General features: G+C 54.4%; 58 protein-coding genes (1 of these 58 only partly in view). 20 read left to right on the forward strand and 38 right to left on the reverse strand.

Annotated elements, in window-relative coordinates; genetic code table 11:
• Window positions 1-36: 36 nt before the first annotated feature.
• The gene (locus tag WKR14_RS15350) at window positions 37-1,722 is read left to right on the forward strand and encodes an MFS transporter (protein ID WP_339086760.1); all 1,686 of its coding nucleotides are present in this window, start codon (window positions 37-39) and stop codon (window positions 1,720-1,722) included.
• Here WKR14_RS15350 and WKR14_RS15355 read toward each other — a convergent pair.
• Window positions 1,719-2,204, reverse strand: a complete 486-nt coding sequence (locus tag WKR14_RS15355; protein ID WP_339086762.1) for a YajQ family cyclic di-GMP-binding protein — start codon at window positions 2,202-2,204, stop codon at window positions 1,719-1,721. The two genes, WKR14_RS15350 and WKR14_RS15355, sit on opposite strands and share 4 nt — an antisense overlap.
• 172 nt (window positions 2,205-2,376) lie before the next feature.
• Here WKR14_RS15355 and WKR14_RS15360 point away from each other — a divergent pair, with 172 nt between their 5' ends.
• Window positions 2,377-2,709: a VanZ family protein gene (locus WKR14_RS15360; RefSeq protein ID WP_418354538.1), complete on the forward strand. Its 333-nt coding sequence runs from the start codon at window positions 2,377-2,379 to the stop codon at window positions 2,707-2,709.
• 5 nt (window positions 2,710-2,714) lie between these two features.
• Complete coding sequence (locus tag WKR14_RS15365) at window positions 2,715-3,629, forward strand: ketopantoate reductase family protein (RefSeq protein ID WP_234555594.1); 915 nt, start codon at window positions 2,715-2,717, stop codon at window positions 3,627-3,629.
• 1 nt (window position 3,630) lies between these two features.
• Here the strand turns inward: WKR14_RS15365 and WKR14_RS15370 are convergent, their stop codons facing one another.
• The 8 genes from WKR14_RS15370 to hemA all read right to left on the reverse strand — a co-directional run bounded on the left by WKR14_RS15370 (window position 3,631) and on the right by hemA (window position 11,479).
• Entirely contained in the window at window positions 3,631-4,503 is an 873-nt protein-coding gene (locus tag WKR14_RS15370) for a DMT family transporter (protein WP_339086765.1), read from the reverse strand.
• Window positions 4,504-4,684: 181 nt separating this feature from the next.
• The gene (kdsA, locus tag WKR14_RS15375; protein ID WP_025011695.1) at window positions 4,685-5,533 is read right to left on the reverse strand and encodes a 3-deoxy-8-phosphooctulonate synthase; all 849 of its coding nucleotides are present in this window, start codon (window positions 5,531-5,533) and stop codon (window positions 4,685-4,687) included.
• Between the two features lie 44 nt (window positions 5,534-5,577).
• Window positions 5,578-6,849: a DUF819 domain-containing protein gene (locus WKR14_RS15380; protein WP_370628887.1), complete on the reverse strand. Its 1,272-nt coding sequence runs from the start codon at window positions 6,847-6,849 to the stop codon at window positions 5,578-5,580.
• Between the two features lie 79 nt (window positions 6,850-6,928).
• Window positions 6,929-7,720, reverse strand: a complete 792-nt coding sequence (locus WKR14_RS15385; protein WP_101056814.1) for a tetratricopeptide repeat protein — start codon at window positions 7,718-7,720, stop codon at window positions 6,929-6,931.
• Window positions 7,720-8,115 (reverse strand): SirB2 family protein, encoded by a 396-nt coding sequence (locus WKR14_RS15390; protein WP_025889918.1) that lies wholly within the window; start codon window positions 8,113-8,115, stop codon window positions 7,720-7,722. Before WKR14_RS15390 ends, WKR14_RS15385 begins: the two co-directional genes overlap by 1 nt.
• A gap of 156 nt (window positions 8,116-8,271) precedes the next feature.
• On the reverse strand, window positions 8,272-9,117 hold the full coding sequence (gene prmC / locus WKR14_RS15395; protein WP_339086768.1) for a peptide chain release factor N(5)-glutamine methyltransferase: 846 nt from the start codon (window positions 9,115-9,117) through the stop codon (window positions 8,272-8,274).
• 11 nt (window positions 9,118-9,128) lie between these two features.
• Window positions 9,129-10,214, reverse strand: a complete 1,086-nt coding sequence (gene prfA / locus WKR14_RS15400; RefSeq protein WP_339086770.1) for a peptide chain release factor 1 — start codon at window positions 10,212-10,214, stop codon at window positions 9,129-9,131.
• Window positions 10,215-10,228: 14 nt separating this feature from the next.
• Window positions 10,229-11,479, reverse strand: coding sequence for a glutamyl-tRNA reductase (gene hemA, locus WKR14_RS15405; RefSeq protein ID WP_039034337.1), 1,251 nt, complete (start codon window positions 11,477-11,479; stop codon window positions 10,229-10,231).
• 238 nt (window positions 11,480-11,717) lie between these two features.
• On the opposite strand from hemA, the gene lolB reads away from it, so the two are divergent.
• The 5 genes from lolB to WKR14_RS15430 all read left to right on the forward strand — a co-directional run bounded on the left by lolB (window position 11,718) and on the right by WKR14_RS15430 (window position 15,913).
• Entirely contained in the window at window positions 11,718-12,389 is a 672-nt protein-coding gene (gene lolB, locus WKR14_RS15410; RefSeq protein ID WP_101056819.1) for a lipoprotein insertase outer membrane protein LolB, read from the forward strand.
• Window positions 12,386-13,264: a 4-(cytidine 5'-diphospho)-2-C-methyl-D-erythritol kinase gene (ispE, locus tag WKR14_RS15415; RefSeq protein WP_101056817.1), complete on the forward strand. Its 879-nt coding sequence runs from the start codon at window positions 12,386-12,388 to the stop codon at window positions 13,262-13,264. The genes lolB and ispE overlap by 4 nt, the downstream gene beginning before the upstream one ends.
• Before the next feature lie 78 nt (window positions 13,265-13,342).
• Window positions 13,343-14,290, forward strand: a complete 948-nt coding sequence (locus tag WKR14_RS15420) for a ribose-phosphate pyrophosphokinase (protein WP_028779717.1) — start codon at window positions 13,343-13,345, stop codon at window positions 14,288-14,290.
• A 1,063-nt stretch (window positions 14,291-15,353) separates the two neighbouring features.
• The gene (locus WKR14_RS15425) at window positions 15,354-15,638 is read left to right on the forward strand and encodes a type II toxin-antitoxin system RelB/DinJ family antitoxin (RefSeq protein WP_226564684.1); all 285 of its coding nucleotides are present in this window, start codon (window positions 15,354-15,356) and stop codon (window positions 15,636-15,638) included.
• The gene (locus WKR14_RS15430; RefSeq protein WP_339086773.1) at window positions 15,635-15,913 is read left to right on the forward strand and encodes a type II toxin-antitoxin system RelE/ParE family toxin; all 279 of its coding nucleotides are present in this window, start codon (window positions 15,635-15,637) and stop codon (window positions 15,911-15,913) included. The genes WKR14_RS15425 and WKR14_RS15430 overlap by 4 nt, the downstream gene beginning before the upstream one ends.
• A 78-nt stretch (window positions 15,914-15,991) precedes the next feature.
• Here the strand turns inward: WKR14_RS15430 and WKR14_RS15435 are convergent, their stop codons facing one another.
• From WKR14_RS15435 to WKR14_RS15450, 4 genes are all read right to left on the reverse strand, one after another.
• Window positions 15,992-16,357 carry a hypothetical protein gene (locus WKR14_RS15435; protein WP_339086775.1) on the reverse strand — a complete coding sequence of 122 codons (366 nt, stop codon included), beginning with the start codon at window positions 16,355-16,357 and terminating at the stop codon, window positions 15,992-15,994.
• A gap of 336 nt (window positions 16,358-16,693) precedes the next feature.
• On the reverse strand, window positions 16,694-17,671 hold the full coding sequence (locus tag WKR14_RS15440) for a transposase (protein WP_339086777.1): 978 nt from the start codon (window positions 17,669-17,671) through the stop codon (window positions 16,694-16,696).
• 124 nt (window positions 17,672-17,795) lie between these two features.
• The gene (locus WKR14_RS15445; RefSeq protein ID WP_339086779.1) at window positions 17,796-18,773 is read right to left on the reverse strand and encodes a transposase; all 978 of its coding nucleotides are present in this window, start codon (window positions 18,771-18,773) and stop codon (window positions 17,796-17,798) included.
• 435 nt (window positions 18,774-19,208) lie between these two features.
• Window positions 19,209-20,359 (reverse strand): IS3 family transposase gene (locus WKR14_RS15450; RefSeq protein ID WP_115389451.1). Its coding sequence is split into 2 segments (ribosomal slippage): window positions 19,209-20,116 and window positions 20,116-20,359, totalling 1,152 coding nucleotides; the frame shifts between segments, so codons are not numbered across the junction.
• 101 nt (window positions 20,360-20,460) lie between these two features.
• Here WKR14_RS15450 and WKR14_RS15455 point away from each other — a divergent pair.
• From WKR14_RS15455 to WKR14_RS15475, 5 genes are all read left to right on the forward strand, one after another.
• On the forward strand, window positions 20,461-21,015 hold the full coding sequence (locus tag WKR14_RS15455) for an NADAR family protein (RefSeq protein WP_248953160.1): 555 nt from the start codon (window positions 20,461-20,463) through the stop codon (window positions 21,013-21,015).
• A gap of 112 nt (window positions 21,016-21,127) precedes the next feature.
• Window positions 21,128-22,261, forward strand: a complete 1,134-nt coding sequence (locus WKR14_RS15460; RefSeq protein ID WP_224868060.1) for a pyridoxal phosphate-dependent aminotransferase — start codon at window positions 21,128-21,130, stop codon at window positions 22,259-22,261.
• A 94-nt stretch (window positions 22,262-22,355) separates the two neighbouring features.
• The gene (locus WKR14_RS15465; protein ID WP_339086784.1) at window positions 22,356-22,814 is read left to right on the forward strand and encodes a hypothetical protein; all 459 of its coding nucleotides are present in this window, start codon (window positions 22,356-22,358) and stop codon (window positions 22,812-22,814) included.
• Entirely contained in the window at window positions 22,811-23,227 is a 417-nt protein-coding gene (locus WKR14_RS15470; protein WP_226564690.1) for a hypothetical protein, read from the forward strand. The genes WKR14_RS15465 and WKR14_RS15470 overlap by 4 nt, the downstream gene beginning before the upstream one ends.
• 289 nt (window positions 23,228-23,516) lie before the next feature.
• Window positions 23,517-24,830: a PAS domain-containing methyl-accepting chemotaxis protein gene (locus tag WKR14_RS15475; protein ID WP_339086787.1), complete on the forward strand. Its 1,314-nt coding sequence runs from the start codon at window positions 23,517-23,519 to the stop codon at window positions 24,828-24,830.
• A gap of 264 nt (window positions 24,831-25,094) precedes the next feature.
• Here the strand turns inward: WKR14_RS15475 and gabT are convergent, their stop codons facing one another.
• From gabT to WKR14_RS15530, 11 genes are all read right to left on the reverse strand, one after another.
• Window positions 25,095-26,366, reverse strand: coding sequence for a 4-aminobutyrate--2-oxoglutarate transaminase (gene gabT, locus WKR14_RS15480; protein ID WP_215773302.1), 1,272 nt, complete (start codon window positions 26,364-26,366; stop codon window positions 25,095-25,097).
• 47 nt (window positions 26,367-26,413) lie between these two features.
• Window positions 26,414-27,856 (reverse strand): NADP-dependent succinate-semialdehyde dehydrogenase, encoded by a 1,443-nt coding sequence (gene gabD, locus WKR14_RS15485; protein ID WP_339086791.1) that lies wholly within the window; start codon window positions 27,854-27,856, stop codon window positions 26,414-26,416.
• A 46-nt stretch (window positions 27,857-27,902) separates the two neighbouring features.
• Window positions 27,903-29,189 carry an NAD(P)/FAD-dependent oxidoreductase gene (locus tag WKR14_RS15490; protein WP_025009897.1) on the reverse strand — a complete coding sequence of 429 codons (1,287 nt, stop codon included), beginning with the start codon at window positions 29,187-29,189 and terminating at the stop codon, window positions 27,903-27,905.
• 165 nt (window positions 29,190-29,354) lie between these two features.
• A complete protein-coding gene (locus WKR14_RS15495) occupies window positions 29,355-30,170 on the reverse strand; it encodes an ABC transporter permease subunit (RefSeq protein WP_025009896.1) in 816 nt (271 codons plus the stop codon).
• Entirely contained in the window at window positions 30,167-31,066 is a 900-nt protein-coding gene (locus tag WKR14_RS15500; RefSeq protein ID WP_037436682.1) for an ABC transporter permease subunit, read from the reverse strand. Before WKR14_RS15500 ends, WKR14_RS15495 begins: the two co-directional genes overlap by 4 nt.
• A complete protein-coding gene (gene potA / locus WKR14_RS15505; RefSeq protein WP_025009894.1) occupies window positions 31,063-32,199 on the reverse strand; it encodes a polyamine ABC transporter ATP-binding protein in 1,137 nt (378 codons plus the stop codon). The genes WKR14_RS15500 and potA overlap by 4 nt, the downstream gene beginning before the upstream one ends.
• A gap of 118 nt (window positions 32,200-32,317) precedes the next feature.
• Complete coding sequence (locus WKR14_RS15510) at window positions 32,318-33,415, reverse strand: polyamine ABC transporter substrate-binding protein (RefSeq protein WP_071238079.1); 1,098 nt, start codon at window positions 33,413-33,415, stop codon at window positions 32,318-32,320.
• Between the two features lie 155 nt (window positions 33,416-33,570).
• Complete coding sequence (locus tag WKR14_RS15515; RefSeq protein WP_286996396.1) at window positions 33,571-34,944, reverse strand: aspartate aminotransferase family protein; 1,374 nt, start codon at window positions 34,942-34,944, stop codon at window positions 33,571-33,573.
• A gap of 10 nt (window positions 34,945-34,954) precedes the next feature.
• Window positions 34,955-36,304, reverse strand: a complete 1,350-nt coding sequence (locus WKR14_RS15520) for a glutamine synthetase family protein (protein WP_028780689.1) — start codon at window positions 36,302-36,304, stop codon at window positions 34,955-34,957.
• A gap of 1 nt (window position 36,305) precedes the next feature.
• Complete coding sequence (locus tag WKR14_RS15525) at window positions 36,306-37,070, reverse strand: gamma-glutamyl-gamma-aminobutyrate hydrolase family protein (protein ID WP_028780690.1); 765 nt, start codon at window positions 37,068-37,070, stop codon at window positions 36,306-36,308.
• A 369-nt stretch (window positions 37,071-37,439) separates the two neighbouring features.
• Window positions 37,440-37,988, reverse strand: a complete 549-nt coding sequence (locus WKR14_RS15530) for a cupin domain-containing protein (protein ID WP_028780691.1) — start codon at window positions 37,986-37,988, stop codon at window positions 37,440-37,442.
• A gap of 209 nt (window positions 37,989-38,197) precedes the next feature.
• On the opposite strand from WKR14_RS15530, the gene WKR14_RS15535 reads away from it, so the two are divergent.
• A complete protein-coding gene (locus tag WKR14_RS15535; RefSeq protein ID WP_339087757.1) occupies window positions 38,198-39,505 on the forward strand; it encodes an FAD-binding oxidoreductase in 1,308 nt (435 codons plus the stop codon).
• Between the two features lie 81 nt (window positions 39,506-39,586).
• Window positions 39,587-39,799 (forward strand): hypothetical protein, encoded by a 213-nt coding sequence (locus WKR14_RS15540; protein ID WP_339086797.1) that lies wholly within the window; start codon window positions 39,587-39,589, stop codon window positions 39,797-39,799.
• A 54-nt stretch (window positions 39,800-39,853) separates the two neighbouring features.
• Here the strand turns inward: WKR14_RS15540 and WKR14_RS15545 are convergent, their stop codons facing one another.
• Complete coding sequence (locus WKR14_RS15545; RefSeq protein ID WP_144134553.1) at window positions 39,854-41,350, reverse strand: aldehyde dehydrogenase; 1,497 nt, start codon at window positions 41,348-41,350, stop codon at window positions 39,854-39,856.
• 255 nt (window positions 41,351-41,605) lie between these two features.
• Here WKR14_RS15545 and WKR14_RS15550 point away from each other — a divergent pair, with 255 nt between their 5' ends.
• The 4 genes from WKR14_RS15550 (at window position 41,606) to WKR14_RS15565 (ending at window position 45,667) form a co-directional block, all read left to right on the forward strand.
• A complete protein-coding gene (locus WKR14_RS15550) occupies window positions 41,606-42,943 on the forward strand; it encodes an aspartate aminotransferase family protein (RefSeq protein WP_339086799.1) in 1,338 nt (445 codons plus the stop codon).
• A 16-nt stretch (window positions 42,944-42,959) separates the two neighbouring features.
• Window positions 42,960-44,444, forward strand: coding sequence for a CoA-acylating methylmalonate-semialdehyde dehydrogenase (locus WKR14_RS15555; protein ID WP_339086801.1), 1,485 nt, complete (start codon window positions 42,960-42,962; stop codon window positions 44,442-44,444).
• Window positions 44,445-44,462: 18 nt separating this feature from the next.
• Entirely contained in the window at window positions 44,463-44,825 is a 363-nt protein-coding gene (locus WKR14_RS15560) for a cupin domain-containing protein (protein ID WP_123115843.1), read from the forward strand.
• Between the two features lie 119 nt (window positions 44,826-44,944).
• Entirely contained in the window at window positions 44,945-45,667 is a 723-nt protein-coding gene (locus tag WKR14_RS15565) for a TorF family putative porin (protein WP_420884235.1), read from the forward strand.
• A 129-nt stretch (window positions 45,668-45,796) separates the two neighbouring features.
• Here the strand turns inward: WKR14_RS15565 and WKR14_RS15570 are convergent, their stop codons facing one another.
• Entirely contained in the window at window positions 45,797-45,979 is a 183-nt protein-coding gene (locus WKR14_RS15570) for a hypothetical protein (protein WP_339086803.1), read from the reverse strand.
• Between the two features lie 208 nt (window positions 45,980-46,187).
• Between WKR14_RS15570 and WKR14_RS15575 the strand changes: the two genes are divergently transcribed.
• Window positions 46,188-46,529 (forward strand): DUF3634 family protein, encoded by a 342-nt coding sequence (locus tag WKR14_RS15575; protein WP_221049646.1) that lies wholly within the window; start codon window positions 46,188-46,190, stop codon window positions 46,527-46,529.
• On the opposite strand, the gene WKR14_RS15580 is transcribed toward WKR14_RS15575, so the two are convergent.
• From WKR14_RS15580 to WKR14_RS15635, 12 genes are all read right to left on the reverse strand, one after another.
• A complete protein-coding gene (locus WKR14_RS15580; protein WP_339086807.1) occupies window positions 46,530-46,760 on the reverse strand; it encodes a hypothetical protein in 231 nt (76 codons plus the stop codon). It abuts the gene before it with no gap.
• A gap of 107 nt (window positions 46,761-46,867) precedes the next feature.
• Entirely contained in the window at window positions 46,868-47,428 is a 561-nt protein-coding gene (locus tag WKR14_RS15585; protein ID WP_109248187.1) for a DUF3833 domain-containing protein, read from the reverse strand.
• Entirely contained in the window at window positions 47,416-48,111 is a 696-nt protein-coding gene (locus tag WKR14_RS15590) for a hypothetical protein (protein ID WP_109248188.1), read from the reverse strand. The genes WKR14_RS15585 and WKR14_RS15590 overlap by 13 nt, the downstream gene beginning before the upstream one ends.
• 12 nt (window positions 48,112-48,123) lie before the next feature.
• A complete protein-coding gene (locus tag WKR14_RS15595; protein ID WP_339086810.1) occupies window positions 48,124-48,765 on the reverse strand; it encodes a DUF2878 domain-containing protein in 642 nt (213 codons plus the stop codon).
• A gap of 3 nt (window positions 48,766-48,768) precedes the next feature.
• A complete protein-coding gene (locus WKR14_RS15600) occupies window positions 48,769-50,028 on the reverse strand; it encodes a cyclopropane-fatty-acyl-phospholipid synthase family protein (RefSeq protein ID WP_335923608.1) in 1,260 nt (419 codons plus the stop codon).
• 158 nt (window positions 50,029-50,186) lie between these two features.
• Window positions 50,187-50,978, reverse strand: coding sequence for a DUF1365 domain-containing protein (locus WKR14_RS15605; RefSeq protein WP_335923609.1), 792 nt, complete (start codon window positions 50,976-50,978; stop codon window positions 50,187-50,189).
• On the reverse strand, window positions 50,975-52,246 hold the full coding sequence (locus WKR14_RS15610) for an NAD(P)/FAD-dependent oxidoreductase (protein WP_339086813.1): 1,272 nt from the start codon (window positions 52,244-52,246) through the stop codon (window positions 50,975-50,977). Before WKR14_RS15610 ends, WKR14_RS15605 begins: the two co-directional genes overlap by 4 nt.
• Window positions 52,243-52,992 (reverse strand): SDR family NAD(P)-dependent oxidoreductase, encoded by a 750-nt coding sequence (locus WKR14_RS15615; protein WP_123115837.1) that lies wholly within the window; start codon window positions 52,990-52,992, stop codon window positions 52,243-52,245. The genes WKR14_RS15610 and WKR14_RS15615 overlap by 4 nt, the downstream gene beginning before the upstream one ends.
• Window positions 52,989-53,483: a nuclear transport factor 2 family protein gene (locus tag WKR14_RS15620; protein ID WP_339086815.1), complete on the reverse strand. Its 495-nt coding sequence runs from the start codon at window positions 53,481-53,483 to the stop codon at window positions 52,989-52,991. Before WKR14_RS15620 ends, WKR14_RS15615 begins: the two co-directional genes overlap by 4 nt.
• Window positions 53,484-53,510: 27 nt before the next feature.
• Window positions 53,511-55,010 (reverse strand): deoxyribodipyrimidine photo-lyase, encoded by a 1,500-nt coding sequence (phrB, locus tag WKR14_RS15625; RefSeq protein WP_339086817.1) that lies wholly within the window; start codon window positions 55,008-55,010, stop codon window positions 53,511-53,513.
• 1 nt (window position 55,011) lies between these two features.
• Complete coding sequence (locus WKR14_RS15630; protein WP_339086819.1) at window positions 55,012-55,983, reverse strand: MerR family transcriptional regulator; 972 nt, start codon at window positions 55,981-55,983, stop codon at window positions 55,012-55,014.
• A protein-coding gene (locus WKR14_RS15635) for a DUF523 and DUF1722 domain-containing protein (RefSeq protein ID WP_339086821.1) crosses the window boundary here: on the reverse strand, window positions 55,973-56,616 show its 3' portion. 313 nt of this gene lie beyond the right edge of the window; the window shows 644 of its 957 coding nt (coding positions 314-957); its start codon lies off the right edge, out of view — the gene reads right to left on this strand; the stop codon is at window positions 55,973-55,975. Before WKR14_RS15635 ends, WKR14_RS15630 begins: the two co-directional genes overlap by 11 nt.

The raw sequence follows: 56,616 nt of genomic DNA on the forward strand, positions 1-56,616 counted from the left end.
TTACTCTAAGGCCTTTGACTCTCACCAAGCCGTGCCATGCCTCAATCTTTTTTTGCCAGCACCCGAGACGCCCTGAGTATCTATTTCCACAAACGGGTACTCATCTTATTGCTGCTCGGTTTTTCCGCCGGCCTGCCGCTGATGCTGGTATTCTCCACCCTGTCTTTCTGGCTCAGGGAAGCCGGGGTAGACAGGGCCGCCATCGGCTATTTCAGTTGGGTAGCCTTGATCTATGCCTTTAAGTGGGCCTGGTCCCCTCTGGTCGATCGCATGCCCCTGCCTTTGTTCAGCCAACTCTTTGGCCGCCGCCGCGGCTGGATGCTGTTCTCCCAGCTATTACTGATAGCTGCCATTTTGGGGATGGCCGGCAGTGACCCCATGGAAGATCTCACCCATCTGGCACTCTTTGCGCTGATGGTGGCCTTTTCCTCCGCCACCCAGGACATAGTGGTCGATGCCTTTCGTATCGAGTCGGCGCCGGAAAAAATGCAGGCGGCACTGGCCGCCGCCTATCAGGTGGGCTATCGCAGCGCGATGATCATAGCCACTGCAGGCTCACTGACTATCGCCGCCTGGGTTTCTCCCACGCCGGAAAGCTATGATCTCCAGAGCTGGCAAACCGCCTATCTGGTAATGGCAGGCCTCATGGGCATAGGCATACTGGCGACACTTTTTGCCAAAGAGCCGGCTGTAGATATCAGCTCGATAGGGGAAGAGGAAGCCAACCTCAGAGACAGACTCAGGGCCAACCTGGCACCCAGACTCTCTGTCTGGGCCGCGCCGGCCAACCTGTTTATCCTGCGCCATGGCAAGTTGCTGCTCCTGCTGCTGGGGCTTTATTTCTGTTTTAGCCTGGCTGAACCCTTCACCCAGGTACTGCAATCCTACTTTCCGAGTCAGACCCTGAATACAGATGCAGTCACGCTGGCCACTATGGGGCTCACTCTGCTGCTCTGGTTGCTGATCTTCGGCGTCAAAAGTAAAGACAGAGCAATTCAAGAGCAGGAAGCCAAGCAGCTGACCCAGGCCGGAACAGATAGGATGGCCGCCTTTATCTCCTGGCTTTACAGTGCCGTGGCCCTGCCCTTTATCGATTTCTTTCGCCGCTACGGCAAGAGCGCGATTCTGATCCTTATGCTGATCTCCTGCTACCGGATCTCGGATATTGTCATGGGGATCATGGCCAATGTTTTCTATGTGGATATGGGCTTCAGCAAGGAAGAGATCGCCACCTTGAGCAAGGTCTATGGTCTGATCATGACCCTGGTGGGCTCGGCATTCGGCGGGGTGTTGTTGGCACGCTTCGGCACCTTAAAAATCCTCTATGTCGGCGCCTTCCTGGTGGCCACCACCAATCTGTTGTTCGCCCTGCAAGCCATGGTAGGCTACAACGTGCCGCTGCTGACCCTGGCAATTTCGGTGGACAACTTCAGCGGCGGTATCGCCACAGCGGCCTTTATCGCCTACCTTTCCAGCCTCACCAGCAGTGGCTACAGTGCCACTCAGTATGCGCTGCTGTCTTCGGTGATGTTACTGTTTCCCAAGTTTATTGCCGGCTTCTCCGGCGCCTGGGTCAACGCCTTTGGCTATGTGAATTTCTTTGTCAGCGCCAGCATCATAGGCTTGCCCGTGCTGCTGCTGATTTGGCTGGTGCAAAAAAACAGCCCGCCGAAGCGGGCCGATACTGCTCAAGATGCGCTCAAGTCGCAGATTAACGACTAGTCGCGGAAGTTATTGAACTGGAACGGCTGGCCCAGCTCGGCATTGCGGGCCAGCGCCATCACAGCCTGTAAGTCGTCACGCTTCTTGCCTGTGACCCGTACCGAGTCGCCCTGGATTTGCGCCTGCACCTTAATCTTGCTGTCTTTGATCTGTTTTACCAGCTTCTTGGCCACATCGGTCTCGATGCCTTGTTTGAACTTGACCTTCAAAGAGAACATCTTGCCGCTGTGGATCGCCTTCTCATCCACTTCCATCGCCTTGGGATCCACATTACGACGGCTCAATTGGGTTCTTAAAATATCCACCATCTGATTGCACTGAAAGTCAGACTCTGCCGACAGAGTCACCACAAAGTCTTTATACTCCACCGTAAATTCCACCCCGCGGAAATCGAAGCGGGTATCCAATTCACGTTTGCTGTTATCCACTGCGTTACGCAGCTCAACGGCATCTACTTCTGACACTATATCGAATGAGGGCATTTCGTCGCCTTTTACTTATCAGCCAAACCAATAGCGCCAGTCTACCCTAAGTTGAAGCCGAGCTGAATAAATCCACGTCTGCTGATGACAGCCAGGCTTTATTTTGACTATGATGTTCGCCAAGCTTTCCAACCCTGCGTGATTTGTGATTAACCGACAGCTGCTGTTTAAAATGGCTTTGTTGATTGCCCTGGCGGTGATCAGCTACCTGGTTTTTTCCAAGCCTAACTACCCTCAGAGCATCCCTAACCTTGATAAAGTGGGTCATATAGGTAGTTTCTTTGCCCTCGCCTGGCTGACCTATCTGGCATTTCGTCCCCGCTGGTACTTGATGTTTGCCACCCTGGCCGGATACGGCATTCTGATAGAGATGGTGCAATCCCGCCTGCCTTACCGCAGTGCCGATATGGCCGACTTTGTCGCCGATATGGCCGGAGTCGTACTCTTCTACTTCTCACTCTGGGGCTATCGCAAGTATTTTGGCGCCGCCATGTTGAGGGAGTAGCCCGGATGCAGATAGGGATCCTCGGCGTTGGGGCCATAGGGCAACTGCTGGCGCAGCAACTGGCCGCAGCCGGGCTGGAACCTTGGTTATTACCCAGAGCTAACACTCCGCCATTGGCTGAGCAGGGCGAAGAGCAAGTCTATACCCTGGAGCTTGGCGACCAGAGTCTGCAAACATCCTTTCTGTGCCTGGCGCAGGACTCGAGCAAGCTCAAGCAGCTCGATCTTTTGCTGGTCACAGTCAAAGCCTATCAGGTTGAAGCGGCGCTGGAGCCTTTGCTGCCAAAACTTCACCCGGATTGCCGCATCTTGCTGCTGCACAACGGGCTTGGCCCACATCAGAGTCTGGCCGCCAAGCTGAATGGCCGGCCGCTGAGCCTGGGCACCACCAGCCAGGCGGCGCTGAAACTCAGCAGCAATCATATTCGCCAAACCGGCAGAGGCCTGACCCAGATAGGTGACTTAATCGGCGCCCCCACGCCAGAGGCGATGAAAACCGCTCTGCTCAATGCCATTCCCGGCAGTCAGTGGAGTGATGCCATTCTCGAAGCCCTGTGGCAAAAGCTGGCGGTCAACGCCGTTATCAATCCGCTGACCGCCATTCACAGAGTCAACAACGGTGCCCTGGCCGCCCCCGAGTTTGAGGGAACAATCTGCGCCATTCTCGATGAGCTGTTACAGGTGGCCAAGCAGGAAGGCATAGCACTGACGTTCGATGCGCTGCACGCCAGAGTCAAGGAAGTGATACGGCTAACCGCCGCCAACTACTCTTCCATGTATCAGGACCTCAAGCATGGCCGCAAGACGGAAATTGACTATATCAACGGTTACCTGCAGCAGCGCGCCGAGCAATATGGGCTCACACTGCCAATCAACAGCGAACTGGTGGCCCAGATAAAAGCGCTGGAGCCACGCAACTAAATCATCCCCAAAGTACCAATACCGCGGCCAGGGCAATCAGTACCAGGCCGCCCATATCCTTGACCTTGACCAGCTGCTTGAGCCAAAGGCTGGAGATCAGCATCATAAAGAAAACTTCCACCTGCCCGAGCGTTTTCACATAAGGCACGGCCGTGAGCGACATGGCACTGAACCAACCTATTGAACCCAGACAACTGCTGATACTGATGGCCAGGGTCAACTTGGGCCTTTGCCAGAGTTTTTTAAGGGTCTCTTTATCTTTGATAAGAAGCCAGGCGAGCAGCAACAAGGTCTGCAGCAAAATAACCAACAAGAGTACCCAGGCGGCGCGGTGAGGAAATGGCAAGCCCAGCACCAGGCTTGCTTCCCGAACCCAGAGCGAAGTCAGCGCAAAGGCGCTGCCGCACCCCAACCCCAGCAGCAGCGTCTTGAAGGACAAGCCTTTGAGCCCGCCTTGGGTACTGAGCAGAAAGACCGCCACTGTACCGACAAGTACCCCCAGCCAGCCGGTGACAGTCAACGCAGTGCCGAAGAACAGACTGCCGAGCACGGCCGCGACCAAGGCTTCACTCTTGGCCAGCCCGGCGCCGACAGCGAAATTCTGCAATTGGAACAGTTTTACCATCAGGGCGGTCGCGAGGATCTGCGCCAAGGCCGCCCCTATGATGTACTGCAGCGCGCCATGCCCAAGCTGCGGCAATCCTGCGTCCTGCCAGGCATAGAGTGACAATAGATACACAGCCGCCAACGGCGCGGCATAAACAAAACGCGCCAGCGTCACCCCGGCAACATTGACATCGCGACTGAGACGGCTCTGAAACGCGTTGCGCCACGCCTGCATAAAGGCGGCCATCAGGGTAAAGATGATCCACATGGGTGGCTTGTCCTTAAAATTTGCGCCCGAGAATGCTTGCCCGATGAACCGCAAGCCATGACTGAAACGAAAAACGCCCGCGATTGCGGGCGTTTGAGACTAACACGCTAGCCAGGTGATTCGCTATTCCACCAAAGGCGCAGCTTGCAACAGCTTATGCAAGGTTAACCAAGCGCTTGGCTCAGCGACTGGTATCCAGCGCCGGGAAAGACTTCACCAGATCATCAACGGCCTTCATCTGGCTCAGATACCCTTCCAGTTGCTGCAGTGGCAAAGCACAAGGGCCATCACATTTGGCATTGTCCGGGTCCGGGTGCGCCTCAATAAACAGCCCGGCCAGTCCCAGCGCCATACCGCTGCGGGCCAGTTCGGTAGCCTGGGCACGACGACCACCGGCAGAATCTTCACGGCCGCCAGGGCGCTGCAGCGCATGGGTGGCATCGAAGATCACCGGGTAGCCGGATTGCTTCATCTCATCCATGCCCAGCATGTCCACCACCAGGTTGTTATAACCAAAGCAGCTGCCACGCTCACAGAGAATGATCTCATCATTACCCGCTTCGTTGAATTTCTTGATGATATGCCGCATCTCATGGGGCGCCAGGAACTGAGGCTTTTTCACATTGATGATAGCCCCTGTCTTGGCCATGGCCACCACCAGATCTGTCTGGCGCGCCAGGAAGGCCGGCAACTGGATGATGTCGACCACTTCGGCCACAGGCGCGCACTGGTAAGGCTCATGCACATCGGTAATCAATGGCAGCTTGAAGGTGTCCTTGATCTCCTGGAAGATTTTCAAACCTTCTTCCATGCCGGGGCCACGATAGGAGTTGACGGATGAGCGGTTGGCCTTGTCGAAGGAGGCCTTGAACACATAAGGGATCCCCAGCTTCTGAGTGACTTCCGCGTAGGTTTCGGCAATGGTCATCGCCAAGTCCCGCGACTCGAGTACATTCATGCCACCGAACAGCACAAAGGGCTTGTCATTGGCTATCTCGATAGCCCCCAGATGTATGGTTTTATTACTCATCGCAACTTCTCTCTTGAATGCCGCTCATGCGGCGTTAACTTAAATCAGCCGGCCACGGCCTGCAGCAACTGGCCACAGAGCCAGGCCATATAAGTGCCTAAAGCATAGCCGAATACCGCCAGCAGTACACCTACGGGTGCCAGTGCCGGATGGAAAGCCGCAGCCACTACGGGCGCAGACGCCGCGCCGCCAACGTTGGCCTGGCTGCCCACCGCCATGTAAAACAGCGGCGCACGGATAAGCTTAGCCACCAGCAGCATCAATCCCGAATGCACCAGCATCCAGATAATGCCCACCAGGAAGTAAATCGGCGTATCCAGAACTTGGGATACATCCATATGCAAACCGATTGTGGCCACCAGTATGTAGAGGTAGGCCGAGGCTATCTTGGAGGCTCCGGCCGCTTCCAAATGACGTGCCGGACTGAATGACAACAGCAAACCTATGGTGGTCACTATCACCACCAGCCAGAAGAATCCGGAGGTCAGACTGTATTGCTCGGTCCAGGGATAGTTGGTTGCAAACCAGGGAGCCAGCAGGTCGGCGCCGACATGAGCCAGACCGGTAATACCAAAGCCCACAGCCACTATCAGCATAATGTCGCGCAGGCTGGGAATCCGGGCGTTTTCGGCATGATATTGCTCCACCTTGGCCTTGAGGCTTTCAATGGCGCTGGTATCTGCACCTGTCTTGGCATCTATCTCCTTGGCCCTGGATGCCATAAACAGCAGCACGGCCATCCAGATGTTGGCAACTATCACATCGACAGTCACCATCACGGAGAAAATATTGCCGCCCACTTCATAAATCTCTTTCATCGCCGCCTGGTTGGCACCGCCGCCAATCCAGCTGCCGGCGAGTGTGGTCATGCCGCGCCAGACTGCGTCCGGGCCATGGCCAGCGGTCAATGTCGGGTCGATTGCCGACATGATAAGCAGGGCAATCGGGCCACCTATGACAATGCCCATGGTGCCGGTCAAAAACATCACTACCGCCTTGGGACCCAATCCCAGAATGGCTTTGAGGTCGACGCTGAGGATCAACAATACCAAACAGGCAGGCAGCAGATAACGAGACGCCACATAGTAAAGTTTGGAGGTACTGCCATCGACAATCCCAAAGGTATTGAGCAAGGATGGCAGGAAGTAACACAGCAACAAGGCCGGGATGAAACGGTAAAACTTTTGCCAGAAAGGATGACTGCTGCTGTTGGTGTAAAAAACGAAGCCGAGAATGGCGGCCAGAATGCCGAGCGCGGTGGCGTCATTGGTCACCAACGCAGTCATTTCAGTGGCCGCCTGTGAGGTACTGCTCATAGGTCCTATCTCCCTTGCGATTGCAATTTATTGTTTTATTTTAATATTTATATTTTTATCACTGCCCTCACGGGCAGGTTCAATGAAAGGTCTGAGGCTCGTCTCCCAGTTCTCTGAGTTGCATCTTTACCAGCTCGACCACAGGGTCGTGCGGGCTGTTGTCGACAAAATACTGCAGATCGGCGCTGGCGACATGAATCGCCCCCAGTTGCTGGGCAATAAATGCACGCTCCCGGTGCAGGCTGAGATCGTCGGCATGCCATTCAAGCAGCAAATTACAGCACTCCATCGCGACTTCAAATTCATGGGCGACTATGGCTCCGGCCTTGAGTTCATGCAGCATGCGGGTCATCAGCCTCTGGGTGCCAACCGGCTTGAGGTAAGACGCCTTCAGCGGCGCACAGTTCCCCAGTTCGCCGCGAACCAGGGCATGCAAACGCTCTTTGCTGAGGCGCTCCCCCCGAAGCGGGTCGAGATAGATGAGTTCACCGGCCACATGGCAGGCCAGCACTGTGGTGCCCGGCAACAGCACAGGGTCGAATTTCAAGTCCAGCTGTTTGCCAAGCAACATAAGCACAGTTGCCAATGTGGTGCTGTTCCCCTGGCGGCTGAGAATACACTGGCCGAGATCGGCCGCCTGCCGGGAAAAATAGTCTTCCCTGGGGGCAAACCCCAGATCCTTGTAAAACCAGTCCAGCAGCGCCTGAAAGCGCCGCTGTTGATCCACCAGATAATGACTGAGCACTGAGCCGGACAGTTCCAGCCAGGCCCAGTTGGCCTGTTTGGCCAGGCCAAAGCCCAGATGTTGGCAAAGCTCAAATGCCGATTCGGGCAGAGAGAGTTCGTCTTGCTTAAGAGAATATTGTTGCATTACCCCAGAATTACCGCTTGTTTGAAGTGTGCCAGTTTTGCCGCATAAACCACCCAACCCAGAGCACCGAGGAAGGCGAAGATCCGGAAGATCAGATTACGGTTGGACTTGAGCGCCATCACGCCCAGCAGTATGTAAGCGACCACTGCGCCTATCTTCTCTGTCATCCAGGGATCGACGAAGGGATACTGCTTGATCATAAAACACAGAGTCAATCCGGACAGCAGCAGGAAAGTATCGATCACATGCGGACCTACCTTCAACAGTTTCTTGTCCATAATGGCTGACTGACGCAGCTTAAGCACGAAACGCACAATGAACAGCAATACGCTGACAGCGATTAGAGTCATGTGCAGGTGTTTAACTGCCGGATACAGGCTGTAAAAAGTTTCCATCGGATAGCTATCTGTAGATGAACAAAGGCGACAGTGTACCCTATCGCAGTGCTCAGCACCAAGGCCAAGCGGCTGTCGAAAGGGCGGAATTATGACAGGAAATGGGGACGATATCAGCGGTTTTCAAGCCCGGGTGTGAGTCCCGGGCACAGGCACTCAACCGGGCCACAAACCCAGAGTACATCTTTCATTGGAGCCAAAGTCACGTACCGTGGCCACCTGCTGATAACCGAGCTCGGCAAGTTTTTCCCTGAGGTTCACGGCCTGGGCATAACCATGCTCCAGCAGCAGATAACCGCCCGGCAGCAAATGCTCCCTGGCATGGGCTGCGATATGGAATAGGTCGGCAAAGCCCTGATCGGCGGCAGTCAAGGCGCTGCGGGGTTCAAAGCGCACATCACCCATATCAAGATGCTCGTCATCCTCCTCGATATAGGGAGGGTTGGAAACAATCAGCTGGAACTTACGCCCCTGAACCGTCGAAAACCAGTCGCTCTGAAGGATCTCCACCTGCGGTAACTTCAGGTTATCCCTGTTGGCACTGGCCAGCTCCACCGCTGCCTCGACCTTATCGACAGCAGTCACTCGCCAGCCTTGCCGCTCATGGGCCAGTGCCAGCGCGATAGCACCGGTACCTGTGCCGAGATCCAGCACGGCGATATCATCTGAAAGCGGCAGATTAAGCGCAGTTTCCACCAGAATTTCGGTGTCCGGGCGCGGAATAAGGGTGGATTCGTTGACAATAAAAGGCAGTGACCAGAACTCGCGCTCACCGACAATATGAGCTACAGGCACACCTTGGCTGCGACGCTGCACCATCTGAATAAACTGCTTGTGCTGCTCGGCAGACAAGTTTCTTTCGGGCCAGGTATAGAGAAAGCTGCGGCTCTTGCCCAAGCAATGCAGCAACAGGGCTTCGGCATCTGCATGGGCAGACTCGGACGATGCAACCAGCATAGAAGAGGCCCATTGCAGGGCCTCGGCAATATTGAGTTTAGTCACAGACAGTCCTTTTATTCGTCGGACAGAGCCGCCAGCATGTCGGCCTGATGCTCTTGCATCAAAGGCTCAAGCAGCTGCTCCAAGTCTCCTTCCATCACCTCATTGAGACGATACAGTGTCAGGTTGATCCTGTGGTCGCTCACCCTTCCCTGAGGGAAATTATAGGTACGGATCCGCTCTGAGCGGTCACCGCTGCCCACCAGAGAGCGACGGGTAGATTCTTCGGCGCTGCGGCGCTTTTCATCTTCGGCCGCCTGCAACCGCGCCGCCAGTACGCTCAAGGCCTGAGCCTTGTTCTTGTGCTGCGAGCGCTGATCCTGGCATTCCACCACCAAGCCTGTGGGCAAGTGGGTAATACGAATTGCCGAGTCGGTTTTGTTAACGTGCTGACCACCGGCACCGGAAGAGCGGAAGGTGTCGATACGCAGCTCGGCCGGGTTGATTTCCACCGCCTGGGCCTCGGGCACTTCGTGCATAACGGCCACGGTACAGGCCGAGGTATGCACCCGCCCCTGGGATTCGGTTTCCGGCACCCTTTGTACCCTGTGACCACCGGACTCAAACTTGAGTTTGCCGTAAACACCGTCACCGCTGACTTTGGCTATCACCTCTTTGAAACCGCCATGCTCGCCTTCGCTGGCGCTCATGACTTCGACCTGCCAGCGCTGGCTCTCGGCATAACGACTGTACATACGGAATAGATCACCGGCAAAGATAGCGGCTTCATCACCGCCGGCACCGGCACGGATTTCCAGAAAGGCGTTGCTGGCATCATTGGGATCTTTGGGCAACAGCAGAATTTGCAACTCACCTTCCAGCAGCTCCAACTGAGCGCGGGCCGCCTTGATCTCTTCCTGAGCCATCTCTTTCAGCTCAAGATCTTCCTCGGCCAGCATCTCCTGTGCGGTTTGCAGATCCACCTGCGCCTGCTGGTAGGCCTTAAAGCCTTTGACCACATCTTCAAGCTGAGCATATTCCCGTGACAGGGCTCTGAACCTGTCCTGATCCGCTATGACATCTGCGTCACTGAGCAGGGCCAATACTTCTTCATTACGCTCAAGCAAGCCTTCCAGCTTGCGGATAACGGATTCCTTCATTTAGCTCGCTAACCTTAGTGTTTATCCAAGCCGAGCGCGGTTCTCAATTGACCCAAAGCATTGAGGTCCCCCTGACGACTGGCAGCTGTCAGGGCCTGGGTCGGAGCATGGATCAGTCTGTTGGTCAGGCGGTTAGCCAGTTCCAGCAGCACCTGCTCTGTGTCTGCTCCCTGCGCCAACTTGTTCATAGCCCGTTCAACCAGCTCATCTTTAATCGCCATGCTCTGGGTACGATATTCGCGAATGCTGTCGACCGATTCCAGTGAACGAACCCACTCCATAAACTGGTGTGAATGCTCTTCGGCAATGACTTCCGCTTGCTCGGCGGCCTCTCTACGGGAGGCCATATTCTGTTCGATTATGCTTTGCAGATCATCGACCGTGTAGAGGAAGGCATCGTCCAAATCACCGACTTCTGCCTCAATATCACGGGGAACCGCTATATCAACCAATAACATAGGTTGATGGCGGCGCTGCTTCAGCGCTTTTTCTACCATGCCCTTGCCCAGAATAGGCAGCGGACTGGCGGTAGAGGATATCACGATATCGGCCTTGGGGAGAAAATCTGGTATCTGCTCCAGGGTAATCGCCTGGGCATTAAACTCTTCGCACATCGCTTCGGCGCGGGAAATAGTACGGTTGGCCACCACCATGCTGGTCACACCGTTTTCCTTCAGATGGCGGGCAACCAGTTCTATAGTTTCACCCGCACCTATAAGCAGTACCTTGGTAGTCGCCAGAGAGGAGAAGATATGTTTGGCCATGCTGACGGCGGCAAAGGCTACCGAAACCGCCGCAGTACCGATTTCCGTTTCGGTGCGCACCTTCTTCGCCACGGCAAAAGTATTTTGGAACAGGCGATCCAGTGTCAGTGCCACAGTGCCGGATTCCTTGGCCTTGGCAAACGCCTGTTTGACCTGACCTAGGATCTGCGGCTCGCCCAGCACCAGAGAGTCGAGCCCGGATGCGACCCGCATCAGGTGTTGCACCGCGGGTTGACCACAGTGTTGGTAAAGGCAAGGGGCCACCTCTTCATGGCTCAGGCCATGATAGTCTTCCAACCAACGCACCACCTGCTCGGCATTTTCTGTATTGCAGTAAAGCTCGGTACGGTTACAGGTGGAAACGATGACGGCTTCCCCGCTCTGGGTCTCCTTGGCCAAGCTACGCATGGCGTCATGGATCTTATCCGGGGCAAAGGCAACTTTCTCACGCAGGTCAACAGTGGCGGTTTTATGGTTTATACCAATTGCTACAAGGCTCATCTGAACTCGTTCTGGACTCTTGGCGTCGCTGTAGGATGCGGCCATTCTACTGAATTGGCCACCTTAAAAACAGAATACGCTTAACAAAACCGAATAAAGGTCTAACTTCTCAACCAATTTATCAATTAAGCTGAACAGGTGCTGGCAAAAGCCACAAGGGCGACACCACAGGGTTCGACGCTTATTGGTATTCTGCCAAAGCCCTCGTATCATAGGCGGCCTACACAGTGAACAACAGATGATTATTTTGAAGTACTTCACAAAAACCTGTTTTACACCGCTGTCGGCACTGCGCTTGTGGTTGCCCTTGTTGCTGCTTGGCCTACTCAGCGCCTGTAGCAGCCTGCCCGATGCCCGCTGGCAGGCAACTCAAGTTCAGCACGCAGAACAAGCCAAGGCCTGGGAGCTGAAAGGCAAGCTGGCGGTAAAGACGCCTGAGGAAAAATTCAGCACCAATCTTTATTGGCTGCATACTCCAACGACAGAAGAGCTGAGACTCACCACCATGTTGGGCACCAGTGTGATGCTGCTGAAAAGCGGCCCGGACGGCGCCTTTTTGGAGCTGGACGGCGAAGTCTACCGCAACCGAGACCCGCAGCGTTTACTCGATGGCCTCAGCAATTGGAGCATTCCCCTTAACGCCCTGCCCCGCTGGGTGCTTGGCCTCAGCGCCGCCGACACTGAACTCCTGCTCACAGGCAATGATGGCAAGCCTCAGAGCCTGGAAGACGGCAGCGTTAGCCCTCCGTGGCAGGTGAAGTATCTCAGCTGGCAGCAACAAAGCGGTGCCGATATCCCGCGCCTTCTAAAACTCAATCGCGGCGCACTCGAACTCAAGATCCAGTTAACCGAGTGGCAGGCACTCGAAGCCGAGCCGAAACTCACCACCAAGGAAAGTCAACAGCCATGAGCCTCGACCACCCAACTCTCCAGCCCAATAGCCTTTCACTTGGCTGGCCGGCCCCGGCCAAGCTGAATCTGTTTTTGCACATCAATGGCCGCCGCCAAGACGGCTACCATGAACTACAGACCCTGTTTCAGTTTCTCGACCATGGCGACCTGTTGGACTTTAAAGTCACCGCCAATGGCGAACTCAAGCTGCACTCCAATTTGGGCGCCGCTGTCCCGGATAGCGATAACTTAATTCTCAAGGCCGCAAAATCATTGCAGCAAGCCAGCGGCTGCGAACTGGGGGCCGAGATCTGGCTCGACAAGAAACTGCCCATGGGCGGCGGTCTGGGAGGCGGTTCATCGGATGCAGCCACGACTCTGGTGGCCCTCAATGCCCTGTGGCAAACCGGCCTGAGCGAAGCGGAACTTGAACAAATTGGTTTAAAACTCGGCGCAGATGTCCCTGTGTTCATTAAGGGCGTGGCGGCCTTTGCCGAAGGGGTAGGCGAAAAACTTCAGCCGGTGAAACCGGCCGAACCTTGGTATCTGGTATTGGTTCCCGAGGCCCACGTTTCCACTGAAAAAGTGTTCCATGATCCTGATTTACCGAGGGATACTCCCAAGCTCTCACTGGAAGAACTGCTGAGCGCCCCCTGGCAAAACGATTGTCAGGAACTGGTATGTCGCCATTACCCTCAAGTTGCCAAGGCCTTGGGCTGGCTGCTAGAATATGCGCCGTCCAGAATGACCGGAACCGGTGCCTGCGTGTTCGGGGAGTTCGAAAAACAGCAACAAGCTCTCGATTGTCTGGCAAAGCTGCCGTCATCATTCAAAGGCTTTGTTGCCAAAGGGATAAATAGATCGCCGCTTCAGAGTCGACTGGCTCGCCTCTGAACAGTTTCTTCCGGGATAAAGCGCTGCAACCGTTTTATCCCAGCCACTAAAATAAAGCAAACGCCTGAGGTTCTTACAGTGCCCGACATCAAGCTCTTTGCTGGGAACGCTACCCCCAGTCTCGCCAAAAAGATAGCAGACCGTCTTTTTTGTAAACTCGGAGACGCAGAGGTAGGCCGTTTCAGCGATGGTGAAATCAGTGTCCAGATAAACGAAAATGTACGTGGTGCTGATGTGTTTATCATTCAGTCCACCTGCGCACCAACCAACGACAACCTGATGGAGTTGATCGTAATGGTTGATGCCCTGCGCCGCGCGTCAGCCGGCCGTATCACAGCCGTTATCCCTTACTTTGGTTATGCCCGTCAGGACCGCCGTGTCCGCAGCGCCCGTGTACCCATTACCGCCAAAGTGGTTGCCGATTTCCTCTCCAGCGTGGGTGTCGACAGAGTACTGACCTGTGACCTGCACGCCGAGCAGATCCAGGGCTTCTTCGATGTACCGGTAGACAACGTCTTCGGTAGCCCTGTGCTGCTTGAAGATATGCTGGCCAAGAAGCTGGATAACCCGGTTGTTGTTTCCCCCGATATCGGTGGTGTTGTTCGCGCCCGCGCCGTAGCCAAACTGCTCGACGACTCAGATCTGGCGATCATCGACAAGCGTCGCCCACAGGCCAACGTGGCTCAGGTAATGCACATCATAGGTGACGTTCAAGGCCGTGACTGCATCATAGTTGATGACATGATCGACACAGGTGGCACTCTGTGTAAGGCTGCTGAAGCCCTGAAAGAACACGGCGCCAACCGCGTCTTTGCTTATGCGACCCACCCGGTATTCTCCGGCAATGCCGCCAGCAACATAGTAAATTCAGTGATTGATGAAGTCATAGTCACTGACACTGTGCCTTTGAGCCCAGAAATGCTCAAGACAGGCAAAGTGAGCCAGCTGACCATGTCAGCGGTACTGGCCGAGGCTATCCGCCGCGTCAGCAATGAAGAATCTATCTCTGCCATGTTCCAGCACTAAGCGAACCTGAGCAGTTAACAAGAAACGCACCTTAGGGTGCGTTTTTTATGCTTGATATCTGGGTTGCCATAATGTGGCCCATCAGCTGCGGGGTGCTCTCGCACAGGCGATCCTGTGACACGGCGTGAATATGTCCCTGTAGCCTCGACGAAAACATCCTTGTTTTCGACGGTCACAGTTCCGCCTGTGCCTGGAAATGAGGTGTATGTCTGCAGAACTCTCAAATATTTCAAGCTACTCCATTGTCACAGAATTGCACCGACTCCCGCTCGAAGCGGCCGCAGGGCGTTGATGACAATCGCGTAGCGAGGCATGGCCGTTCACGGGCGTCCTGCCCTTCACGGCATTGGGACTCCTGTCCGGCAGATGCCCATTCTGCGCCAGTTAATCAGGGGCGAGTGTCGCCTAGCGACGAGCTAACGAGCGCGAAACAGGGTGTTGAGCTGGGCCAGAGTCACATGGATGTGACTCTGAGCGTCTGGCGCGATAGCGAATTGGCATCATAAGCACAAGGGGTTTTCCGCTGCGTCGCGGGTCGCTGGGGGGTTGGAAAGGGGGCGAGTCGATACAGCCCCCTTTTCTCGGGTGTGGGGCGAAGCTCCACGACTTTAGGCCACTGGCACAGTGGCTAGCATTGCTTTAAGCCTTAAATCCCTCGTCAATACTTGCCAGGCTTTTAACCACATGTGTAACCCATCACCTGCGGTGCACCTTTTGCACAGGCGGTCCTGTGACTCGCTGTAAACCCATCCCTGGGCGATCGACGAAAACGTCCCTGTTTTCGACGGTCACAGTTCCGCCTGTGCCTGGAAATGAGGTGTATGTCTGTGGGCATATAAACAATTTCAAGCAACTCTATTCTTGAAGAATTGCACCAATCCCCCCTCGGAGTCGCCGAAAGCTGTTGGTAACACTCAATACCATTCTGAAAAATCGAACCCAAGGGGCGAAAGCTATCACAATTAGCGAAATAATTATTGACGGAATGCCACAGTCACTTGTTAGTTGCCCCAGCCTAACGCTAGTGCTAACATTTGTACACACAATAAATTAGGGGTTACTCATGGACACTAGAATTCAATTTCGTGTTGATGACGAAATTAAACGCTTAGCTCAACAAATGGCAGAGAGCCAAGGACGCACGCTTAGTGACGCTTGCCGTGAGCTTACTGAGCAAATGGCTGAGCAACAAAGAAAAGTGTTATCTCACGACAATTGGTTAACTGAACAAGTAAACCTAGCATTTGAGAAGCTTGACTCAGGAAAAGCTTCATTTGTTGATCATGACTCAGCAAAAGCAAAAATGGCTGAACGAAAAGCTAAGATTCGTAACCGAGGTCAACAATGATTTTATGGGAAGAAGAATCGCTAAATGATCGTGAGAAGATCTTTGAGTTTCTTTATGACTTCAACCCTGACGCGGCAGATAAAACTGACGAAATCATCGAAGCTAAAGTAGAGAATTTACTTAAGCAACCACTGATGGGGGTTCAACGTGATGGTATTCGAGGACGATTGCTAATTATCCCCGAAATCTCAATGATTGTTTCCTACTGGGTTGAAGGCTTAGTAATTCGTATAATGCGAGTTCTACACCAGAAGCAGAAATTCCCTACCGACTGATTGTAGTCGGTGAGCAAACTAACGCTCAAAGCAGCGTCCAGCCCCGCAGGGGCGATGCTACCTTTGCTTGTTAGTTGCTTATTGTACATAGCTAAGATTACCGTCAACAAAGCCGACAGCAAAAGCTTTTGCCGCCTTTAACTTATGCGCATTTTTTGAACTGGACTGAATATAGTGCTTTGCCATTGCAAGAATATTTTCTTGTGCCTCCTCCCATGAGCTACCGAAGATTGAATTAGAAACAGATATTACTCGGTTTTCAGGTACCCAATCTTCGTTGCATGCCCAATCTTCATCTTCAAGGTCGAACTCACTGGAACCAACTATTTCAATACTAAAAGGAAACTCATATATGTTGATATTGAAAGCAACAATTTTAGTAGGAAGTTCCTCGTTCAACAGCCTGTCAATCCAATCAATAAAATCCTTCTCACTTTGAAGCATTCTCGAATCTCCCTTTGGCAACTAGACATGGCCAAAATGGAGACATCCATAATGACCAAAATGGAGTTTCTTATATTGTTCCTTATATTTTAGATGATAGTTTTTGCTGAAGAAAAAAATCAAGCCACCCACTATAAAACAATAACTTAATCTTCTTTCAGTCTGCGTTCAAGCACCGTTAGGTAATTTGAGCACACTGAGGTCGAACGTTACTTTGTCGTTGCAGAAGTTTGATGAAATCGAACCGATTTCACGCAAAAATGCGAGATTTGAACCGTGTTAGCCCAACCCATGGTTCAGGGGATTTCAATGACTGTGGTTGAGATAGAGTGGGGTTCAGGCCGTTTGAAAGTACTGACAGCTGGTTGCAAAATGCCGTCGTCGCTTCTCCAAGTGTTCGCAGTAGCAGTTGAGCTCTTGCAAGGTGCCTACCGGCCCACGAAATAGTTTTCCAAATTCAGTGGTAAGCTTGAGCCAGTTCTCATGATGGATATTCAACCGCATCAGTAGCTTGGCACTCCTTTCACCTATCACGCCACGTTTATCGTCGCGAATACAACGCCCGGTATCATCCACTAATTCAAGATAATCCTTGAGCCCAAACGCAATACCATTGGGCTGGTTATCGCACTCATCGCCAATAAAGGGCAGTAGCTTGGTGGGTTGTTCGCATTTCAAAGCGGCCTGAATACGTAGCCGAATGCTGGTATGCTCTGATTGCTCAGGCGTATCGGCCATCTTGGCTCTGATGGGGTTGAGGTCAACGTAAGCCATGCAGGTTAACACCGCTGCTTCATCCAGTAAGGCTTGCGACTTAAATCTTCCTTCCCAGAATCGGCCGGTACAGTTATCTTCCTGATTGGCTTGACGCGCTATCGGTTCGTTGAGACAACGCATGAACCAACTGATGTCACATAACCTACTGCGATAAATCGCAATGGTGCGTTTCAGCCTGGGCACTTCATACGCTTCAATCAGCTCACCCTGGGTGAATTTCTGGGTTAACTCATCACCTTTGAACAGCTTATGCCATTGCTCAAGCACTTCTCTGTCTGTCCATCGGTTTGCTGTCTCTATATCGATATGCAACACCAGATGCAGATGATTACTCATGATGGCGAATGCCGCCACATCAATGGCAAAAACGGCCTCCAGTTCAAACAGTAACGATTCTACCCAACCACGGCGGTGGTCATAATTCTTGCCCGAGTAGGCATCATCACCACACAAGAAGGCACGCCGCACCACGCGGCTGCAACAGTGATAGTAAGGCGTATCTTCAAGGCTGATTTGAGTTCGGCGAGGGCGCGGCATAATAACCTCCTTGTTAAATGCTTAAACAAAGGATAGTCGGAGACTAACTACTGCGCCATTAACGCTGGGTGTCCATATTTTTTCTTAGGGGATTTCAATGACTGTGGTTGAGATAGCGTGGGGTTCAGGTCATTTGAAAGTACTGACAGCTGGTTGCAAAATGCCGTCGTCGCTTCTCCAAGTGTTCGCAGTAGCAGCTGAGCTCTTGCAAGGTGCCTACCGGCCCACGAAATAGTTTTCCAAATTCAGTGGTAAGCTTGAGCCAGTTCTCATGATGGATATTCAACCGCATCAGTAGCTTGGCACTCCTTTCACCTATCACGCCACGTTTATCGTCGCGAATACAACGCCCGGTATCATCCACTAATTCAAGATAACCCTTGAGCCCAAACGCAATACCATTGGGCTGGTTATCGCACTCATCGCCAATAAAGGGCAGTAGCTTGGTGGGTTGTTCGCATTTCAAAGCGGCCTGAATACGTAGCCGAATGCTGGTATGCTCTGATTGCTCAGGCGTATCGGCCATCTTGGCTCTGATGGGGTTGAGGTCAACGTAGGCCATGCAGGTTAACACCGCTGCTTCATCGAGTAAGGCTTGTGACTTAAATCTTCCTTCCCAGAATCGGCCTGTACAGTTATCTTCCTGATTGGCTTGACGCGCTATCGGTTCGTTGAGACAACGCATGAACCAACTGATGTCACATAACCTACTGCGATAAATCGCAATGGTGCGTTTCAGCCTGGGCACTTCATACGCTTCAATCAGCTCACCCTGGGTGAATTTGTGGGTTAACTCATCACCTTTGAACAGCTTATGCCATTGCTCAAGCACTTCTCTGTCTGTCCATCGGTTTGCTGTCTCTATATCGATATGCAACACCAGATGCAGATGATTACTCATGATGGCAAATGCCGCCACATCAATGGCAAAAACGGCCTCCAATTCAAACAGTAAAGATTCTACCCAACCACGGCGGTGGTCATAATTCTTGCCCGAGTAGGCATCATCACCACACAAGAAGGCACGCCGCACCACGCGGCTGCAACAGTGGTAGTAAGGCGTATCTTCAAGGCTGATTTGAGTTCGGCGAGGGCGCGGCATAATAACCTCCTTGTTAAATGCTTAAACAAAGGATAGTCGGAGACTAACTACTGCGCCATTAACGCTGGGTGTCCATATTTTTTATATTTTTTCAAGAGGGGATTGCTGTTGATCCCTTCTTGGTCGGGTGTGGGGCGGCGAGAGTTGCATAGCAACGTGCTTTCGAGCGAGAGCCAGGGATGGCGAACTGGCCCTTGTGCATGGATGCATTTGCTCCACGACTTTACGCCGCTGGCACAGCGGCTATCATGGCTTTAAGCCAACTCTTCACCGACCGTGAACATTCAAGAAATTTCGCTAAATTGTAAGCTGGTGTAGCATGACCTCATACACAACTTATAGAATTCATAGCAATCTCTGAGTTCAGTGCCAAGGCCTGAACTGACTAGGGTAAGAAAGTCTTTTTGATCCGCACCGCTAATACAGGACACGCTACTAAGCAACACTCTTTAGTTCGTAGTTTTCTGGACTGATATAGCCCAGAGCACTGTGCCTTCTTGTTCGATTGTAATCAACCTCGATGTATTCAAACACAGCCCGACGCATTGTTTCTCGATTCATGATTGGCTCGTATTGCACCGCTTCAACCTTCAACGAGTGGAAGAAGCTTTCGGCGCAAGCATTATCCCAACAATTCCCTTTACGGCTCATGCTTATCTTCAAACCATGCGCCAAAGCTAGGTTTCGATAAGCGTGTGAGCAGTACTGGCTGCCTCTATCGCTGTGAACGATGACTCCTGTGGGCATGCCGCGACGAAACAGTGCCATACGGAGCGCATTACAGGTTAAGTCAGCTGTCATTCGGGGGCTCATCGCCCACCCTACGACAGCGCGTGAGTAAAGGTCGATGATAACGGCCAAGTACAGCCAGCCCTCGCTGGTCATTAGGTAGGTGATGTCGCCCACCCATTTTTCATTGGGCGCCGCAGCGGTAAAGTCTCTCCCAAGCAGGTTTGGCGCCACAGGAAGGCGATGGTCGCTGTTAGTCGTCACTTTGAATTTGCGGGCTGCTTTGGGCACGAGCTGTTGCCGTCTCATGCTATCAGCAATGGTTTTTACATTGGCTCTCTCGCCGTCATCTGCCAGTTCGGCCTGAATGCGTCGGGCACCATCGCGCTGTTTGCTGGCGTCAAATGCGGCCTTGATTTTCCTATCCCTGTCATCACGTTTCAGTTGTCGTTTACCAAGCTCGGAGCTGGCGTTACGCCATGCATAATACCCACTACGCGAGACCTTGAGCACAACAGTCATACGCTTTACCGAGAAGCGATGCTGGTGCTCAAGCATGAATGCAAACCGGTTCACTTTTGATTCTTCGCGAAGTAGGTAGCCGCCTTTTTTAGAATGGCGAGGTCCTCTGCTTGCTCTGCGAGCTGGCGTTTGAGTCGCGCCACTTCGGCCGTGAGCTCAGCTTCGCGCTGACTGGTGTTCGTATTCTTCTCTGCGGCATTACGCCAGTTGTAGAGTTGGGAGTCGTATATACCCAGCTCTTTAGCGGCGGCGCTTACCCCTTTGATTTTTGCTAGCTTAAGGGCTTCAGCTTTGTACTCAGATGTATAGGTTTGTCGTTTGGTCTTTGATGTCATTGTTCACCTCGTTAAACGATTTTACTCGCTTAGCGTGGTGTCCAAAACTATCGGGGCGGATCATTTTGCAGGTAAAAAAGCAACCAAGCATAGGAATCACTTTGAAAATTAGGACAAGAGAACAGTTGGTCGATTTCGTAGACCAAGGGAATAAGGTCAAGTACATATTCTTCTGGGGACACCAGGAGAAAGGAGAACAAATTTCCAAGAGTTGTTTTAGTCAATGGTATGACGCAAAGTTTGAAGAAGAAGGCAACGTCTTCATTACTGCGGAGCATTACATGATGTATAACAAGGCAAAGCTATTTGGTGATGACATTGCATGTGAAAGAATCCTCCTTGCCACCAACCCTGGCGCAGCCAAAGCTATTGGTCGGGAAGTAGTCGGGTTCAACCAAGAAGTCTGGGATGAGAGACGCTTTGAAATAGTGCTTAATGCAAACTTAGCTAAGTTTGCTCAGCATACTGAACTAAAATCGTTTCTGCTTAATACTGGAAACCGTATCTTAGTCGAGGCTAGTCCTGTAGATAAAGTATGGGGGATAGGGCTCGCTCAAGATCATCCTGAATCTGAAATTCCCAGGAGATGGAAAGGCTTAAATCTGTTAGGGTTTGCACTCATGGAAGTTCGCGATCGGCTCAGCAAAGATCTCTGACAATCAAAAGCCAAAAGAATAACAAGCTTCAAATAGTGAATAAAAATTCATTTATTTTCTCTCCTCCTCTGGGTAGACTGAGCGCCCTCTTATCCAGATCATCATAATAAACATGCAATTAAGTCGTAGGCATTTTATTCAGGCCGGTCTAGCCGGTACCGCACTGGGGCTCAGTGGCTGCAGTAATTTCTCTCTATCTTCCCAGGAGCAGGCCCAAGCTACTGCCTCCAAGGGTCCCCTGGCGCTGAACTTCAATGAAAACCCACTGGGGATGCCAAGCAGCGCCAGAGAAGCCATTATGCAGCATATGGGCGAAGCGCACCTGTATCCCGACAGTGCCCGTCAGGCTTTGCTCAAGCGCCTGGCAAGCTACCACTGTGTCAGCCAAGAGCAGCTCATTTATGGCAATGGCTCTTCCGAAGTACTCAAGTTCGCCATAGATGCCATGGCCAGCGCTCACTGCCAGTTGGTAATGCCCAAGCCCACCTTTGACATAGTGGCCGACTATGCCAAGGCCAGAGGACTCAAGGTAACTGAAGTGCCACTGACCGCCGAGCTGCAAACCGATATCGCCGCCATGCAAGCCGCCGTGGCCGCGCACTCTGGCCCTTCCATTGTCTATCTGTGTAACCCCAACAACCCAACCGGCCTCTTGCTACCCAAGGCGCCGGTTGCGCAGTGGCTGGCCAAGGCCAGTCCCGAGCTGCAGTTTATTATTGATGAGGCCTACGGCGAGTATGCCGGTAGCGATTTCCAATCCGCGCTGCCGTTCATCCAAAATGGCCAGAAACACACAGTGCTAACCAAGACGTTCTCCAAAGCATGGGGAATGGCGGGACTAAGGGCCGGTTATGCCATTGCCGCTCCGGAAATGATAGCCGCCATGCAGGCCCAGGCGAGTTTTGACAACGCCAACCTGTTTGCCCTCTATGGGGCAGCGGCAGTGTTGGATGACAGCGCCTGGCTGGCGCAGGCCCGCAGCAACAATTTGGAGGCCGGTGCCATTATCATTGCCACGCTCAAACAGTTGGGGCTCGACTATCTGCCACTCAACGCCAGTTTTATTTTCCACCGCATCAAGGGCAATAATGAAGACTATCGCAAGCGGATGCAGCAGGCCGGCATTCTGGTGGGCCGCACCTTCCCAGGGCTTGAAGGCTGGAATCGCTTGACCTTGGGCACACCAATGCAGATGCAACAAGTTGCCAAAGAGATGCAACGCCAGCGTTTGGAAGGTTTGCTCTAATTTCTCTTTCAAGAGCTGTTTCAAGCACTCTTTCAAGTGCCTTGGCTTTTCGCTAGACTCGGACTTTCGCAGCCTTTTTCAGAAGGATTCTGATATGCAAGTCCAATCCATTCTGGGGGCGTTATTCGCCCTCGGTTTCTCCCTGTCGTTGCAAGCCGCTCCCGGCGAGCTGGTCATCAACAAAAATGCCAAGCCCAAATCCTCAAACCGCTATATCGAAGCCGTTCATCAAGAGATCCCGGTAGCGGGAGCCAGTGAGGCCCAGGTTCGTTATGCCATTCTCGAAGGAATGCTCAGCACCAAGGGCTTTGCCTGGGTATACGAGGGCGAAGATGAGGGCTATATCCTGGCCCGTTTCGACTATCGTGGCGACACTAATGTGATGCGCATTGAATACGACGCCAACTATATTCAGCTTAAATACCACGCCGCCCTGGGGGATTTTGTCTGCAAAAAGCTGATTGATGATATCTGCTACAAGAATGGCCGCGGCTATTACAACTACATCAAGAATCTGCGTTTCTCCATCGCCCAGGAGCTGAAAAAATCATGAAACGAATACTACTGCCGCTGCTGCTGAATCTGTTATGGCTGAACCCGGCTTCCGCCGAGACTGAATATCAATTGCAACGCTGGCAAAACCCAGTACCCACAGGTGGCTATGTGCAGGATATCCCCGCCATGTTGCAGCGGGCCGTTACCCGGGATAGCTGGGAACTGGAAACTGCCGCAGATGGCACCTGGCTCGCCCGGCTCAATAACTACAAGGGATACACGGTCGAAGTAGAAGTAGCACGGCAGGCACAGGAACTGCAGCTTAGCCTGCTCTCCAGTCGCTGCGATTGCAAAATGGATCAGGCCAAAATCGACAGTTGGTTAATTCGCCTCAGGCGCAATATCGCTCTCGAAGTCACCAAGGCCGCCAGAGATGAGAGTCTGCGACAGAAGCTGAAGGCCAAATATTAAGGGGATTCCCTTGATTGGCAAAGGTGCCGAAATCTTAAGTTAACAAAAACTTGCTAGTCTGTGCGCCGGAACCTTTCATGCCACACAGCACAGGCTCCAAGGTGTGACAGTTGCAGCTTAATATCATTTACCGCTTTCACTCTGCCACACTTATGCTACCTTTCAGCGACGCTATAATAAGTAAAAATATGCAGCCTATCAGGAATAACGACTGCGAAATGGATCCTCGCCTCAGAATACGAGCCGACAGCAAGCTGCCGACTAAACCTAACAAGTGGGGATCTGTTTTATGTTCTTCAATAAATCGTCCAGACATGCGCTGGAACAATGTCAATTGCAGCTGTCCAGGCAACTGGCAACAGTACAAGCCATAGAGCAGTCGCTTGCCTGTGTGGTGTTCACGCCCGACGGCACTGTGATAGAAGCCAATAGCCTGTTTGCCGAGTTGTTTGGCCTGGAACAGGAAAAGTTCAAAGGCATGCCTCACAAAAGCTTGTGTCAGGCCGATTATGCCGCCTCAACCCAATACCGCAGTTTTTGGGAGCAGCTCAGGCAGGGGAAAGCCGCTGCCGGGGTGTTTGAACGTCGCCATGCAGATGGCAGCAGCATCTATTTGCAGGCCACCTACTTCCCTGTGTTTGAGCAGGGTAAAGTCACCCGCGTCATGAAAATTGCCGCCGATGTCACCAACAGCCAAATGGAAACCGACACTCAAAAAGCAGTGGCCAACGCCCTGGATAACTCCCAGGCGATTATCGAGTTTGACCCCAAGGGCAATATCATTGAAGCCAATGCCAATTTTCTCAATGTCATGGGCTATACCCGGGCCGAACTGAAAGGACAACACCACAAGCTGTTTTGTGACGAAACCTTCTACCGGGAACACCCCCATTTTTGGGAAGAGCTCAATAAGGGCCAGTTCAAGTCCGGGCTGTTTAAACGCTTCAATAAACTGGGGCAAACCGTCTGGCTTGAGGCCAGCTATAACCCGATACACAATGCCGCCGGTAAAGTAATCAAGGTGATTAAGTTTGCCAGTGATATCACCGCCAGGATAGAAAAGTCCCAGGCGATTAAAGAAGCGACCGAAATAGCCCACAGCACGGCGCTGAATACAGGTGCCACAGTCGAGCAAGCCATAGATAGTCTCGACAGGGTAACTGTTACCTCCAACAGCATAACCTATCAGGTGCAGCAGGCCTCAGAGGCGATAACTCAACTCAATGAGCAGTCGCGCCATATTCAGGCAATTGTCTCGACCATCAGCGCCATTGCCGAGCAGACCAATCTGTTGGCGCTCAATGCCGCAATTGAAGCTGCCCGCGCCGGTGAACAGGGCCGAGGCTTTGCCGTTGTCGCCGATGAAGTCAGGCAACTGGCGGCCCGCACCAGTGAGTCCACCAAGGAGATAGGCTCTGTTGTCAGTCAAAATGGTCAGCTTACAGACAAGGCCACCCGGGAAATGGCGGCGGTGGCCGAAGCGGCCAACCAAGGTAAAATCCAACTTCAGGATGTCGCGGACCTCATGAGCGCGATTCTCGATGGTGCCCGTAATGTGGTTGATACAGTCGCGTCCCTGTCCGATGAACATCAGGGACATTGATCCGAAGGCTTCTCCCGCCCCGCTAAAAAGCCCCCCAGCCAAGGCCGGGGGCTTTCGTCAGATCTTGAGTTTATCCATCTGATCGTTTTGACTATGTCGCAACTGCGCCAGCGTCGGGCACAATGCGCGTGCAGACAAAAAAGTTAACAGCGACAAAATTGCAGCTTGGACAGGCCAAGCCTCAAGCAACTCAAATGAATAAGCCTCTTTTTACTACAGACATAAAAAAAGGGAAGCGCTGGGCTTCCCTATCATCCTTCTGGCTCAACTACGCAGTTGCCGGAAACACTCGGCAATAATCTCCAGCCCCTGCTGTAGATCCCTGTCACTGACGGTCAAAGGCACCAAGAGGCGCAGCACATTGCCATAAGTGCCACAGGAAAGCAGGATAAGACCGCGCTCCCGCGCCAAGGTGAGGACTCGGGCGCAGTACTCCGGTTTTGGCACACCATCTTCAACCAGCTCCATGGCCACCATGGCGCCGAGGCCGCGAACATCGGCAATAAAGTCGTACTCCTGCTGCAGCTTGCCAAGCGCTTCTTTAATGACAGCACCCACCTGGTTGGCCCGCGCCAGAAGCTGTTCCTTCTCGAAGGTTTCTATCACCGCCAGGGCGGCAGCGCAGGCAAGCGGATTGCCGCCATAGGTGCCTCCCAAACCGCCGGGACCTATGGCATCCATCATCTCGGCCCGACCGGTAATACCGGAGAGTGGGAAACCGCCGGCAATGGACTTGGCAAAAGTCGTGATATCGGCGGCAACACCCATCTGTTCCATGGCAAAGAAGGTGCCGGTACGGCCGGCGCCCGTCTGCACCTCATCGGCAATCAGCACTATCCCTTCCTTGTCACACAGCTTGCGCAGCCGCGCCATAAACTCGGGGGATGCGGCATAGAAGCCGCCCTCGCCCTGCACCGGCTCAAGAATAATAGCGGCAATATCCGCCGGCTCGGCATCATTCTTGAAAATCTGCTCAATGGACTTCATCGCATCGTCGTCACTCACCCCATGCAGCGCGCAGGGATACTGGGCGCGAAACACGTTGGCCTGCATCAGCCCCATGCCCTTACTGTAGGGCGCCACTTTGCCGGTGAGCGCCAGCGTTGCCATGGTGCGGCCATGATAGCCTGAGGTAAAGGCGATGACGCCGCTGCGTTTGGTGTAGGCCCTGGCGACCTTAAGGGCATTTTCCACCGCCTCCGAGCCACTGGTAAACAGTGCCGACTTCTTGGCGAAATCCCCGGGGACCAGGGCGTTGAGTTTTTCGCAGACGGCCACATAACTCTCATAGCCCAGCACCATAAAACAGGTATGGGAGAAGTCTTCCAACTGGCGAGCAACTGCCTGCTTGACTCTGGGATGCAGGTGCCCGGTATTGAGCACGGCTATGCCACCGGCAAAGTCCAGATATTCGCGGCCCTCGACGTCCCATACCCGGGCATTTTCCGCCCGTTCCACAAACACAGGGTGTATCTGTCCCACACCCGGTGCCACTGCGGCCTGGCGCCGCACCATCAGAGAGTCATTGCTTATCATCCTGCTATCCTCTGTTGTTGTCCCGGCATTGCCGGGACATGGGTTAATCAGACCGAGAGGCAGAGATACTTGATCTCCAGATATTCCTCTATGCCATATTTAGAGCCTTCCCGTCCCAGCCCCGAGGCCTTGATGCCGCCAAAAGGCGCCACTTCGTTGGAGATAAGCCCGGTATTGATCCCCACCATGCCGTATTCCAGCGCCTCGGCGACTTTCCAGACTCTGGAGATATCCCTGGCGTAGAAATAGGCCGCCAAGCCAAACTCGGTATCGTTGGCCATGGCGATCACTTCATCGACACTGTCGAAGCGGAACAGCGGCGCCAGCGGGCCAAAGGTTTCCTCTTTGGCGACCCGCATGCTGCCATTCACCTCGGTCAAAATAGTGGGCTCGAAGAAGTTACCGCCCAGCGCCCGGCCACCTGTCTTGACTCTGGCGCCTTTGGAGACGGCATCCTCAAGATGCTCCTGCACCTTTTTCACCGCATTCTTGTCGATAAGTGGCCCTGTGGTAATGCCGGACTCTGTGCCGACACCCACCTTGAGCTCGGCCACTTTGGCGGCCAGCTTTTCGCTAAAGGCATCGTAAACGGACGACTGCACATAGATGCGGTTGGCGCAGACGCAGGTCTGGCCGGCATTGCGGTACTTGGAGATCATCGCCCCTTCCACCGCCGCATCCAGATCGGCATCGTCAAACACGATAAAGGGCGCGTTGCCGCCGAGCTCCAGTGACAGTTTCTTAAGGGTGGCGGCACATTGCTGCATTAAGTGAATGCCCACGCCGGTCGAGCCGGTGAAAGACAGCTTACGCACCACGGCGCTGTCGCAAAGGGTATTGCCTATCGCTTTGGCATCGCCGGTGATCACGCTGAAGACGCCGGGAGGAATGCCCGCTTCAATCGCCAGGTAGGCCAGCGCCAGAGCGGTAAAAGGGGTCTGCGGCGCCGGTTTGACTATCATGGTGCAACCGGCCGCCAGTGCAGGCCCCGCCTTACGGGTGATCATCGCCGCCGGGAAATTCCAGGGCGTAATGGCCGCAGTCACGCCCACAGGCTGTTTGATCACCAACAGGCGCTTGTCCTGTTGATGGCCGGGGATCGTATCGCCGTAAACCCGCTTGCCCTCTTCGGCAAACCACTCGATAAAGGAAGCGGCATAGGTGACCTCACCGCGGGCTTCTGCCAGAGGCTTACCCTGCTCTGTGGTCATCAGCAGCGCCAGGTCATCGGCGTGTTGGTTGATAAGCTCGAACCAGCGTTTGAGAATGCTGCTGCGCTCTTGGGCGGTCAACGCCCGCCAGGCCGGAAGAGCCCGCTCGGCGGCATCTATGGCTCTGTGGGTTTCAAATGCGCCCATCTCGGGCACACTGCCGATACGCTCGCCGGTGGCCGGGTTGAAAATATTGACCTTCTTGCCTGAGTCTGCGTCCAGCCACTGGCCATCGATATAGGCTTGTTCACGCAGCAGCTCACTCTGATTAAGTTTCATTGCGACTCCTTTAAATGGGCGCCGGGCGCCCTTGTACGGATAGGCATCAAATACCCAGTTTGTCCCTCAGGCTGTAATACCAGGCGCCGAGCGCAGAAAAGGGGACTCGCAGGGCATGTCCGCCGGGAAATGGATAATGGGGCAGGCTGGCAAAGGCATCGAAACGCTCCGCCTGTCCGGTCAGCACCTCGGCAATCAACTTGCCCGCCAGGTGGGTATAAGTCACCCCATGACCACTGCAGCCCTGGGAGTAATAGATGTTGCTGCCAATCCTGCCGACCTGAGGCAAACGGGAGAGTGTCAGCAGAAAGTTGCCTGTCCAGGTATAGTCGATACGGACCCCTTTCAATTGGGGGAAGGTCTTGAGCAGCTTGGGCAGGATAATCGCTTTGATATTCTCCGGATCTCGGGCGCCGTACACTACACCGCCACCATAGATCAGGCGTTTGTCGGCCGACAGGCGGAAATAATCCAGCAGATAGTTACAGTCCTCGACGCAGTAGTCCTGCGGCAACAGACTGTGGGCCAACTCTTCACCCAAGGGTTCTGTCGTGATTACCTGGGTACCGCAAGGCATGGATTTGGCAGCAAGTTGGGGCAGCAGTTTGCCAAGATAGGCATTTCCTGCCACCACCACAAACCTGGCCTTAACCTGGCCATTGGCGGTATGTACTATAGGGTACTCCCCTTCGTCGATACGTACTACGGCCGAATCCTCAAAAATTTTCCCGCCGAGAGATTCCACCGCCCTCGCCTCACCCAGCGCCAGGTTCAGCGGATGGATATGGCCGCCACTCTTGTCCAGCAAGCCGCCGATATAACGGTCTGTATTGACCACCTGGCGAATGCCGGCATCATCCAACAGCTGCAGCTGTTCTGTGTGGCCATATCGCTCCCAGAGGGCTTTTTGCTGCTGCAGATGCCCCATCTGTTTGCGGTTGATGGCGGCAAATACCCCGCCGTTTTTGAGGTCACAATCTATCTGGTATTTTTCGATGCGTTCGCGGATGATGCGGCCGCCCTCGAAGGCCATTTCGCCAAATAGCTTGGCCTGCGCCTTACCGACAGTGCTTTCTATCACATCAAGGTCGCGGCTGTAGCTGTTGACTATCTGGCCACCGTTGCGGCCCGAGGCGCCCCAGCCCACTCTGGCCGCTTCCAATACCACCACCTTGAAACCGGCCTCCAACAGGTGCAGCGCCGAGCTGAGCCCGGTATAACCGGCCCCAATCACACAGACATCGGTTTCCAGCACCTCGCTTAAGCTGTTGCGTTCACGGGTGTCATTGGCCGAATCGGCATAATAAGAGGAGGTGTGGGCAGTGGCAGTCATGGTTAATCCAGCCTTTTATGTTTGTTATTTTTAACACTTGCATCATCCTACAGAGTTAAATCGACTAAAACCAGTAGAAAACGCATTACAAAACACAAATTGTTCAAAATTTAAAACACACAAGAAAAATAGCGGCGGTGGCTGTCACAGCCAACCGCCTAATTGTTATTCCTCTGTTTGTCTGCTGCGGCGTTCGGCGCGGCGCGCCAGATACCAAGACAGGAAAGCGATCAGGGATACCACCAGAATGATCAGTGTCGCCAGGGCGTTGATCTTGGGGGACACCCCGAGCCGCACCGAGGAGAACACCACCATAGGCAGTGTAGTGGCGCCAGGTCCCGAGGCGAAGCTGGCAATCACCAGATCGTCCAGCGACAGGCTGAACGACAACAGCCAACCCGCCATCAGCGCCGGGGCTATCATGGGCACAGTTATCAGGAAGAAGGTCTTCAGCGGTGTCGCCCCCAGATCCATCGCCGCCTCTTCAATAGAGAGATCCAACTCCCTGAGGCGCGATGACACCACTACGGCCACATAGGCGGCGCAGAAGGTAGAATGGGCAATCCAGACTGTCATCCTGCCCCGCTCAGCCGGCCAGCCGAGCAGATCCGACATATGCACAAACAGCAGCATCAGCGACAGACCCGTGATCACCTCGGGCATAACCAAGGGCGCCGTAATCATGTTTGACAGCGTCAGCTTGGCCCAGGAGCGACGAAAACGTGTCATCACAAAGGCCGCCATAGTGCCTATGATCACCGCCATGGTCGAGCTGTAGAAGGCGATTTGCAGACTGGTCCAGACCGCATCCAGTATCTGCTGATCGGCAAACAGCTCGGCGTACCACTTGGCGGAAAAGCCGCCCCAGACAGTTACCAGTTTGGAGGCGTTGAAAGAGTAGAAAATCAGAATAAACATGGGGGCATACAGAAACACCAGCCCAATCCATAACATCAGGGTCGAGAAACTCAGCTTCTTCATATCTCTTTCTCCAGACTGCGGCTCTGATAGCGATGGAACAGGGTGATGGGCACAATCAGCAGCACCAGCATCACTATCGCCAAGGACGAAGCCACCGGCCAGTCACGGTTGTTGAAGAACTCCTGCCACAGCACCTTACCTATCATCAGCGAGTCCGGCCCGCCAAGCAGCTCGGGGATCACAAACTCCCCCACGGCCGGAATAAACACCAGCATGGAACCGGCAATGACGCCGCTCTTGGACAGGGGCAGCGTCACTTTCCAGAAGGTATTGAGACTGCGGGAGCCGAGATCCGCCGCGGCTTCCAAGAGGCTGACATCCAGCTTCACCAAGGTGGCGTACAGCGGCAATATCATAAAGGGCAGATACGCATAGATGATGCCGATATACACCGCCAGATTGGTATTGAGCATCTGCAGCGGCTCATCAACAATCCCAAGCCCCAGCAGCAGGTTATTGATAAGCCCTGTATTGCTCAAAATCCCCATCCAGGCGTAGACCCGAATAAGAAATGAGGTCCAGGAGGGCAACATCACCAACAATAGCAGCACTGTCTGCAACCTGGCCGGCGCCCGGGCAATGGCATAAGCCATGGGATACCCCAGCAGCAGACAGCCTAGGGTGGAAACCAGCGCCATCTTGAGCGAGTTGAGATAGGCCGAGTAATACATGGAGTCGCTGAGCAGCAACAGATAGTTACTCAGGTTGATAAATACCTGCAGCACTTCGTCGGCATACTGAAAACTTGGCTCGTAGGGCGGAATGGCAATCGCCGCGGTGGAAAAGCTTATCTTCAGTACTATGGCGAACGGCAGCGCGAAAAACAGCAGCAACCACAGATAGGGAAAGCCTATGGTCAGGTGGCGGCCTTTGAATCCTAACTTGAGCTTCTTCATGATCTTAACACCACGCCACTGGTGTCCTCCCAACTGATATAGACTTCATCATCCCAGGTGGGGTGATCGGCGCGGCGTTCACGGTTGGTCATGCTGCACTGGACTATCTGACCATTGCCAAGGCGAATGTAATACACTGAGAAGCCACCGAGATAGGCGATATCGTGGACTATGCCCTTGGCCCAGTTGTATTGCTCTTCGGGCTGCTCGCGGCTTATCAGGGTTTTTTCCGGCCTGACCGCCAACCAGACATGCTTGTCCTCGACGCTGGTAGACACACCATAACCCACGTAAAACGCCTGGTTCAGGCTCTCGGACTGAATGATCACATGATCCACCTCATCGGCGGTGATCTCACCCTCAAACAGATTCACTGTGCCGATAAACTCGGCAATCATCCGGCTGTTGGGGCTTTCATAGATATCCATAGGCGAACCGGTCTGGGCTATCCAGCCATCGCTCATGATGGCAATCCGCTCGGCCATGGTCATGGCTTCTTCCTGATCATGGGTAACCATGACGCAGGTCACCCCCACCCGCTCGAGAATTTCCACCACCTCCAGCTGCATCTGGGTCCGCAGTTTTTTATCCAGCGCCCCCATAGGCTCGTCCAGCAGCAGGAGTTTCGGCCGCTTGGCCAAGGAACGGGCCAACGCCACCCGCTGGCGCTGACCACCGGAGAGTTGATGCGGCTTGCGGCGGGCATATTTTTCCATATGCACCAGCTTGAGCATCTCCTGCACCCGCTGCTCAATTTCAGCCTTGGGTAACTTGTCCTGCTTGAGGCCGAAGGCGATATTCTGCGCCACCGTCATATGGGGAAACAGGGCGTAGGATTGGAACATCATATTGATGGGGCGTTCATAGGGCGGCAGGTGGGTAATGTCCTGACCATCGAGAAAAATGCGTCCTTCGGTAGGCTTTTCAAAACCGGCCAACATTCTCAAAAGAGTCGACTTGCCTGAGCCTGAGCCGCCGAGCAAGGCAAAGATCTCGCCCTTGTTGATGGTCAGCGACACATCATCCACGGCGCGAACATCGTCAAAGAGCTTGCTGACCCGCTCGATTTTGAGCAGCACTTCATCCTGGGTTTTATTATTGGGTTTGACAGGAATGCCCGAGGTGATTGCCATAATACTTCTCCGCAAAATACCAAATGGGCGGCTCAGCGGCCGCCGCTGGTGGAACGAGTAAAGTTTGCCTGTACTACGCAATCAGACAATGAAGGGGCACCTGGCCCCTGAGTTATTGTTATTGGCCGGATTTAACCTTGGTCCAAACCCGGGTCAGGGCCCGCTGGGCCTTGAGTGGACGAATTTCCCCCACATACAGGTTGTCCAGAGTTGCCTGTGGTGGATAGATGCCGGGATCGTTGCGGATAGACTCATCCACCAGTTTCTGCGCCGGTACATTGGGGTTGGCGTAGGAAACATAGTTGGAGATGGGGGCTATCACTTCCGGCCTGAGCAGGTAGTTGATAAAAGTCAGCGCATTATCGACATTGCCGGCGTCGGCAGGGATAGCCAACATATCAAACCAGAGGTTGGCGCCTTCCTTGGGAATGGTATAGGCGATCTTGTTGCCGTTACCTGCCTCATCGGCGCGGGTAGCCGCCTGGAGGATATCGCCGGAGAAACCGAAAGCGACACAGATATCACCATTGGCCAGATCCGAAATATAGCGCGATGAGTGGAAATAGGTGATATAGGGCCGTATCTTGGCCAGCACTTCACCGGCCTTTTCAAAGTCGGCCGCCTTGGTACTGTTGGGATCCAATCCCAGATAGATCAGCGCCTGCGGCACCATGTCATCGGCCGAGTCCAGCATGGACATGCCACAGGATGACAGCTTCTGGGCATACTTGGGGTTGAACATCAGTTCGAGTGAGTCTGTGGGCGCATCCTCTCCCAGCAGCTCTTTGACCTTGGCGACGTTATAGCCTATGCCGTTGGTGCCCCAGAGGTAAGGCACGGCATACTGATTGCCCGGATCGGCCTTCTCCAGCTGTTTCATCAACTGGGGATCCAGATTCTGATAGTTGCTCAGCTTGCTTTTATCCAGAGGCTTAAAGGCCCCGGCCTTGATCTGCTTGGCAAGAAAGTTATTCGAAGGCACGACAATGTCATAACCGGAGCGGCCGGAAAGCAGTTTGGCTTCAACCACTTCGTTGCTGTCAAACACGTCATAGATCACCCGGATCCCGGTTTCCTTCTGGAAGTTGGCCAGGGTATCTTCGGCGATATAGTCACTCCAGTTATACACCCGAACGACTTCTTCGGCCTGGGCCGTGGCAGCGGCCGCAAGGCCTCCCAACAGTGCCACAGACGTTACTTTGGTCAATAGCTTCATGCTCTCTCCTTTTACGGGTAGCAGCGGTTGTAACCCGCCTTCAATTGTTAACTTATTGTCATTGTTATTAGTGTCACCAATGCTACTCCCTAAAACCCGCATCGGCGCCTTGGCAGCAAGGTATATCATGCCCTTACCGCCAATGGCAGGCAATCTTAACCGTTCGATTTTTGTACGCTTGCGTAGGTCATATCGAGCGCTTGTTTCGCCTTTGTTACCAATTCATCGATTTGAGCCTGGGTTATCACCAGGGGTGGCGCGATGATCATAGTGTCTCCCACCGCCCGCATCACCAAGCCACTGGCAATGGAATGCTCCCGGCACTGAGTGCCTACCCCAAGCTCGGCAGCAAAGCGCTGATGACTCGCCTTATCGGCAACCAGTTCCAGCGCGGCCACCATGCCAACGCCGCGCACCTCACCCACCAGCGGATGCTGGGCCAAGACTTGCCGCAGCCGCTGCTGCAGATAAGGCGCGGTTTCCTCGGCCACTTTGGCGACTATGTTTTCCTGCTTCATCAGGCGTAAGTTTTCCAGTGCCACCGCGGCACTGAGTGGATGGCCCGAATAAGTGTAGCCGTGGGCAAATTCACCGCCCTTATCCAGCGTATCGGCGACTTTATCCGACACTATCACTCCGCCCATGGGGGCGTAGCCCGAAGTCATCCCCTTGGCTATGGTGATAAGATCCGGCTCAAGATCGTAATACTCGGCGGCAAAGTAACAGCCGGTGCGGCCAAAGCCGGTGATCACTTCATCGAGGATGAACAATATGTCGTACTTGGCGAGGATCTTTTTGATCTCCGGCCAATAGCTGTCCGGGGGGACTATCACGCCGCCGGCGCCCTGAATAGGCTCGGCAATAAAGGCCGCTACCTTGTCTTCACCCAGCTCGAGGATCTTACTTTCAAGCTCGCGGGCGCAGCGAATGCCAAACTCTTCGGCAGACTGTCCCTGGCCCTCGCCATACCAGTAAGGTTGGGCAATGTGGACTATGCCGGGAATGGGCAGATCGCCCTGGGCATGCATACCACTCATACCACCAAGACTGGCACCGGCAACTGTGGAACCGTGATAGGCATTGTGGCGCGAGATAATGGTTTTCTTCTCCGGCTTGCCCTGGATGTCCCAGTAATGACGCACCAGGCGTAAGTTGGTGTCATTGGCCTCTGAGCCAGAGCCGGTGAAGAACACCTTATTCATATGAGGTGGTGCCAGCGCGGCTATCTCGGCGGCCAGTTCAATCGCCGGCGGGTGGCTGCACTGAAAGAAGCTGTTGTAGTAAGGCAGTTCCAGCAACTGATGTGCCGCCACATCGGCGATGGAACGCAGGCCATAGCCCATGTTGACGCACCAGAGTCCGGCCATGCCATCGAGAATTTGATTGCCCTGTGAATCCCAGATATAGACGCCATCGGCGCGGGTGATCACCCGCCCGCCAGCCTGTTTCAACGCCTTGGGATCGGTAAAGGGGTGCAAGTGGTGGGCATGGTCCTTGGCCTGCCAGCTTTGGGTCTGTTGTGATTTCATCTCTCCCTCCTTAGACAGTCAGCAGCAGGAATTCCCGCTCCCAGGAACTCACCACCCGGCGAAAATTCTCAAGCTCGGCGCGCTTGACCGCAACAAAACCTGTGGTGAAGTCTTCCCCCAGATATTTACGGCAATATTGGCTCTCTTCCATCATGGCCATCGCCTCTTCCAGCGTCTGCGGCAAAGAGATCCCCGAGCGGTCTTCGTTGGCCCGGCCCTGCACCGGCGTCGAAGGTTTCACGTCTTCAACTATTCCCAAATAGCCGCACAACAAGCTGGCGGCAATGGCCAGATAGGCGTTGGCATCGGCCCCGGGGATACGGTTTTCAATGCGGCGATTTTGCGGTGAAGACTCGGGGATCCTCAGGCCACAGGTGCGATTCTCCTCGCCCCACTCCAGATTGACCGGCGCCGAGGTGCCCGGCAGGAAGCGGCGGAATGAATTGACGTTGGGCGCCATCAACGGCAAAAATTCCGGCATAAAGCGCTGCAGCCCGCCGATATAACTGAGAAAGTTCTGGCTCATGGTGCCATCTTCGCGGGTGAAGATATTCTTGCCGGTTTCCTTGTCGATAACGCTCTGATGCAGGTGCATGGCGCTGCCAGGCTCATTGGTCACAGGCTTGGCCATAAAGGTGGCGCAGACGCCGTGCTTGAGGGCGGCCTCTCTCAGGGTGCGTTTGAACACAAACACCTGATCCGCCAGCGCCAGTGGATTGCCGTGGCTGAAGTTGATCTCCATCTGCGCCGTGCCTTCCTCGTGGATCAGGGTATCGATATCCAGCTCCTGCGCCTCACACCAGTCGTACATATCCTCAAACAGGGGGTCATACTCATTGGCGGCATCGATGGAGAAGGACTGACGTCCGGATTCGGCACGGCCGGAACGACCAACCGGGGGCTTGAGTGGCAGATCGGGATCGTCACTGCGACTGGTGAGATAAAACTCCATCTCGGGGGCAATCACAGGCTCCCAGCCCTTATCTTCATAGAGCTTGAGCACTTTTTTCAATACGTTGCGCGGCGACAGCTCCAGCGGATTGCCCATCTTGTCATAAGTATCGTGGATCACCTGAGCCGTGGCCTCCAGGGTCCAGGGCAACATAAAGACCGCGTTTTCATCGGGCACGCAGACAAAGTCGATATCGGCGCTGTTGAGCAGACCATAGTAGGCCTCATCATCGACATAATCGCCGGTCACGGTTTGCAGCAGCACACTCTCGGGCAGCCGCATGCCCTTTTCATCGATAAACTTGTCTACCGGGGCAATTTTGCCGCGGGCGATACCTGTCATATCGCAGATAACACATTCAACTTCGGTTATTTTTTGTTCTTTTAAGAAGGCTTCAAGCTTATTCATATTATTTATTCCGCTGTTGCGCCCTAAGACTGCAAGCCTCCCCAAAGGCCTTAAAAATTGCGCTGTAGAAGGGGTTATTTCTGACCTGCCATTCCGGATGCCACTGCACTCCCAAGGCGAATGCCTTGGCGTCGGTGACAGAGAAGGCTTCAATCAGACCATCTGGAGCATGCGCTTCAGGCCGCAACCCCTGACCCAGGCGCTCCACGCCCTGAGTATGGACGGAATTAACCATCGCATGGCTACGGCCCCAGGCGTCGAAAAGCATCCCTCCAGGTTCTATGCTGACCTCGTGGGACAAGCCATACTGCACCTCCAGCGGCGCACTCTTGTCTTCTCTGTGTTCAATAAAACCACCCACTTCATAGAGCTTCTGGTGCAAACTGCCGCCGTAAGCCACATTCATTTCCTGAAAGCCGCGGCAGATCCCGAGTACCGGCACTCCGGCCTCTATGGCAGCGCGAATTAAAGGCAAGGTAGTGTCATCCCGCTTGGGATCATGGTGGGTGCCCGGCTCGCTGGCCGGGCCTTGGTAATGATGAGGTTCAACATTGGAGGGGGAGCCGGTAAACAATATGCCGTCCAGACGTTCGAGCAGTTGTGCTATCGGGGTATCGGCCCCCAATGCCGGGATCACCAGGGGCCAGGCTCCGGCACCTTCGACCACGCCCAAGAGGTATTTCTCGCCAACAATATTGAAAGGATGCAGCCCCAACTGCTCATTGCATGCGGTTACACCCACCAACGCCATTGCTGCCTGTGCCATATCTCACCCCAAAACACTCAAATCCAGGTCTCAGTTTTGAACATTCACTAAAGCAAATGTTCATTTTTTCACACACTACACGGATTTTTTCGCACAGGCAAGAGGTTAATATCCTGTTAAACGCAGCCTCAAACTAAAATTATTTAAGCTTTTATTTTTAAATGAATATTTAAAAATCCCTTGTATTTGAGATAGGTGTAAACAAGCTTGAACAAGGCAAAAAATTGGCTTTGCATCACACTGGTTCAGCGGGCACCAATTCGGTGCACACGGGGTTATACGGTCGATATTATTTACACTTTCAGGCAAATATGCTGCCCGAAGTGAATTTACGGGCAGCAAATCGCAATCAGCTGAGGAAATGGAAGATCAAAAGTTGGCAGGAGTGGTGGCACTGACCAGATGACAGGGTTCATCGAAAGGATTGCGGAACCTGTGTGGTTGTTCGCTATTGAAATAGTAGCTGTCACCGGCCTCCAGAATAAACACCTCTTCACCGACCGTCAGTTCAAAGCGACCGGTGATCACCAGCGCCGCTTCTTCCCCTTCGTGGCGCAGCATCTCTTCACCCGTATCGGCTCCCGGGGGATAAGTCTCCGACATCACAGACATGGCACGGTTGGGGTAATCCCGACCAATAAGCTTGAACTCCAGTGGCCCAGTGCCTATGTCCAAAAGCTCATTGGAGCGATACACCACTTTTTGCTCGGTAGTGCCGTTTTCACCTATAGAGAAAAACTCCACCAGCGACATGGGGATCCCCGAAAGCACTTTCTTGAGTGAACTGACTGAAGGGCTGACACTGTTTTTCTCTATCATAGAGATGGTGCTGTTGGTCACCCCGGCGCGTTTAGCCAGCTCACGCTGGGACAGGCCTTTCATCTTTCTAACAGCCTTGAGGCTGGCACCTATATCCAAATCGCAAATCCCCCAAAAATCTCTTATCAGGCGGTTACAGGACACGGTCGGCAGCGGCTTCTGCACAAGGGCAACCAGGGTCCCGGTGAAATTGTTTTGTATTATATGACAAAAGCATGTTAAATAAAACGAACACTTTGAAGGCAAGAGTGCGACGACCGTCGGATGTAACCAGCCGAGTCCAAACTTATAACAAGAACGGAGCCATGATGCCAATCCAGTCCCCCATTCACAGTGACAACTATCCCGCCTCTTTTTACCATACGACCGCCAAAGAATTGTTTCAGCATCCCAGGTTGGAAGAGTCCTTGGAGACAGATGTCTGCGTTATAGGCGCCGGTTTCAGCGGCCTCAACAGTGCCATAGAACTGGCTGAACGAGGCTTTGCGGTCACCATACTGGAAGCCAAAAAAGTGGGCTGGGGCGCCTCAGGGCGTAATGGCGGGGAGTTGATCCGCGGTATTGGCCATAATATTGAACAGTTTGAGCCCAGTATAGGTAAAGAAGGTGTACTGGCAATCAAGCAGATGGGTTTTGAAGCCGTCGATATCGTCCGGGAACGGATCGCGCAATATCAAATCGATTGCGATCTGCGCTGGGGCTACTGCGATCTGGCGCTGAAACCAAGACATATGCAGGAGCTTGAGCAGGAGCTTACCGAGCTTGAGCAACTTGGCTACCCACATAAGCTCAAGCTGTTGTCCAAGGAGCAGTTGCCGGAAGTCATAGGCTCTGAGCGTTATCTCGGCGCGCTCAGCGACATGGGCAGCGGCCATCTGCACCCTTTGAATCTGGCCCTCGGCGAGGCCCGTGCAGCCCGAAGCCTGGGGGTTAACATCTATGAAGACAGCGCCGCCACCGAAATCATCAAGGGCGAGCAGATACGGGTCAGGACTGAGGGCGGCGAAGTCCGTTGCCGCTATCTGATTTTGGCCGGCAATGCCTATATAGGTGCCAAACTCGAACCTCATATCGGCGGCAAGGTGCTACCGGCCGGCAGTTATTTGCTGGCGACCGAGCCTCTGCCGCAAGCTCTCTGCGCTGACATTATTCCGCAGAATATGGCCTTCGCCGATATGAGCATAGCACTGGACTATTTTCATCTGTCGGCCGACAACCGCCTGCTATTTGGCGGGCTGTGCAACTACTCGGGCAGAGATCCCAAGGACATTTGCGCCGCGCTCAGGCCCAATATGGAAAGAGTCTTCCCGGCGCTCAAGGGCGTAAAAATAGATTATCAGTGGGGTGGCATGATAGGGATAGGCGCCAACCGTATGCCGCAGATAGGCAGGTTGCCGGATAGCCCCAACATCTATTTCGCCCAGGCCTATGCCGGGCATGGCGTCAATGCCACCCATATGGCGGGTCGTCTGCTGGCAGAAGCTATCAGTCAGCAGGCTGAGCGCTTCGATATATTTGCCTCAATAGAGCATATGACCTTCCCGGGTGGCCCGGCGCTGCGCTCGCCCATTCTGGCGGCAGGCATGCTGTACCATAGATTCAAGGATCTATTCTGAACAAGGCCTGTTTTGAAGACGAGTGTATGTTGAGTAGGGAGCCATTTTGAAAATAAGTACAGCAAAGGCGTTGTGGCCGTCGTGAATACTCCCTTCGATATCAGCCGCATTCATACGCCACAGGGGATTTTTCGCCTCAAAGGGGAACTACAAGTCTCACCGCCGAAACTCGTGTGCAGGCAGCTTGAAATTCTCGGCAGTGACGGTTGGCTGGAGCTGCGAGTCGAAGATAACCGCACTCAAGTGCTGCTCGATGCGCTGTTTGAACCTGTGCGTGAACATCTCAAGCCCTGAACTTAGCCTCTTTCCCCCCGCAAGGCAGGGGGATTGTCTATTACAGCAAACCGATTAAATGGCTATCCAGGTTGCCTTAATTTCTGTGTATTTATCAAAAGCATGCAGCGACTTATCGCGGCCGTTACCCGACTGCTTATAACCACCGAAGGGCGCCGTCATATCGCCGCCGTCATAATGATTGATCCACACCATACCGCTTCTCAGCGCCTTGGCGGTTCTGTGGGCCTTGCTGAGATCCGCTGTCCACACACCGGCCGCCAGGCCATAGATGGTATCGTTGCCAATGGCTATCGCCTGCTCCATCCCCTCAAATTCAATCACACTCAGCACAGGGCCGAAGATCTCCTCGCGGGCGATACTCATCTGATTATTCACTTCACGGAACAGGGTCGGCGCCACGTAGACGCCACCGGTTTCAGCCATGAGTTGCTCGCCGCCACAGGCCAGCACAGCACCTTGCTGCTTACCCGCCTCGATATAACCGAGAATAGTCTGCAGCTGCTGCTGATCCACCACGGCGCCACTGACGGTATCCGGATCCAGCGGATGCCCCGGCTGCCAGGATTTGAGCTCGTCGATAATGAGCGCTATCAGTTGCTCCTTGACCCCGGACTCCACCAGCAGGCGCGAACCTGCGGTGCAAACTTCGCCCTGGTTGAAGGCGATGGCCGAAGCTGCCGCCTGCGCCGCCGCCTTGAGATCCGGGCAATCGTTAAAGACTATGTGCGGGCTCTTGCCACCGGCCTCCAACCACACACGTTTCATATTGGACTGACCGGCGTAAACCATCAGTTGCTTGGCTATCTTGGTGGAGCCGGTAAACACCAGGGTATCGACATCCATATGCAGCGCCAGCGCCTTGCCAACTGTATGACCAAAACCGGGCAATACATTGAGCACTCCGGGCGGGATCCCGGCTTCCAAGGCAATGGCAGCCATACGAATCGCCGTCAAAGGGGATTTTTCCGAGGGTTTGAGGATAACAGAATTACCGCTGGCCAGCGCCGGCCCCAGTTTCCAGCAGGCCATCAACAGGGGGAAGTTCCATGGCACAATCGCGGCCACTACCCCGACAGGCTCACGGGTGATCATGCCGATTTCATTGTCAGCGGTGGGCGCTATCTCGTCGTAAATCTTGTCAACCGCTTCGCCGGACCAACGCAAGGCCCTGGCGGCATTGGTCACATCCACCGACTTGGAAAAACGGATAGGCTTGCCCATATCCAGGGTTTCCAGCAAGGCCAGCTCATCACTATGCGCCTCCAGCAAATCGGCAAAGCGTATCATCACCTTTTTGCGCTCTACCGGCGCCATTCGCGACCAGACTCCGGATTCAAAACTGGCTCTGGCACTGGCCACCGCCGCCTCGGCATCGGCCAGATCGCAACTGGCTACGGCGGCAAGCTTGTTGCCATCCACAGGGCTGATGCAATCGAAGGTCTCACCGGATACGGCTGCACAATACTCTCCATGGATAAAGGCCTGGCCACAGATCTGCAATTGCGCGGCCAACTGCTGCCATTGCTGACGGGTTTGCGGTGTACTCATAAATCCTCTCATCTGCTTGCAAGCGGGCATTCCACTACCTCAGTAGGCCTATCGCGGCCAACTCGTGCAGCCATCGCGAGTTATTCGGGTCGCTCCAGATTAGCCTCGAGCACGGCATAAATTCAATATATTTTACAAAAATAGATTTTTTGGCATAAATAATTGCACACAGGCCTTCCATGTTCATTATTTCTGACATAGCATAGCGAAATATCAATCACCATTAACAAGCCCGCAACACTAAGGTTAATGCTTATGGCAGAGCTAAAACAACAGGCGAAAACACAGGGCAATCTCGAGCATTACTGGATGCCTTTCAGTGCCAACCGTCAATTCAAGCAGACTCCCAGGCTACTGGCTTCGGCCGAAGGCATGTATTACCGGGATGTCGATGGCCGTCAGGTGCTGGACGGCACCGCAGGTCTTTGGTGCTGTAATGCCGGCCATGGCCGGGCGGAGATCAGTGAGGCGGTCAGCCGTCAGATCCGCGAAATGGACTATGCCCCCAGTTTTCAGATGGGTCATCCGTTGGCATTCGAGTTGGCCGAGCGCCTCAGTGAAATCGCCCCGCCCGGCATGAACCGTATCTTCTTTACCAACTCGGGCTCAGAGTCGGTCGACACCGCACTCAAGCTGGCGCTGTGTTACCACAGAGCCAATGGCGAGCCGAGCCGCAGCCGTTTTATCGGCCGTGAGCTGGGCTATCACGGTGTGGGGTTTGGCGGTATTTCGGTGGGCGGAATTGGCAATAACCGCAAAGGTTTCAGCCCGCAGCTCCTCGGTGGCGTCGATCATCTGCCCCACACTCTGGATATGGAAGCCAACGCCTTCAGCCGCGGCTTACCCGAGCATGGCGCCGACAAGGCCGAGGCGCTCGAGGGGCTGATTGCCCTGCATGGCGCAGAGAATATCGCTGCCGTTATCGTCGAGCCCATGTCAGGCTCGGCCGGGGTAATATTGCCACCCAAGGGCTATCTCAAGCGCCTTCGGGAGATCACTCAAAAGTACGGCATATTGCTGATATTCGATGAGGTGATTACAGGTTTTGGTCGGGTGGGCGGCGCTTTTGCCAGCAACCACTGGGATGTGACTCCGGACATAATGACCACGGCCAAGGCGCTCAACAATGGCGCCATCCCCATGGGCGCGGTGTTTGTGCAGCAAGCGATTCACTATGCCTGTATGCAGGGCCCTGAGGCAATGATCGAGTTCTTTCACGGCTATACCTATTCGGGGCATCCGGTTGCGGCCGCGGCGGCACTGGCCACCCTGGATATCTACCGTGACGAAAAGCTGTTTGAGCGCACTACAACGCTGGCGCCCTATTTTGAGCAGGCGCTGCATAGCCTCAAGGGGCTGCCCAATGTCATCGATATTCGCAATACCGGCCTGGTGGGTGGCATTCAGCTGGCCCCCAGCCCGCAAGGTGTCGGCAAACGCGGCTATCAGATTTTCGAGCGCTGTTTCTGGCAAGGTGCGCTGGTACGGGCCACCGCCGACATCATAGCCCTCTCTCCGCCGCTGATAGTGGAAGAGTTCCAAATAGATCAACTGATTTCCACCCTGGCCGACGCCATCCAAACCGTCGACTGAAGCACACAGGATAGTTATGCGTATTTACAGCCACTATATAGATGGACATGAAACAGATGGCGGCCAGGCTCAGGCTTCACTGCCGATTTTCAACCCGGCCAACGGCGAAGAGCAAGCCAGAGTCGCCCTCGCCTCCCAGGCTGATACAGAACGGGCGATAGACTCGGCCAAGCAGGCTTTTGACGCTTGGTCAAAGGTATCGCCCCTTAACCGGGCACGGGTACTGTTTCGCTTCAAAGCCCTGGTAGAAGCCCACATGGATGAGCTGGCCGAGCTTATCTGCCTGCAACACGGCAAAGTGCTTGAGGATGCCAGGGGCGAGTTGGTTCGAGGACTGGAAGTGGTGGAGTTTGCCTGCGGCATTCCCCATCTTCTCAAGGGGGAACACACGGAGCAGGTTGGCACTGGCGCCGATGCCTGGAGCATCAATCAACCGCTCGGGGTGGTTGCCGGCATTTCGCCGTTCAATTTCCCTATGATGGTTCCCATGTGGATGTTCCCGATTGCCATCGCCTGCGGCAATACCTTTGTGATGAAGCCATCGGAAAAGAATCCGGCGCCGGTACTCAGAATTGCCGAGCTGTTGACCCAGGCCGGGCTGCCGGATGGGGTTTTCAATGTTATCAACGGCGACAAGCTGGCGGTAGATACCCTGCTCTGCCATCAGGATGTTCAAGCCATCTCCTTTGTCGGTTCAACGCCTGTGGCCGAGTATATCTACAGTAAGGCATCGGCCCACGGCAAGCGGGTACAGGCACTCGGCGGCGCCAAGAATCACATGCTACTGATGCCGGATGCCGATCTGGACCTGGCCAGCAACGCCCTGATGGGCGCGGCCTATGGTTCTGCCGGCGAGCGCTGTATGGCTATTTCCGTGGTACTGGCGGTTGCTGATGTGGCCGATGCCCTGATAGAAAAACTGCAACCCAAGATAGCCGCGCTCAAGGTAGGTAACGGCCTGGAGCCGGGTATGGAAATGGGGCCGCTTATCTCCCGCACGCATCTGGACAAGGTCTGCAGCTATATAGACAGCGGTATACTGCAGGGCGCAGTTTGTCTGGTCGATGGCCGCAATACCTTGGCAGACAGCGAAGGCTTCTTTCTCGGTGCGACTCTGTTCGATGGCGTAACCCCCGAGATGCAGATTTACCGGGAAGAGATCTTCGGCCCTGTGCTTTGCATAGTCAGGGTGGCCGACTATGACTCGGCGCTGGCTCTTATCAATCAACATGAGTTCGGCAACGGCACCGCCATCTTTACCCAGAGCGGCGAGCTGGCGCGCGACTTTTGCCACTCGGTGCAAGTCGGCATGGTAGGGGTCAATGTGCCTATCCCTGTGCCTATGGCATTTCACAGTTTCGGCGGTTGGAAACGCTCGCTGTTTGGCCCACTGCATATGCACGGCCCGGATGGAGTTCGCTTCTACACCCGGCGCAAAGCCGTTACCGCCCGATGGCCCAAACAGCTGAGTGCCGATTTCATCATGCCGACCATGAAATAGGGAGAGAGGGAGAGCCTGATGCACATCAACAATATCAGAGTACTGGCGCGCAATACTCCCGAGGTAAGTGAATACTCCATCGCCGAGGAAAAGCGTCTGCAGGGCGCGCCGCGCCAACGGCTGGAGAACCATTACTCCAGCCCCTGTGAGCAGTTTCATACCGGAATTTGGCAAAGCGAAACAGGCACTTGGAAAGTTGACTACACTGAGCACGAGTATTGCGAAATCCTCGAGGGTAACAGTGTCATCAGCGATGAGCAGGGAAATCATCTCGAAGTTGGCCCGGGCGACAGGTTTGTGATCCCGGCCGGGTTTCGCGGCAGCTGGCAGGTAACGGTTCCCTGCCGCAAGCTCTATGTGGTGTTTGAATCCAACAGATAAAAACAAAACCGCCATGAGGTCTCAGCATAGCTGCTGTTGTTTGGCATAAACCAGGCCGCGCCGGAATCTTCCCGGACGGGGCCGGCAAACCAAAGAAGGGAGAAATGCTTGTGAACCCAGTGATAAGAAGATCCAACCCTCTGCTATGGGCACTGCTGCTTGGCGGCGCCATAACCTCAACCTCTGCCATGGCCGAAGTCAGCGGCGAGATAGCCGTGACCAATGACTACCGCTTTAGAGGTGTGTCACAAACCGCCGGTGATTTTGCCGTGCAAGCTAGTCTGGACTGGAGTCACGATTCGGGTTTCTTCGTCGGGGCCTGGGCCAGTAATGTGGAATTCGATGAAGATGGTACTCCCAAAGAGGATCAGGTGGGTGCCGATTTCGAACTGGATGTCTACCTGGGTTACGCCGGTGAGATCAACGACAACCTGGCCTACGATATTACCCTGCTGCGCTATATGTACCCGGGCGACAATGTCTCTCAGGACTACAACGAAATCTCTTTCGGCCTGGAGTTCAGCGATTTTAGGGCTGCCTACTGGTACACCAATGACTATGCGGGGTCAGATCTGGACTATCACTATGCCGAGCTGAACTATAGTTATGAGTTTGCCGAAAACTGGAGCCTGGATCTGCACCTGGGTTACAACTTCGGCGATGCGCCCGATGACGATATGGGCAAATATCTGGATTACTCCATAGGTGTCTCGACTGAGATTGCCGGTTTTGGTCTGTCTCTGGCCTGGTTGGACACAGATATAGATTCGGATGCCGAGATAAGCAGTGGCACCTTCCAGAATGACGGCACTGTGCTGGCGAGTGTCAGCTACGCTTTCTAAGCGGCAAAATTGCGCTGCCCAGGCAAGCCATAGGACAGACCTGCACGGGCAAGCCCCATCTTCCTCCCACCAACCAAAAGTAACAGAGCCGCTCCCTGAGCGGCTCTGTTTTATAAATTGATTCAGTTCTCAACGCAGTGGCGGTATGTGGGGGGTATCGCCCCGGCGTACCTGCCGTTTGACGTCTTGCCAGCTATGGGTGAGATGTTGCAGTTGCTCTCGCCGCTCGGGAAACTGCTCACTGAGCTTTCCCATCAGTTCCACTTGTCTGTCACAGATTTGCGCCCAGCGCTCGGCATTGGAAAGGTACATGGCTTCATCCTTGATCTTGGCTTGTGGTAAAACAGACGTTACTGAACAAATAATAATCAAGGTTTGCCAATTTGCCAGTCCTTCTAGTCTTATCACAAAAATCCACCCTGGATGCACTGTCAAACGCCGCCGCTTGCAGGTATAACTGAAGATATTAGATTACATCTGGATAGCAGTATTTACTCTTGCTGAAACAAGGAGTCTCACTATGGCCACTATGTTAAAAATACTCTTTATCGCCCTGGCGTTAGTGCTTATCTACAAACTGGTTTTCAGTAACAAGAAAGGAATGACAATATTTGAAATGCATTTCAAGGACGGTCGTATGACCTCTCACAAGGGTAAGATCCCGGAGAAGTTTGAACGTGAATGCCGCGCCTTGGTCAAGAAAGAGAAACTCACCTGCACAGTGCGCGCCGAGCGCTGCGGCGAAGTGCGGCTGCATATCAGCGCCAACGCCGGAGATGCCAACATTCAGCGCCTGCGCAACCTGTTTCCCTTCGAATACTATGACCGCAAGCAGAGCGACAACAGCAAACAACTGGGTTGATCAGCGCTGTCCGGGGAACACTTGAGAATCGATTTTCCCTTCCCGGCGCGCATCATCTATGATCCTCTGGTTATCCTGTGCCATGGGATCTTCGGCGGGGAGATTGGGATTCACCCGCTCCTCCTCGGGCGCTTCAAAACTGAAATCGATACCATTCGAGCAGCCGCTAAGGGATACCAGTGCCAATAAGCCCATCGAAACCCAAGGCAGTAGCAGAGACTTGTTGTTCATCAATATTGAAACCTGTGTTGAGAGACGGTTGTTATTAAAACAGAGCTAAGCTTAACCCAGGCTGAGACTCAGCGTTAGTCATGGCGTACCATTAATGACCAGCTCTGTTACTTGACTTCCAACCTACGGATCACCAGAGTCACCTCCCCCACCGTCAGGCCCCATTTGCGGATCTCGCTGCGGTTGATTATGGTGTCCGGCGCCGTTTGATACATCCAGTCGTCGAAATGCACCTGATACTCGCCGCTATCTAACTTCAGCAGCATGTCGTAGCGCCAGCGCAGGGCAAAGCCCTCAGCTTGCCCTTCTGCCACCCCCAGAATATCCTCGGCTCTGCCCTGATAGCGGCCATCGGCAAGCTTGGTAATCTGCCAAGTTCGCTCGGCAAGCTCACCATCGTCATACTCAAACCACTCCTGCAACACACCTTGATTCCCCTGCCAACTACCCGTCATCCGCACATTGAAACGGCGCACCACCTGGCCGCTGTAATCTTGCACCATGCCTGAAGCCTGCAGCTCCCCGTTAAAGAACTGCTGCAGATCCAACTTAGGTTCGCTGGCGCTATAGTCATGAATGTCGACACTGCCGCAACCGCTCAGCCCTAGCATCAGAAATAACAACCAAACCTTGGTGAAACCGATAAACCTGCTCATTAACATTTGCATGCCTGCTCTCCTATCAACTGAGCTCTCAGCTGCGGCCGACTGCTGCGCTCTGACAACCAAATCGCCAAAAATGCATCGGCAAAATGCTTATGCTCGCTCGAAGCGCTCTCATCTATGGCAATCGCGGCTAACGGCTTGTCGTTGAACAGAAAGTATCCCTGCTGCGGCCCGCTTGCCACAAAGCTCAATCTGTCCCCCTGCTCCACATCCGGCCAGAGCCCTTCAAGCAGCGCCAACCAGGCAGATATCTGCTCTCTGTCATATCCCAGATGCAGCCACTGGTGTTTGGTGGCCTCAAGGAGTCGCGAGGCGGGGATATCCCGGTAATACTGAATTTCCAGCTGCTGCGGGAAGCTATTGGGCTGGTAACTACCATCCGGCGTCAGCAACCTGGCCCGATAAAGGGTCATAAACCACCAGTCCATTTCACCGCGGCCCACTTCCCGAAAGCTGGCAAGCTCCGCCTTTGAGGGCTCGACCTGGGCAGCTTTGGGCTCAGGTGTCTGCACTTGGCTCAGCGCTTGAGCCTGCTGTGCTTGAGTCTGTGCTTGAATCTGTAAATTGTCTGCCCATCCCTGAGTGGGCAGACCAAGCAGTATCATCAGCAGCCCGGCAAAGCCTGGGTTATGCAGCTTACCGGCTTGCTTTGCTCCCTTGTTTACACCCTTGATGAATCGTTTCATTGCCGGTCTCCGTCAGAGAAATCCTGTAATTGGGGGATTTTTACCCCATTCAAGCCTGAGGTTGCAATAACTTAACAGTGGCAGCAGCAGCGACCAGATGAGTATCAACAAGCTAAAGGTAGCCGATTGCCCCAGGGGCCAAGCCACAGCCTCCAACCTGAATGCCGCCAGATAACTGCCGGCGCCACCCACTGCGCCAAAGAGCGCCTGCTGCCATTTAGGCAAGTCCCTGAGCCAGGCCAGGCTCACCCCCAACGTCGCGGCAAAATGCCCCCAAAGGCAACAGAGCCACAAGGGTAAAAGCCGCGAGGGACTGTCAAACTCAAATACTCCGCCAAGGTGCAGCATGGCGTCCAGGGCTATGCCGATGACTGCCGGTATCAGCACGGCGTTGAGTGTTTTCATGCTGTATCCGCTACGCTTTACCCTTTGCTCTGCCAGTTGGCTTTGCTCTACCCGTTGGCTTTTCTCATCCTGGACATTTTCGACCATGAGGGCTGAGCGGTAGCCCGGATTGACAAGCAGCAACTGGACACAAAGCAGCAAGAGAGCAAACACCAGCGCCTGATTGGCAAACAGGATCAAAGACCACCAGCCCAACTGGAAAATGGTCGCATTGAGCAGCAGAAAAAACCAGGGCGATGAGAGTCTCATGGCCTAACCTGCAATTTGTCTTGAGCTGAGCGGACGATAGCCGTCCTTGACCGCAGTCAGTTGCACCGTGCTTATGGTGCGCTCAAGAAAACCACCCTCGCAGTAACTCAGGTAAAACTTCCACATACGCACAAAGTCCTCACCATAGCCGAGTTCGCGCACCCGCTCTCTGGCGTCATCGAAGTTGGCATGCCAGTCATTCAGGGTGCGTGCATAGTCGAGACCTATATCATCCAACGACCAGAGGGTCATGGAGGTTTGCCGCTGCAAGTGGCGCGTCATCTCGGTGACAGATGGCAGGCAGCCGCCGGGGAAAATATAGCGCTGAATAAAATCCACCCCTTTGCGGTAGCTGTCATAGCGCTGATCTTTAATAGTGATCGCCTGCAGTAACAGCTTGCCGCTCGGCTTGAGCAGGGCATCCAGGCCGGCAAAAAAGCCCGGCAGATAATCGTGGCCTACTGCCTCTACCATCTCTATCGAAACCAAACGGTCATACTGGCCGCTGAGCTGGCGATAATCCTGCCGCAACAGGGTAATGCGCTCACTCAGTCCTTCGGCGGCAACCCGTTCACTGGCATATTGGTACTGGGCATCAGAAATAGTGGTAGTGGTTACCTTGACGCCATAGTGTTTGGCGGCATAGATAGCCAGGGCGCCCCAACCGGTACCGATTTCCAGCAGAGTCATGCCGGGCTGCAGATCCAGCCGCTCGCAAATCAGTTGCAGCTTATACTGCTGCGCCTCATCCAACTGCGCCTCTTCATGGGGATAGACGGCGCTTGAGTAGAGCAGCTCAGGGTCGAGAAATGCCTGATACAAGGGGTTGCCCAGATCATAGTGCGCCAAAATATTGCGCTTTGAACCGGCCTTTGAGTTTCGGCGCAGCAGGTGTTTCACCCGGCTAACTGTGTTGGAAAACCAGGAAAACCGCTGCTCTATCTTATCCAGCAGCGGCAGATTACGGGCAAACAGGCGTACCACGGCGGTAACATCCGGACTGGACCAGTGCCCCTGAATATAGGCTTCACCGGCGCCGATAGAGCCGCCCAGAATCACCTGGCGAAAAAAGCGTTCATCGTGAATACGAATTATGGCAACCAGGTCTGCATCGAGCGGGCCGAAGGTCCACTGCTCACTCCCCAACTGCAGTTTAAGACAACCGCCCTCCAAGGCATTCAAGGCCTGTTGCATGACTCTGGCCCATAGACTCTTGCCGCTGGCGGCCAACTGCTGTCTGTTTTTGGCTACTGTGTTTTCCATCTCTTTCTCCAATGTTTGCTGTCACACTCGGGGAAATTTCCAAACCTTTAGGGGATTCTTGCAAAGGACTAAGGCCATTTACTGCGAACCACGCCTTGCATCCAAGCCCGTAAGCCGACGCAGAGCACACATGGGACTTGTTCGCACCTTCCTTAGCATCAGTCCGTGCCGCCCTGAGGCTTGCGCTCGTAAGGCACAAAGGGCACCCGCTTAAGCCACAAACGCAGCGCTTGCCAATAGATGAGCCAAAGAATTTTCAGGCTCATCAAGGGAAAGCCCCACAGATAACGCCTGAGCTCACGGCCATTGAAGGGGCGGCGTTTGAGGCTTAATACTGCATCGAAGCTGACCTTTTGCGACTCGGGGGCCGGCCCTGCCACGTCCCCCTTGCCGGGCAGATTGCTGATCCGCAAATCGAGCCGCTCTGCCGGCGCCGGAATATGCCAGCGATAGCGATAGTCCAGCGACATAAAAGGCGATACATGGAAGCACTTGTCGCCAAGCGCCGGCGCCTCGGCCGACACCAGATAACAGTGACGCTCATTCCAGGGGGTATTGCTCACCTCAGCCAACAGGTATTTATACTCATCACCTTGAAAGCAGTAGAAAAAGTTGACCGGGCTGAAATAGAGCCCAAAGTGGCGCAGTTGCCCGGCGAACAGCACACTGTCGCAGCCGGCCTCGCCGCCGAGCGCAATCACCTTATCCAGCACCCGCTGTTTCAGCGATGAGGCAGTATTCGATTCTGAAGCCGCCTTGAGGTAATCCTGCTGCCGAAAACGCAGCACTGACCAAGGAGATTCACCAAATAAGCCGCTCAGGAACGAAAGCCTTGGCAAGTCATCCAAGTCCAGCAGCATCAGGGCAAAGGGATAGCGAAAACAGTGCCTTACCGGCGTTAGCCTAGAGTGGCTGACGCTGCCGAGGTAGAGACCCGTTTCAGGTTTCATAGGCTTACCCCGAACCTTTCACAAACATCCAGGGCGCTGCGCACCCCGTCTTCATGAAAGCCGTTGTACCAGTAGGCGCCGACAAAATGGATACGGTCTTGGCCGCAGATCTCGCTGCGGCGTTGCTGCGCCGCCTGGCTCTGTTCATTGAATACCGGGTGAGCATAGACAAAGCGTTTGAGCACCTTGTCCTTGGCTATCGCCTCATCCTGATTCAGGGTCACCAAAAAATCCGGCGCAGACTTTGGCAGGCGCTGCAAAATATTCATGTTGTAGGTTACGCAGGCGGGACGGCTGGCATCGCCATCGAGACGATAATTCCAACTGGCCCAGGCGGCGCGGTGCTTCGGCAGCAACGAGGTGTCTGTGTGCAAGGTCACCTGGTTATCCTGGTATTTAAGCCTGGAGAGTATCTCCCGCTCCAGCTCACTGGCATCACCAAGCATGGCCAGCGCCTGATCGCTGTGACAGCCGAGGATCACCTGATCAAACTCATGCCAGCTATCCTTGACTCTGAGCTGCACGCTCGCCGCTTGGCGGCGGATTTGTGCTACCGGCGAGTTGAGATGAACACGCTCGGCAAAGGGCGCGCTGAGCGCCGGAATATAACTGCGGGAGCCGCCTTCGAGCACATACCACTGCGGCCGATTGCTGACGGCCAACAGTCCATGATGTTCAAAGAAACGGATAAAGAAAGGCAGCGAGAAAGCGCGCATATCCTGAATACTGGACGACCAGATAGCGGCGCCCATCGGCAGAATGTAGTGCTGACAGAAGAAGTCGGAGAACCCCTGCTGTTCGAGAAATTCCCCCAGTGTCACCGCCGGGTAACGACCGCTTTGATACAAGGCTTTGCAGCGGCTGTTGAAGGCCAAAATCTCCCTCAGGAACCCCCAGAAAGTCGGACTCAGCAGGTTGCGCTTTTGCGCAAACAGGGTCGCCAGGCTATGGCCGTTATATTCAAGACCGCTGACAAGGTTTTGCACCGAGAAGCTCATCTCGGTCGCCAGCGCCTTGATACCGATCCGGGCCATCAAGGCCTGAAACCTGGGATAGGTGCGGTCGTTGAACACAATAAACCCTGTGTCTATGGCGTAGGGTTTGCCGCCAAGCTCAACATCCACAGTGGCCGTATGCCCGCCCAGATAATCGGCGGCTTCAAACAACGTCACCTCATACTGCTGCGACAACAGATAACCACAAGTGAGCGAGGAGATCCCCGAACCGACTATGGCGATGCGCGGCTTGTTGCCGGTTGAAACTGTCATACTGGGCTCCCGTTTTTTGCAGAGGGTTTACCAAGGGCGACTGCCAACCAACTGCGGGGCAACCAGCTCAGCAGAGTCAGCAGCCAGATAAAACGCCCGGGAAAGGCAATCAGGCGCCGTCTGGCGGCCAGGGCTTGGATGATGGTGTTGGCGGCTTTATCGGCGGAGATCCGCATCGGCATGGCGAAGTCATTTTTGTCGGTGAGCGGCGTTTTAACAAAGCCAGGGCGAATTTCGCTGACGTCTATTCCCTTGTGGGCCAGATCGAGCCGCAAGCTCTGCGCCAGGTAACTGATCCCTGCCTTGGAGGCGCCATAGGCCTCCGCCCGCGGAAAAGGCAGCATCACAACGCTTGAGCTCATCAGCGCCAGTTGGCTGCCACGGGCAAGCAAAGGCATAAAGGCTTCCAGGCAATAGCCCACAGCCAACAGATTGGTGCGGATAACCCGCTCAAACAGGGCGCTGTCAAAGGCCATGGCCTCGTCTATGTACTCACAGGTACCGGCGTTGAGCAGCAGCAGATCCACACCATCGGCTTGGCCCAACTCCAATTTGAGCTTGCTGCCAAGCTTAAGCACCGAGTCTCTGTCGGTGACATCGAACCTCAAAGGCTCGCAGCCTTCGAGGGCGGCCAGAGCCTGTTCATTGCGGCCACAGGCCAAGACCCGCCAACCGGCGGCGGCATATTGTCTAGCGAGCTCGGCACCTATGCCTGAGCTGGCACCCGTGATCAATACTGTCTTCATCGGCTTGCCCTGCCCTTGACCATGCGCACCACTGAGCCCAGCAGTGGCAACTGTTCATAGAGCATCTGCCCCAGATCCAGATAATCCCTGTGATAATGGATTTTGTCGCCAAACTTGATGAGGCTGATACCATCGACGCTGATACTCTGCCCCCGGTTCAACTTGGGGTGGCAATACTTCATCTGCCAACTGATGGCGGCCTGATCACCGGCGGGCAAGACATCAGTGATCTCAAAGGCGATTTCGGTCAGGTTGCGATACAAACCGGCAAAATACTGTTCCAGTTGCTCAAGCCCCTCCAGTCGGTGCATGGGATCGCAAAAACAGATCTCAGGCGCGTAGACGGCCTGCAGCCTTTGGCGCAATGTGGGCAATTGCTCAGGGCCCAGGGATTGATACAAGGCAATAAATGCCTGAATAATCTCCTGAGACTGCGGCGATGTCGGCAGTGAAGCGGGTACTATGTCCGCAGTGACTGAGTGGCTGGTCATGATAATCCCTCGGCTAATGAACTGAGTTCAGGCAGACTTTTTCAACACGGCCAGGGCGGTCAACGCCCTTTGCCGCGCCGCGCTGTGCTCGACTATAGGAGGCGGATAAGCCGCAGTGGCAAACAGACTCGGCTCGGTGAAGCGGGACGATGCGGCTGTGCCCGGATGGTGTATCTGTTTAAGCGGCCAGTGCGCCAGTTCAGGCAGATACCGGCGGATAAAACTGGCGTCGGGGTCGAACTTTTCGCTCTGGCTCATGGGGTTGAAGATCCTGAAATAGGGCTGGGCATCACAGCCGGTGCCGGCAGACCACTGCCAGCCGCCGTTATTGGCCGCCAGGTCGCCATCTATCAGGGCGCGGCGAAAATACTGCTCGCCCCAGCGCCAGTCCACCAACAGGTGTTTGGTGAGGAAGCTGGCGGTCACCATTCGCAGCCGATTGTGCATCCAGCCGGTCTGGTTTAGCTGACGCATGGCAGCATCCACCAGCGGATAACCGGTACGGCCCTCGCACCAGGCGGCAAACTCTTGCGGGTCGTTCCGCCAGACTATGTCATCGCCGAGCGTGTTGAAGTTGCGCCCCATACACAGCTGAGGCCAGGCGTGCAGCAGATGGCGGTAAAACTCGCGCCAGGCCAGCTCAGCCAGCCAGCTGCGACCCGGACTATTATCCTCTGCCATGGCCTCGGGGAAGCGATTGAGCAGCGCTGCTACACATTGCCGCGGGCTGAGAATACCAAACGCCAGATAGGGCGACAGGCAACTGGTGCCATCGAGGGCCGGGAAATCCCGCTCCTGGCCGTAATCGGCAAGCTGGTTGGCAATAAAACTATCGAGCCGCTGCCTGGCCCCCCCTTCACCCACTGGCCAGTGATGGCTGTCTTGTTTACTGCCTTGATTGCTGACCTTAAAACTCAGCTCTGCGGGTTCGGGTAAAGCCGGGGCCAGAGGCGCAGGTACCGGCAGCGGCGTTATCGCTTCTCTTCCCAGCAGCTCACGCCAACGGCGAAAGAAGGGGGTAAATACCCGATACATTTCGCCGCCTTGGGTACAGACGCTACCGGGCGGCAGCAAACAGTGCTCATCGGTAAACTGCAGGCCTACCCCTATAGTCCTGGTAAGCTGCGCCAGCGCCTGATCCCGGCGCTGCTCGTTAATCTCCACCTCGCGCCCAGCAAAAATCTGCTTAACGCCCTGGCGTTGGCAATATTCCTCGACAGTGGCATTCACCAAAGAGAAATCGTCACAGTGCAGTAAATCAAAAGCTATCCCCAAAGATGCCAACGCCCGTTGCAGTTGATTGACGCTGCGTTCGATGAAATCCAGCTGCATGGGACCAACAGAGTGCTGCTGCCACTGGGCCGGAGTCGCAATATAAAAACCCCGCAGCGGCAGACCTTGGGCCCTTGCCGCTTCGCACGCCAGCCACAAGGCCTGGTTATCTGAAGTGCGCAGATCGCTGCGAAACCAGATGGCAACACAGGCCTTTTCACTGGAAGGCGCATGATTGGGCAAAGACTGGGACATGTTACTTGTCCTCCGGTTGTTTTGAGGCAGACTCGGCCTGCCCCAGCAGTGCCAATATGGCGGCATTGCTGCTGCAAAGCACAGGATTCTTGAGGGGCTCCCGGTCCTTCTTGCCCCCTTTTTCAGTCACAGCCCGTTCCTTGGCATAGTGCTCAAAGGCATTGGCGTGAGCCGCCACATAATCCCCGCTCAAGATCAGTGGATAATCCAAAGCACTCGCCAGCTGGAACAGAGCTTTGACACTGCTGCCCGGCAACTGGGAAGGCGGCAGCAACAAGAGTCCCTGCAGCGGCAGCCTGTGTGCCAAGAGTTGCAACCCCTGGCCTTCCAAAGGCTCCTCTATATTGAGCGGCAACAGGCTGACACCCCGGGTGATAAGCTCCAGTTGCAGCAAGAGCTCACTCCAGGCCGGCTGCTTGCCAAGCGGCAGATAAAGAAGTTGCCAGCGGGGTTTCTGGCGCAGCAACTGTTCGCTGCGGGCGCCGACATAGTGAGCCAGACGGCTTTCGAGCCAACTGCGGACAAATGCGCCGTCGAGGCGTTCATCGAGCTGGGTGTCCAATACTTGCAACCAATGGCGCAGGCGCCGACAACACAAGGCGATGGGATAGAGGGCACTGAATTCATCCAGCAAGCGGCCAAAGCGGGCACTGCTGAGAGAAAGTGCCGCCTCGGTGAGACTGCTGCTGAACTTCAGCCAGTCGTCGTCTTCATTTTCTTGCTGCAGCTGTTTTTCTGTCTGGCCACTGAGCAGTGGCTTGACCTTGCTGATGGCCACGCCCTGCTCAAGCCAGGAGAGGATTTCACGGATCTGCTGAACCTGCTCCTGAGAGTAGAGTCTATGGCCCTTGGGGGTGCGCTGCGGGATAACCAGTCCAAATCGTCGCTGCCAGGCGCGCAAGGTGACAGGATTCACCCCGGTCAGTCTGGCGACTTCGCCGATGGAAAGGTTGGCAATGTTATCAGTAGGCATAACGCAGTTTTAACTCCTGTGGATGAGGGTTGAGATAAACCTGGGCCGCAATATATGGCTGCGGATGCTCCCTCAAGTAATGTTTAATCAATGTCAGCGGCACCAACAGAGGTTGCAGCCCCTGACGATATTCATCTATCGCCTGACTGAGCTCAGCCTTCTGTGCCTTGGTCAGTTTTTGTTTGAAATAGCCCTGAATATGCTGCAGCGCACTGGTGTGATTGCGGCGACTGGCCTTGTTTTTCAGCGCCTCCATAAAGCCTTCAAAGTAACGCTGGGCAGTTTCCTGCAAGTCTTCACCGCCGTCAGCCAGCAAGGGGCCAAGTTGACGATATTGAGCCGGACTGTGAGCCAGTAATAGGTATTTGTATCTGGCATGAAATTGAGTCAATTTATGCAGGCTCAAGCCGGAGTGCAGCAAACACTGCCAGTCGTGGAAGGCATACACCCGGGTGAAAAAGTTTTCCCTGATCACCAAATCGTTCAAGCGCCCCTCTTCTTCAACCGGCAGTTGTGGCCAGCGTTGCATCAGGGCCTTGGCGAACACACCTATGCCACTGCGATTCCCCTGGTCGCCGCCTTCCTTGTAGACAGTGACCCGTTCCATGCCGCAGGTAGGTGATTTGGCACAAA

It is taken from the genome of Shewanella chilikensis, from assembly GCF_037953065.1.
GTDB classification, from domain to species: Bacteria; Pseudomonadota; Gammaproteobacteria; order Enterobacterales; family Shewanellaceae; genus Shewanella; species Shewanella chilikensis.

What these genes read in the sequence shown, in the direction of transcription:
- WKR14_RS15350 (WP_339086760.1), top strand. Translation starts at nt 37, where the DNA reads ATGCCTCAATCTTTTTTTGCCAGCACCCGAGACGCCCTGAGTATCTAT.
- WKR14_RS15355 (WP_339086762.1), bottom strand. Translation starts at nt 2,204, where the DNA reads ATGCCCTCATTCGATATAGTGTCAGAAGTAGATGCCGTTGAGCTGCGT.
- WKR14_RS15360 (WP_418354538.1), top strand. Translation starts at nt 2,377, where the DNA reads ATGGCTTTGTTGATTGCCCTGGCGGTGATCAGCTACCTGGTTTTTTCC.
- WKR14_RS15365 (WP_234555594.1), top strand. Translation starts at nt 2,715, where the DNA reads ATGCAGATAGGGATCCTCGGCGTTGGGGCCATAGGGCAACTGCTGGCG.
- WKR14_RS15370 (WP_339086765.1), bottom strand. Translation starts at nt 4,503, where the DNA reads ATGTGGATCATCTTTACCCTGATGGCCGCCTTTATGCAGGCGTGGCGC.
- kdsA (WP_025011695.1), bottom strand. Translation starts at nt 5,533, where the DNA reads ATGAGTAATAAAACCATACATCTGGGGGCTATCGAGATAGCCAATGAC.
- WKR14_RS15380 (WP_370628887.1), bottom strand. Translation starts at nt 6,849, where the DNA reads ATGAGCAGTACCTCACAGGCGGCCACTGAAATGACTGCGTTGGTGACC.
- WKR14_RS15385 (WP_101056814.1), bottom strand. Translation starts at nt 7,720, where the DNA reads ATGCAACAATATTCTCTTAAGCAAGACGAACTCTCTCTGCCCGAATCG.
- WKR14_RS15390 (WP_025889918.1), bottom strand. Translation starts at nt 8,115, where the DNA reads ATGGAAACTTTTTACAGCCTGTATCCGGCAGTTAAACACCTGCACATG.
- prfA (WP_339086770.1), bottom strand. Translation starts at nt 10,214, where the DNA reads ATGAAGGAATCCGTTATCCGCAAGCTGGAAGGCTTGCTTGAGCGTAAT.
- hemA (WP_039034337.1), bottom strand. Translation starts at nt 11,479, where the DNA reads ATGAGCCTTGTAGCAATTGGTATAAACCATAAAACCGCCACTGTTGAC.
- lolB (WP_101056819.1), top strand. Translation starts at nt 11,718, where the DNA reads ATGATTATTTTGAAGTACTTCACAAAAACCTGTTTTACACCGCTGTCG.
- ispE (WP_101056817.1), top strand. Translation starts at nt 12,386, where the DNA reads ATGAGCCTCGACCACCCAACTCTCCAGCCCAATAGCCTTTCACTTGGC.
- WKR14_RS15425 (WP_226564684.1), top strand. Translation starts at nt 15,354, where the DNA reads ATGGACACTAGAATTCAATTTCGTGTTGATGACGAAATTAAACGCTTA.
- WKR14_RS15430 (WP_339086773.1), top strand. Translation starts at nt 15,635, where the DNA reads ATGATTTTATGGGAAGAAGAATCGCTAAATGATCGTGAGAAGATCTTT.
- WKR14_RS15435 (WP_339086775.1), bottom strand. Translation starts at nt 16,357, where the DNA reads ATGCTTCAAAGTGAGAAGGATTTTATTGATTGGATTGACAGGCTGTTG.
- WKR14_RS15440 (WP_339086777.1), bottom strand. Translation starts at nt 17,671, where the DNA reads ATGCCGCGCCCTCGCCGAACTCAAATCAGCCTTGAAGATACGCCTTAC.
- WKR14_RS15445 (WP_339086779.1), bottom strand. Translation starts at nt 18,773, where the DNA reads ATGCCGCGCCCTCGCCGAACTCAAATCAGCCTTGAAGATACGCCTTAC.
- WKR14_RS15460 (WP_224868060.1), top strand. Translation starts at nt 21,128, where the DNA reads ATGCAATTAAGTCGTAGGCATTTTATTCAGGCCGGTCTAGCCGGTACC.
- WKR14_RS15465 (WP_339086784.1), top strand. Translation starts at nt 22,356, where the DNA reads ATGCAAGTCCAATCCATTCTGGGGGCGTTATTCGCCCTCGGTTTCTCC.
- WKR14_RS15470 (WP_226564690.1), top strand. Translation starts at nt 22,811, where the DNA reads ATGAAACGAATACTACTGCCGCTGCTGCTGAATCTGTTATGGCTGAAC.
- WKR14_RS15475 (WP_339086787.1), top strand. Translation starts at nt 23,517, where the DNA reads ATGTTCTTCAATAAATCGTCCAGACATGCGCTGGAACAATGTCAATTG.
- gabT (WP_215773302.1), bottom strand. Translation starts at nt 26,366, where the DNA reads ATGATAAGCAATGACTCTCTGATGGTGCGGCGCCAGGCCGCAGTGGCA.
- gabD (WP_339086791.1), bottom strand. Translation starts at nt 27,856, where the DNA reads ATGAAACTTAATCAGAGTGAGCTGCTGCGTGAACAAGCCTATATCGAT.
- WKR14_RS15490 (WP_025009897.1), bottom strand. Translation starts at nt 29,189, where the DNA reads ATGACTGCCACTGCCCACACCTCCTCTTATTATGCCGATTCGGCCAAT.
- WKR14_RS15495 (WP_025009896.1), bottom strand. Translation starts at nt 30,170, where the DNA reads ATGAAGAAGCTGAGTTTCTCGACCCTGATGTTATGGATTGGGCTGGTG.
- WKR14_RS15500 (WP_037436682.1), bottom strand. Translation starts at nt 31,066, where the DNA reads ATGAAGAAGCTCAAGTTAGGATTCAAAGGCCGCCACCTGACCATAGGC.
- potA (WP_025009894.1), bottom strand. Translation starts at nt 32,199, where the DNA reads ATGGCAATCACCTCGGGCATTCCTGTCAAACCCAATAATAAAACCCAG.
- WKR14_RS15510 (WP_071238079.1), bottom strand. Translation starts at nt 33,415, where the DNA reads ATGAAGCTATTGACCAAAGTAACGTCTGTGGCACTGTTGGGAGGCCTT.
- WKR14_RS15515 (WP_286996396.1), bottom strand. Translation starts at nt 34,944, where the DNA reads ATGAAATCACAACAGACCCAAAGCTGGCAGGCCAAGGACCATGCCCAC.
- WKR14_RS15520 (WP_028780689.1), bottom strand. Translation starts at nt 36,304, where the DNA reads ATGAATAAGCTTGAAGCCTTCTTAAAAGAACAAAAAATAACCGAAGTT.
- WKR14_RS15525 (WP_028780690.1), bottom strand. Translation starts at nt 37,070, where the DNA reads ATGGCACAGGCAGCAATGGCGTTGGTGGGTGTAACCGCATGCAATGAG.
- WKR14_RS15535 (WP_339087757.1), top strand. Translation starts at nt 38,198, where the DNA reads ATGCCAATCCAGTCCCCCATTCACAGTGACAACTATCCCGCCTCTTTT.
- WKR14_RS15545 (WP_144134553.1), bottom strand. Translation starts at nt 41,350, where the DNA reads ATGAGTACACCGCAAACCCGTCAGCAATGGCAGCAGTTGGCCGCGCAA.
- WKR14_RS15550 (WP_339086799.1), top strand. Translation starts at nt 41,606, where the DNA reads ATGGCAGAGCTAAAACAACAGGCGAAAACACAGGGCAATCTCGAGCAT.
- WKR14_RS15555 (WP_339086801.1), top strand. Translation starts at nt 42,960, where the DNA reads ATGCGTATTTACAGCCACTATATAGATGGACATGAAACAGATGGCGGC.
- WKR14_RS15560 (WP_123115843.1), top strand. Translation starts at nt 44,463, where the DNA reads ATGCACATCAACAATATCAGAGTACTGGCGCGCAATACTCCCGAGGTA.
- WKR14_RS15570 (WP_339086803.1), bottom strand. Translation starts at nt 45,979, where the DNA reads ATGTACCTTTCCAATGCCGAGCGCTGGGCGCAAATCTGTGACAGACAA.
- WKR14_RS15575 (WP_221049646.1), top strand. Translation starts at nt 46,188, where the DNA reads ATGGCCACTATGTTAAAAATACTCTTTATCGCCCTGGCGTTAGTGCTT.
- WKR14_RS15580 (WP_339086807.1), bottom strand. Translation starts at nt 46,760, where the DNA reads ATGAACAACAAGTCTCTGCTACTGCCTTGGGTTTCGATGGGCTTATTG.
- WKR14_RS15585 (WP_109248187.1), bottom strand. Translation starts at nt 47,428, where the DNA reads ATGCAAATGTTAATGAGCAGGTTTATCGGTTTCACCAAGGTTTGGTTG.
- WKR14_RS15590 (WP_109248188.1), bottom strand. Translation starts at nt 48,111, where the DNA reads ATGAAACGATTCATCAAGGGTGTAAACAAGGGAGCAAAGCAAGCCGGT.
- WKR14_RS15595 (WP_339086810.1), bottom strand. Translation starts at nt 48,765, where the DNA reads ATGAGACTCTCATCGCCCTGGTTTTTTCTGCTGCTCAATGCGACCATT.
- WKR14_RS15600 (WP_335923608.1), bottom strand. Translation starts at nt 50,028, where the DNA reads ATGGAAAACACAGTAGCCAAAAACAGACAGCAGTTGGCCGCCAGCGGC.
- WKR14_RS15605 (WP_335923609.1), bottom strand. Translation starts at nt 50,978, where the DNA reads ATGAAACCTGAAACGGGTCTCTACCTCGGCAGCGTCAGCCACTCTAGG.
- WKR14_RS15610 (WP_339086813.1), bottom strand. Translation starts at nt 52,246, where the DNA reads ATGACAGTTTCAACCGGCAACAAGCCGCGCATCGCCATAGTCGGTTCG.
- WKR14_RS15615 (WP_123115837.1), bottom strand. Translation starts at nt 52,992, where the DNA reads ATGAAGACAGTATTGATCACGGGTGCCAGCTCAGGCATAGGTGCCGAG.
- WKR14_RS15620 (WP_339086815.1), bottom strand. Translation starts at nt 53,483, where the DNA reads ATGACCAGCCACTCAGTCACTGCGGACATAGTACCCGCTTCACTGCCG.
- phrB (WP_339086817.1), bottom strand. Translation starts at nt 55,010, where the DNA reads ATGTCCCAGTCTTTGCCCAATCATGCGCCTTCCAGTGAAAAGGCCTGT.
- WKR14_RS15630 (WP_339086819.1), bottom strand. Translation starts at nt 55,983, where the DNA reads ATGCCTACTGATAACATTGCCAACCTTTCCATCGGCGAAGTCGCCAGA.